Origin of the sequence: Corynebacterium sp. HMSC055G02 (assembly GCF_001809065.1) — a bacterium.
GTDB classification, from domain to species: Bacteria; Actinomycetota; Actinomycetes; order Mycobacteriales; family Mycobacteriaceae; genus Corynebacterium; species Corynebacterium jeikeium_D.
Window position 1 is genome coordinate 1 of the sequence record NZ_KV795654.1, and the last position, 55444, is coordinate 55444.

Annotated in this window: 57 protein-coding genes, 1 tRNA gene and 1 other RNA gene (1 of these 59 cut by a window edge); 32 read left to right on the plus strand and 27 right to left on the minus strand. The window is 58.6% G+C overall.

Annotated elements, in window-relative coordinates; translation table 11 throughout:
* Window positions 1-22: 22 nt before the first annotated feature.
* Window positions 23-95, minus strand: a tRNA-Arg gene (locus HMPREF2547_RS06040).
* A gap of 275 nt (window positions 96-370) precedes the next feature.
* Here HMPREF2547_RS06040 and HMPREF2547_RS06045 point away from each other — a divergent pair.
* Both HMPREF2547_RS06045 and cobF read left to right on the plus strand, forming a co-directional pair.
* Window positions 371-652 (plus strand): cg0963 family protein, encoded by a 282-nt coding sequence (locus HMPREF2547_RS06045; RefSeq protein ID WP_048759987.1) that lies wholly within the window; start codon window positions 371-373, stop codon window positions 650-652.
* On the plus strand, window positions 603-1451 hold the full coding sequence (gene cobF / locus HMPREF2547_RS06050) for a precorrin-6A synthase (deacetylating) (RefSeq protein ID WP_048759943.1): 849 nt from the start codon (window positions 603-605) through the stop codon (window positions 1449-1451). The genes HMPREF2547_RS06045 and cobF overlap by 50 nt, the downstream gene beginning before the upstream one ends.
* A 30-nt stretch (window positions 1452-1481) precedes the next feature.
* On the opposite strand, the gene HMPREF2547_RS06055 is transcribed toward cobF, so the two are convergent.
* From HMPREF2547_RS06055 to HMPREF2547_RS06065, 3 genes are all read right to left on the minus strand, one after another.
* Entirely contained in the window at window positions 1482-1883 is a 402-nt protein-coding gene (locus HMPREF2547_RS06055; protein WP_070605145.1) for a hypothetical protein, read from the minus strand.
* A 117-nt stretch (window positions 1884-2000) separates the two neighbouring features.
* Window positions 2001-3788, minus strand: a complete 1788-nt coding sequence (locus HMPREF2547_RS06060; RefSeq protein WP_070605148.1) for an acetyl/propionyl/methylcrotonyl-CoA carboxylase subunit alpha — start codon at window positions 3786-3788, stop codon at window positions 2001-2003.
* Window positions 3789-4206: 418 nt separating this feature from the next.
* On the minus strand, window positions 4207-5091 hold the full coding sequence (locus tag HMPREF2547_RS06065; RefSeq protein ID WP_070605151.1) for a sulfurtransferase: 885 nt from the start codon (window positions 5089-5091) through the stop codon (window positions 4207-4209).
* Between the two features lie 365 nt (window positions 5092-5456).
* Here HMPREF2547_RS06065 and HMPREF2547_RS06070 point away from each other — a divergent pair, with 365 nt between their 5' ends.
* On the plus strand, window positions 5457-6515 hold the full coding sequence (locus tag HMPREF2547_RS06070) for a Cj0069 family protein (protein ID WP_049171326.1): 1059 nt from the start codon (window positions 5457-5459) through the stop codon (window positions 6513-6515).
* A 65-nt stretch (window positions 6516-6580) separates the two neighbouring features.
* On the opposite strand, the gene HMPREF2547_RS06075 is transcribed toward HMPREF2547_RS06070, so the two are convergent.
* Window positions 6581-7183, minus strand: a complete 603-nt coding sequence (locus HMPREF2547_RS06075; protein ID WP_016423286.1) for a Maf family protein — start codon at window positions 7181-7183, stop codon at window positions 6581-6583.
* Window positions 7184-7341: 158 nt separating this feature from the next.
* Between HMPREF2547_RS06075 and HMPREF2547_RS06080 the strand changes: the two genes are divergently transcribed.
* Both HMPREF2547_RS06080 and HMPREF2547_RS06085 read left to right on the plus strand, forming a co-directional pair.
* The gene (locus tag HMPREF2547_RS06080; RefSeq protein ID WP_048733637.1) at window positions 7342-7554 is read left to right on the plus strand and encodes a helix-turn-helix transcriptional regulator; all 213 of its coding nucleotides are present in this window, start codon (window positions 7342-7344) and stop codon (window positions 7552-7554) included.
* 2 nt (window positions 7555-7556) lie between these two features.
* Window positions 7557-8099, plus strand: a complete 543-nt coding sequence (locus tag HMPREF2547_RS06085; protein WP_049193052.1) for a hypothetical protein — start codon at window positions 7557-7559, stop codon at window positions 8097-8099.
* Between the two features lie 136 nt (window positions 8100-8235).
* Here the strand turns inward: HMPREF2547_RS06085 and HMPREF2547_RS06090 are convergent, their stop codons facing one another.
* The 3 genes from HMPREF2547_RS06090 to HMPREF2547_RS06100 all read right to left on the minus strand — a co-directional run bounded on the left by HMPREF2547_RS06090 (window position 8236) and on the right by HMPREF2547_RS06100 (window position 11867).
* Complete coding sequence (locus tag HMPREF2547_RS06090) at window positions 8236-8496, minus strand: acyl-CoA carboxylase epsilon subunit (protein WP_070605152.1); 261 nt, start codon at window positions 8494-8496, stop codon at window positions 8236-8238.
* Window positions 8493-10121 carry an acyl-CoA carboxylase subunit beta gene (locus HMPREF2547_RS06095; RefSeq protein WP_016423283.1) on the minus strand — a complete coding sequence of 543 codons (1629 nt, stop codon included), beginning with the start codon at window positions 10119-10121 and terminating at the stop codon, window positions 8493-8495. The genes HMPREF2547_RS06090 and HMPREF2547_RS06095 overlap by 4 nt, the downstream gene beginning before the upstream one ends.
* Window positions 10122-10226: 105 nt before the next feature.
* Window positions 10227-11867 carry an acyl-CoA carboxylase subunit beta gene (locus HMPREF2547_RS06100; protein ID WP_049171320.1) on the minus strand — a complete coding sequence of 547 codons (1641 nt, stop codon included), beginning with the start codon at window positions 11865-11867 and terminating at the stop codon, window positions 10227-10229.
* A 126-nt stretch (window positions 11868-11993) separates the two neighbouring features.
* Here HMPREF2547_RS06100 and HMPREF2547_RS06105 point away from each other — a divergent pair, with 126 nt between their 5' ends.
* From HMPREF2547_RS06105 to purE, 4 genes are all read left to right on the plus strand, one after another.
* Window positions 11994-12851, plus strand: coding sequence for a biotin--[acetyl-CoA-carboxylase] ligase (locus HMPREF2547_RS06105; protein WP_016423281.1), 858 nt, complete (start codon window positions 11994-11996; stop codon window positions 12849-12851).
* Between the two features lie 6 nt (window positions 12852-12857).
* On the plus strand, window positions 12858-13319 hold the full coding sequence (locus HMPREF2547_RS06110; protein WP_049171313.1) for a YdbT family protein: 462 nt from the start codon (window positions 12858-12860) through the stop codon (window positions 13317-13319).
* A 30-nt stretch (window positions 13320-13349) separates the two neighbouring features.
* The gene (locus HMPREF2547_RS06115) at window positions 13350-14639 is read left to right on the plus strand and encodes a 5-(carboxyamino)imidazole ribonucleotide synthase (RefSeq protein ID WP_083296865.1); all 1290 of its coding nucleotides are present in this window, start codon (window positions 13350-13352) and stop codon (window positions 14637-14639) included.
* Between the two features lie 114 nt (window positions 14640-14753).
* Window positions 14754-15230: a 5-(carboxyamino)imidazole ribonucleotide mutase gene (purE, locus tag HMPREF2547_RS06120; protein WP_049171375.1), complete on the plus strand. Its 477-nt coding sequence runs from the start codon at window positions 14754-14756 to the stop codon at window positions 15228-15230.
* 20 nt (window positions 15231-15250) lie between these two features.
* Here the strand turns inward: purE and HMPREF2547_RS06125 are convergent, their stop codons facing one another.
* The 8 genes from HMPREF2547_RS06125 to rpmB form a co-directional block, all read right to left on the minus strand.
* A complete protein-coding gene (locus HMPREF2547_RS06125; protein ID WP_016423277.1) occupies window positions 15251-16861 on the minus strand; it encodes an FMN-binding glutamate synthase family protein in 1611 nt (536 codons plus the stop codon).
* Between the two features lie 53 nt (window positions 16862-16914).
* Window positions 16915-17640 (minus strand): TIGR03089 family protein, encoded by a 726-nt coding sequence (locus HMPREF2547_RS06130; protein ID WP_016423276.1) that lies wholly within the window; start codon window positions 17638-17640, stop codon window positions 16915-16917.
* A gap of 47 nt (window positions 17641-17687) precedes the next feature.
* Window positions 17688-17924: an AEC family transporter gene (locus HMPREF2547_RS10975; RefSeq protein WP_246819637.1), complete on the minus strand. Its 237-nt coding sequence runs from the start codon at window positions 17922-17924 to the stop codon at window positions 17688-17690.
* Window positions 17918-18622: an AEC family transporter gene (locus HMPREF2547_RS06135; RefSeq protein ID WP_246819639.1), complete on the minus strand. Its 705-nt coding sequence runs from the start codon at window positions 18620-18622 to the stop codon at window positions 17918-17920. Before HMPREF2547_RS06135 ends, HMPREF2547_RS10975 begins: the two co-directional genes overlap by 7 nt.
* A 165-nt stretch (window positions 18623-18787) precedes the next feature.
* Entirely contained in the window at window positions 18788-19039 is a 252-nt protein-coding gene (gene rpsR, locus HMPREF2547_RS06140; protein WP_005511410.1) for a 30S ribosomal protein S18, read from the minus strand.
* A gap of 14 nt (window positions 19040-19053) precedes the next feature.
* Window positions 19054-19359 carry a 30S ribosomal protein S14 gene (gene rpsN / locus HMPREF2547_RS06145; RefSeq protein WP_005511414.1) on the minus strand — a complete coding sequence of 102 codons (306 nt, stop codon included), beginning with the start codon at window positions 19357-19359 and terminating at the stop codon, window positions 19054-19056.
* A gap of 3 nt (window positions 19360-19362) precedes the next feature.
* The gene (gene rpmG, locus HMPREF2547_RS06150; protein WP_005511413.1) at window positions 19363-19527 is read right to left on the minus strand and encodes a 50S ribosomal protein L33; all 165 of its coding nucleotides are present in this window, start codon (window positions 19525-19527) and stop codon (window positions 19363-19365) included.
* A gap of 3 nt (window positions 19528-19530) precedes the next feature.
* Window positions 19531-19767, minus strand: a complete 237-nt coding sequence (gene rpmB, locus HMPREF2547_RS06155; RefSeq protein ID WP_016423274.1) for a 50S ribosomal protein L28 — start codon at window positions 19765-19767, stop codon at window positions 19531-19533.
* A gap of 456 nt (window positions 19768-20223) precedes the next feature.
* Here rpmB and HMPREF2547_RS06160 point away from each other — a divergent pair, with 456 nt between their 5' ends.
* From HMPREF2547_RS06160 to HMPREF2547_RS06185, 6 genes are all read left to right on the plus strand, one after another.
* Entirely contained in the window at window positions 20224-20490 is a 267-nt protein-coding gene (locus HMPREF2547_RS06160; protein WP_005511390.1) for a type B 50S ribosomal protein L31, read from the plus strand.
* A gap of 21 nt (window positions 20491-20511) precedes the next feature.
* Complete coding sequence (rpmF, locus tag HMPREF2547_RS06165) at window positions 20512-20685, plus strand: 50S ribosomal protein L32 (RefSeq protein ID WP_005511439.1); 174 nt, start codon at window positions 20512-20514, stop codon at window positions 20683-20685.
* A gap of 242 nt (window positions 20686-20927) precedes the next feature.
* Window positions 20928-21620 (plus strand): response regulator transcription factor, encoded by a 693-nt coding sequence (locus HMPREF2547_RS06170; RefSeq protein ID WP_005511429.1) that lies wholly within the window; start codon window positions 20928-20930, stop codon window positions 21618-21620.
* A complete protein-coding gene (locus HMPREF2547_RS06175) occupies window positions 21620-23176 on the plus strand; it encodes a sensor histidine kinase (RefSeq protein WP_070429951.1) in 1557 nt (518 codons plus the stop codon). Before HMPREF2547_RS06170 ends, HMPREF2547_RS06175 begins: the two co-directional genes overlap by 1 nt.
* Window positions 23177-23334: 158 nt before the next feature.
* Window positions 23335-24654, plus strand: a complete 1320-nt coding sequence (locus HMPREF2547_RS06180) for a S1C family serine protease (protein ID WP_070549887.1) — start codon at window positions 23335-23337, stop codon at window positions 24652-24654.
* Between the two features lie 72 nt (window positions 24655-24726).
* Window positions 24727-25296 carry a MogA/MoaB family molybdenum cofactor biosynthesis protein gene (locus tag HMPREF2547_RS06185; RefSeq protein WP_005511427.1) on the plus strand — a complete coding sequence of 190 codons (570 nt, stop codon included), beginning with the start codon at window positions 24727-24729 and terminating at the stop codon, window positions 25294-25296.
* 280 nt (window positions 25297-25576) lie between these two features.
* On the opposite strand, the gene mscL is transcribed toward HMPREF2547_RS06185, so the two are convergent.
* From mscL to HMPREF2547_RS06200, 3 genes are all read right to left on the minus strand, one after another.
* Window positions 25577-25993 carry a large-conductance mechanosensitive channel protein MscL gene (gene mscL, locus HMPREF2547_RS06190; RefSeq protein ID WP_048733605.1) on the minus strand — a complete coding sequence of 139 codons (417 nt, stop codon included), beginning with the start codon at window positions 25991-25993 and terminating at the stop codon, window positions 25577-25579.
* Between the two features lie 251 nt (window positions 25994-26244).
* Window positions 26245-26736 carry an SAF domain-containing protein gene (locus HMPREF2547_RS06195; RefSeq protein ID WP_239272201.1) on the minus strand — a complete coding sequence of 164 codons (492 nt, stop codon included), beginning with the start codon at window positions 26734-26736 and terminating at the stop codon, window positions 26245-26247.
* Between the two features lie 179 nt (window positions 26737-26915).
* Window positions 26916-27590, minus strand: coding sequence for a 5-formyltetrahydrofolate cyclo-ligase (locus HMPREF2547_RS06200; protein ID WP_070605158.1), 675 nt, complete (start codon window positions 27588-27590; stop codon window positions 26916-26918).
* A 132-nt stretch (window positions 27591-27722) separates the two neighbouring features.
* Here HMPREF2547_RS06200 and HMPREF2547_RS06205 point away from each other — a divergent pair, with 132 nt between their 5' ends.
* From HMPREF2547_RS06205 to HMPREF2547_RS06230, 6 genes are all read left to right on the plus strand, one after another.
* Entirely contained in the window at window positions 27723-28697 is a 975-nt protein-coding gene (locus tag HMPREF2547_RS06205; RefSeq protein ID WP_016423265.1) for a UTP--glucose-1-phosphate uridylyltransferase, read from the plus strand.
* 79 nt (window positions 28698-28776) lie between these two features.
* Complete coding sequence (glp, locus tag HMPREF2547_RS06210) at window positions 28777-30048, plus strand: molybdotransferase-like divisome protein Glp (RefSeq protein ID WP_005511382.1); 1272 nt, start codon at window positions 28777-28779, stop codon at window positions 30046-30048.
* 30 nt (window positions 30049-30078) lie between these two features.
* Window positions 30079-30711 (plus strand): GNAT family N-acetyltransferase, encoded by a 633-nt coding sequence (locus tag HMPREF2547_RS06215; RefSeq protein WP_070605161.1) that lies wholly within the window; start codon window positions 30079-30081, stop codon window positions 30709-30711.
* A gap of 173 nt (window positions 30712-30884) precedes the next feature.
* On the plus strand, window positions 30885-32177 hold the full coding sequence (gene glpR, locus HMPREF2547_RS06220) for a divisome protein SepX/GlpR (protein WP_070605164.1): 1293 nt from the start codon (window positions 30885-30887) through the stop codon (window positions 32175-32177).
* 236 nt (window positions 32178-32413) lie between these two features.
* Window positions 32414-32818 carry a DoxX family protein gene (locus tag HMPREF2547_RS06225; protein WP_049193070.1) on the plus strand — a complete coding sequence of 135 codons (405 nt, stop codon included), beginning with the start codon at window positions 32414-32416 and terminating at the stop codon, window positions 32816-32818.
* Window positions 32819-32869: 51 nt separating this feature from the next.
* A complete protein-coding gene (locus HMPREF2547_RS06230) occupies window positions 32870-33652 on the plus strand; it encodes a zf-HC2 domain-containing protein (RefSeq protein WP_049193057.1) in 783 nt (260 codons plus the stop codon).
* Here the strand turns inward: HMPREF2547_RS06230 and HMPREF2547_RS06235 are convergent.
* Window positions 33649-35205, minus strand: a complete 1557-nt coding sequence (locus HMPREF2547_RS06235; RefSeq protein ID WP_070605167.1) for a dolichyl-phosphate-mannose--protein mannosyltransferase — start codon at window positions 35203-35205, stop codon at window positions 33649-33651. The two genes, HMPREF2547_RS06230 and HMPREF2547_RS06235, sit on opposite strands and share 4 nt — an antisense overlap.
* Window positions 35206-35287: 82 nt before the next feature.
* Here HMPREF2547_RS06235 and rsmI point away from each other — a divergent pair, with 82 nt between their 5' ends.
* Window positions 35288-36142, plus strand: a complete 855-nt coding sequence (rsmI, locus tag HMPREF2547_RS06240; RefSeq protein WP_187269939.1) for a 16S rRNA (cytidine(1402)-2'-O)-methyltransferase — start codon at window positions 35288-35290, stop codon at window positions 36140-36142.
* Window positions 36143-36302: 160 nt separating this feature from the next.
* Entirely contained in the window at window positions 36303-37979 is a 1677-nt protein-coding gene (locus HMPREF2547_RS06245; RefSeq protein WP_049193060.1) for a BCCT family transporter, read from the plus strand.
* On the opposite strand, the gene HMPREF2547_RS06250 is transcribed toward HMPREF2547_RS06245, so the two are convergent.
* Entirely contained in the window at window positions 37976-39241 is a 1266-nt protein-coding gene (locus HMPREF2547_RS06250; protein ID WP_016423257.1) for an aminodeoxychorismate synthase component I, read from the minus strand. The genes HMPREF2547_RS06245 and HMPREF2547_RS06250 overlap by 4 nt on opposite strands.
* A 115-nt stretch (window positions 39242-39356) precedes the next feature.
* Here HMPREF2547_RS06250 and metG point away from each other — a divergent pair, with 115 nt between their 5' ends.
* The 6 genes from metG to HMPREF2547_RS06280 all read left to right on the plus strand — a co-directional run bounded on the left by metG (window position 39357) and on the right by HMPREF2547_RS06280 (window position 46673).
* Complete coding sequence (gene metG / locus HMPREF2547_RS06255; RefSeq protein ID WP_049171277.1) at window positions 39357-41183, plus strand: methionine--tRNA ligase; 1827 nt, start codon at window positions 39357-39359, stop codon at window positions 41181-41183.
* 15 nt (window positions 41184-41198) lie between these two features.
* Entirely contained in the window at window positions 41199-42023 is an 825-nt protein-coding gene (locus tag HMPREF2547_RS06260) for a TatD family hydrolase (protein ID WP_049171274.1), read from the plus strand.
* 165 nt (window positions 42024-42188) lie between these two features.
* Window positions 42189-43340: a resuscitation-promoting factor gene (locus HMPREF2547_RS11080; protein WP_287535645.1), complete on the plus strand. Its 1152-nt coding sequence runs from the start codon at window positions 42189-42191 to the stop codon at window positions 43338-43340.
* 65 nt (window positions 43341-43405) lie between these two features.
* Window positions 43406-44320 carry a 16S rRNA (adenine(1518)-N(6)/adenine(1519)-N(6))-dimethyltransferase RsmA gene (rsmA, locus tag HMPREF2547_RS06270; RefSeq protein ID WP_070605170.1) on the plus strand — a complete coding sequence of 305 codons (915 nt, stop codon included), beginning with the start codon at window positions 43406-43408 and terminating at the stop codon, window positions 44318-44320.
* Between the two features lie 24 nt (window positions 44321-44344).
* Window positions 44345-44860 (plus strand): NUDIX hydrolase, encoded by a 516-nt coding sequence (locus tag HMPREF2547_RS06275; protein WP_049189699.1) that lies wholly within the window; start codon window positions 44345-44347, stop codon window positions 44858-44860.
* Window positions 44844-46673: an ABC-F family ATP-binding cassette domain-containing protein gene (locus HMPREF2547_RS06280; RefSeq protein WP_049171263.1), complete on the plus strand. Its 1830-nt coding sequence runs from the start codon at window positions 44844-44846 to the stop codon at window positions 46671-46673. Before HMPREF2547_RS06275 ends, HMPREF2547_RS06280 begins: the two co-directional genes overlap by 17 nt.
* Window positions 46674-46702: 29 nt before the next feature.
* Here the strand turns inward: HMPREF2547_RS06280 and HMPREF2547_RS06285 are convergent, their stop codons facing one another.
* The 3 genes from HMPREF2547_RS06285 to HMPREF2547_RS06295 all read right to left on the minus strand — a co-directional run bounded on the left by HMPREF2547_RS06285 (window position 46703) and on the right by HMPREF2547_RS06295 (window position 50272).
* Complete coding sequence (locus tag HMPREF2547_RS06285; protein ID WP_016423250.1) at window positions 46703-47677, minus strand: cation diffusion facilitator family transporter; 975 nt, start codon at window positions 47675-47677, stop codon at window positions 46703-46705.
* A 20-nt stretch (window positions 47678-47697) separates the two neighbouring features.
* On the minus strand, window positions 47698-48465 hold the full coding sequence (locus HMPREF2547_RS06290; RefSeq protein WP_048733555.1) for an alpha/beta hydrolase family protein: 768 nt from the start codon (window positions 48463-48465) through the stop codon (window positions 47698-47700).
* 163 nt (window positions 48466-48628) lie between these two features.
* A complete protein-coding gene (locus tag HMPREF2547_RS06295) occupies window positions 48629-50272 on the minus strand; it encodes an AbgT family transporter (protein ID WP_049189696.1) in 1644 nt (547 codons plus the stop codon).
* 178 nt (window positions 50273-50450) lie between these two features.
* On the opposite strand from HMPREF2547_RS06295, the gene smpB reads away from it, so the two are divergent.
* The gene (gene smpB / locus HMPREF2547_RS06300) at window positions 50451-50954 is read left to right on the plus strand and encodes an SsrA-binding protein SmpB (protein WP_038626299.1); all 504 of its coding nucleotides are present in this window, start codon (window positions 50451-50453) and stop codon (window positions 50952-50954) included.
* Between the two features lie 28 nt (window positions 50955-50982).
* Here smpB and HMPREF2547_RS06305 read toward each other — a convergent pair whose 3' ends face one another.
* Window positions 50983-51378, minus strand: a complete 396-nt coding sequence (locus tag HMPREF2547_RS06305) for a DUF3887 domain-containing protein (protein WP_016423247.1) — start codon at window positions 51376-51378, stop codon at window positions 50983-50985.
* Between the two features lie 357 nt (window positions 51379-51735).
* Between HMPREF2547_RS06305 and ssrA the strand changes: the two genes are divergently transcribed.
* Window positions 51736-52120, plus strand: a transfer-messenger RNA (tmRNA) gene (ssrA, locus tag HMPREF2547_RS06315).
* A gap of 73 nt (window positions 52121-52193) precedes the next feature.
* Here the strand turns inward: ssrA and HMPREF2547_RS06320 are convergent.
* Both HMPREF2547_RS06320 and HMPREF2547_RS06325 read right to left on the minus strand, forming a co-directional pair.
* Window positions 52194-53033 (minus strand): GDSL-type esterase/lipase family protein, encoded by an 840-nt coding sequence (locus HMPREF2547_RS06320; protein ID WP_070605172.1) that lies wholly within the window; start codon window positions 53031-53033, stop codon window positions 52194-52196.
* A 262-nt stretch (window positions 53034-53295) separates the two neighbouring features.
* A complete protein-coding gene (locus HMPREF2547_RS06325; protein WP_016423245.1) occupies window positions 53296-53877 on the minus strand; it encodes a PPA1309 family protein in 582 nt (193 codons plus the stop codon).
* A gap of 151 nt (window positions 53878-54028) precedes the next feature.
* On the opposite strand from HMPREF2547_RS06325, the gene HMPREF2547_RS06330 reads away from it, so the two are divergent.
* On the plus strand, window positions 54029-55444 hold the beginning of the coding sequence (locus HMPREF2547_RS06330) for a UPF0182 family protein (RefSeq protein ID WP_070605175.1). 1572 nt of this gene lie beyond the right edge of the window; the window shows 1416 of its 2988 coding nt (coding positions 1-1416); it begins with the start codon at window positions 54029-54031; the stop codon falls past the right edge of the window.

The following is a 55444-nucleotide window of genomic DNA, read 5'->3' on the forward strand; positions in this document are numbered from 1 at the left end:
GATGTCTCGAGACTTCACATTGTGCCCCAGAGAGGAATCGAACCTCCGACACCGGCTTTAGGAGAGCCGTGCTCTATCCACTGAGCTACTAGGGCAATCATCTTCCGGGTAAAACAGCCGTGAAAACACATTCTCGGCGGACGGAAAATTACTTCATCACTTTAACGCATCTGCGAGCTCTAGTGGCAATTGGGTCCTCGGCCTGACACGCAAACATGCAGGAAGCTCGCTATTACCCCCATGTGCTTTTGTGCTCGGCGGTGCCGTTGAAAATCCGGCTAACATGGTTTATAACGAGCGACTTTCTTGCGCTTGCGGTCGCAACAGCGCTACTTATTTTTCGGTCGCTGTTTTGGAGGAGGATGACAAAATGATTAAGCCAACTTTCACGGATGTCAACGGTGTTAAGATTAAGTGCTCCATGACCACGGACTCGGACAAGCCACACCTTCTGGTTTCGCGCATGGAAGATGATGGTTCTTTGACTCCGATTCTGGAGATGAATGTGTACGACTCCAAGTACATGGCCAACGCCTGCGAGATTTACCTGAAGCAGGCCGCTTCGTCTAACCTTCAGGGCTCGATGGCTGGCCTGTCTCCGGATGAGATGGCTGAACAGTTCGGTTACGAGGGGGATCCGACCAATCACTAGTCACAACGACGCTGCCCGCACCCAGGTGGAGAGCCCTGTATACAGCGGGTATGTCGATGTAGACGTCATCGGAATCGGCGCCGGTAGCCCGAGCCATATTACGCTCGAGGCTATCGGCGCTCTTGCCGATGTCGACGTTGTTTTTGCTCTCGACAAGGGCGACGCCAAAGGGGATTTGCTGGCCGCGCGACAGGCAATCGTCGATAAGCATGCGCCGCATGTCGAACTCGTCGCAGTTCCCGACCCGCCGCGTGACCGCACGCCCGACAACTACGGCGCGGTCGTCCGTGATTGGCACCAGCGCCGTGCAGAACTGCTTGCCGACGCCTTCGTTGCCCACCTCGGACGAGAGGGAAAGCGCCGTGGTGCGTTCCTAGTCTGGGGTGACCCCTCCTTGTATGACTCAACGTTGCGAATCTTGCAGCGGATCCGTGATTTCGGCTTGGACGTGCGCTCGCGAGTTATCCCCAGCGTGACGGCGATTTCCGCTCTGACTGCAGCGCATGGAGAATGCCTGAACCAGATCGGCAAGCCGGTACTGATTACCACTGGTCGGCGCCTGGGGGAGCGCGCACCTGGTACGGATGCGGTGGTAATGCTCGATGGTGGTGCAGCGTGGCTAGAACATGCTGACCCAGAAGAAGAGATTCTCTGGGGTGCATTCCTGGGGACGGAGCTGGAGACGCTTCGCCGTGGTCGTGTTGGTGATGTCGGCGAAGAGATTGCGGAGCTGAAAAAGAAGCTACGCGCGGAGCACGGTTGGATTATGGATATCTATCTGTTGCGTTCCGGTGCGTAGTGTTGAGCGTTTACAGCCGTGGTTGCTCGGTTAGCTGACTTTCTTGCCTAAGAAGCCCTCTGCCCACCGGTGGAGGGCTTTTTCGGCGGCTTCGACGCCGTTGGCGACGGTTACCTTGGTGAGGACCTGATCGTCGTTAGGCAACACGCGTGCGGGGTCGCCGACGGGTCGGACACTGATGCTGACGTGGTCGGCATCGATGACCGCGACGGTTGCCAGTGCGAGCATCTCGACGTTCGTCTGCTCGGCAACCGCAAAGCGGTAGGCGGTGTCATTCTCCCACTCGGTGGTGGAGTTGCGAAGGAACTCGGCGACGGAGTCAGGGGCTAATTCTGTAAGTAATTGGGTTGCGACCGGGGCGTCATCGACGCGGGAATCGTGGCGCAGGGGGCGGCAGTAGAAGCGGCCGGCATTTACTTCCATGGGTTCCATACCGTCCACTCTAGACGTCCTAAACAGTGTTTAAGGGCGTCGGGGGAGGGGCTGAAAAGAATCGAGCGGGGCTGGCTGCGAATCCCATCGCAACCAGCCCCGCTTAGAGCTTTAGAACTACTTCAGTTCCATCAGGACATCGCCCTTGCCGACACCCGAGCCAGCCTCGGTAGCCAGACCAGTGACAACGCCGTCCTTGTGAGCCTTGACTGGGTTTTCCATCTTCATGGCCTCAAGGACAACCACGGTGTCACCCTCGGAGACTTCCTGGCCCTCTTCGACGTTGACCTTAATGACGGTGCCCTGCATCGGAGCAACCACAGCGTCACCGGAAGCAGCCTTCTTGGAGCCGCCAGCGCGCTTCTTCTTGCTCTTCTTCTTGGCACCTGTGTTGCCGCCGCCCAGAGCCAGGTCGCCCGGCAGGGCTACTTCGACGCGGCGGCCGTCAATCTCGACAACAACCTTCTGAGCCGGGACGGTGTCGGTGTCAGCGTCAGAGTCACCGTCGTACGGAGCGATTGGGTTGTCCCATTCCTCTTCAATCCACTTGGTGTAGACGTCGAACTTCTCGCCGTCGCCGACGAAGGCTGGGTTTTCAACAATGTGGCGGTGGAATGGAATTACCGTTGCCAGACCCTCAACCTGGTACTCGGACAGGGCGCGAGCGGAGCGACGCAGAGCCTCTTCACGGTTCTCGCCCCAGACGATCAGCTTGGCCAGCATGGAGTCGAACTGGCCGCCGATGACATCGCCCTCCTTGATGCCGGTGTCCATGCGGACACCCGGGCCGGACGGTTCGATGTACTTGGTGATGGTGCCCGGAGCCGGCATGAAGTTGCTGCCGGCGTCCTCGCCATTGATGCGGAACTCGAAAGCGTGACCGTGCATCTCCGGGTCTTCCTTGATGGACAGTTCCTTGCCTTCGGCAATGCGGAACTGCTCACGGACCAGATCGAGGCCGGTAATTTCCTCGGTGACCGGGTGCTCCACCTGCAGGCGGGTGTTGACCTCGAGGAAGTTGATCAGGCCATCAGCGCCGACCAGGTACTCAACGGTGCCAGCACCGTAGTAGCCAGCCTCGCGGCAGATGTCCTTAGCGGACTGGCGCAGGCGCTCATCCTGCTCCGGGGTCAGGAACGGAGCAGGTGCTTCCTCGACGAGCTTCTGGAAACGACGCTGTAGAGAGCAGTCACGGGTGGAGGCGACAACGACGTTGCCGTGCTTATCAGCGAGAACCTGGCACTCGACGTGGCGTGCCTTGTCCAGGTAGCGCTCTACGAAGCACTCACCGCGACCGAAGGCGGCAACGGCCTCGCGAGTAGCGGACTCGTAGAGGTCAGCGACCTCTTCCATCTCGTGTGCGACCTTCATGCCGCGGCCACCGCCACCGAAAGCAGCCTTAATGGCGATTGGCAGACCGTGCTCCTTAGCGAACGCGACGACCTCGTCTGCATCCTTAACCGGTTCCTTGGTGCCTGGAGCCATCGGAGCGTCAGCCTTCAGCGCAATGTGGCGAGCGGTGACCTTGTCGCCCAGGGCGCGGATGGACTCTGGCGACGGGCCGATCCAGATCAGGCCAGCGTTCTCAACAGCCTCAGCAAAGTCGCCGTTCTCCGACAGGAAGCCGTAGCCCGGGTGGATGGCATTAGCGCCGGACTTCTTTGCGGCATCCAGAATCTTATCGAAGACTAGGTAAGACTCAGCGGAAGTGGTGCCACCGAGAGCAAAAGCCTCATCCGCCATAGTCACGAATGGAGCGTCCGCATCCGGCTCAGCGTAAACGGCGACGGAAGGAATGCCTGCGTCCTTCGCAGCGCGAATAACGCGAACGGCAATCTCGCCACGGTTGGCGACGAGAACCTTCGTGATTTTTTCAGTGGTCTGCTCGGACACGAAATCCTCCATTTTTCGTGGGCACCCCGAGAATTGGCCCTCGGGGCAAGGTTGCGACAGTCATTTGTAGGAATCACAAGCAGCACTGCAGTTAACTGAGCGGTGAACCGCAATGCGGTTAACCACGCGGTAGCTAACAGCGTGTGACCCAATGCCTCCATTGTGTCACAGGTGCGGTAAGCAACCTCTTTTTGCTCGCTACATAAGGGGGTAGGGATTGTGGCCTTGAGTAGCGTTCAAGTGGGTGTGGGGGCAGCTGAAGTGGCTATTTTCCGCCCAAAAATCTAAGTTTGCGGCCAAAATTACCACCTAAGAGTGCAACTGCCGCCCCCTTGATTGGGGGCAAGGGGGAATTAATTCTCCGCTGTAGTGCCAGTCGCTGATGCCGGGAAAACGGTGGGGAGAAGTGCCCACCGGTTGCGTCAATCGTCTACAGGCTTCCCGGCTCCGAACCGTGGGCGATGGGCATGCCAATCATGTTTCCCCACTCAACCCACGAGCCGTCGTAGTTGCGAACATTCTCGTGGCCGAGCAGGTGGTGCAGTACAAACCAGGTGTGCGCGGAGCGCTCACCGATGCGGCAGTAGACAATCGCCTCATCTTCGAATTGGACGTGCGAGTAAATCTGCTCAAGCTCTTCGCGGTCGCGGAAACGCGAGTTCGGGTGAACGGACTGATTCCATGGAATGTTTACCGCGGTTGGAATGTGGCCACCTCGCAGGACGCCTTCCTGTGGGTAATCGACCATATGGGTTCGCGCACCGGCATATTCCTCCGGAGTGCGTACGTCGATAATCGGAGCCTTTTCAATGAGCTCACGTGTATCGCTGAAGTAGGCGCGCAGTGTCCTGTCGTCGCGCTCGACGACAGGGTAGTCAGTGCGTGGGTAGTTAGGGACCTCGAAGCTGGTGTCTCGTTCTTCAGTCATCCAGGCGTCGCGGCCACCGTTGAGAAGGCGCACGTCGGGATGTCCAAAAAGCTCGAAGACCCAGAGTGCGTAGGCGGCCCACCAGTTGGACTTGTCGCCGTAGATTACGACGGTGTCGTCGCGCGAGATACCCTTCTCGCGCATGAGCTCGGCAAAGCCTTCAGCGTCGATATAGTCGCGGCGCACGGGGTCGTTGAGGTCGTGATGCCAGTCAATGCGAACCGCGCCCGGAATGTGTCCAATGTCGTAGAGCAGTGAGTCCTCGTCGGATTCAACAACGCGCAGACCGGGAGAGCCCAGTCGGGCAGCAAGCCAGGAGCTAGAGACGAGGCGCTCAGGGTGGGCGTACTGCTGGAACTGGGGGTGCGGGTCGTGCGGAACAGCCATCGGATACTCCCTTGGCGCAAGTTGGGTGGGTGGGACTTTCTGACGTTTATCGTCAATTGCATATCTAGTTTACGGGTCGCGTGGCGAACGGCGGAATAGTCCCCGGTGTGAGCGCTTTCCAACGGCAACAATTGCGTCCGCGGCCACCCCCTGGGATACGCCTCACAGTTGGGGGTAAAAGGAGTGTTTTCAGCGCGCTCGGAGTCAAGGTAGTGTCCTAAAATTTAGCTGAGAGTTAGCGCAAAAACTGTGTTGATTCGTATCACTGGAAAATGGGCTGAAATGGGCTATCTGCCTGGGTATTCGCTGCGTTACGGAGACAATTGAGTGCCGGAAGTCCATGTATTTTCTTAAAAGGAGTGCCTGTGCACAAGAACATTGTTGTATTCGAGATCGAGGGCGGCTCGGACAAGTACTTCGACGGACACCGCAAGGACACCATGCCAATCGTCAACGCTATCCGCGAAGCCGGTTGGTCCGCTGAGGTCGTCTACTACCGACCAGAGTGGAAGGACGACCTGTACGACTACGTCTCTCAGAACTTCGACGGCTACATCTCCCGCGTTAACCCGGGCAACATCCCGGGTGGTGAGAGGGGCTACTTCGAGCTTCTGACCAGCCTCTCGGTCGCTGGTTTGGTCGGTATGTCCACCCCGGGCGAGATGATGGCTTACGGCGCAAAGGACGCACTGGTCAAGCTCAAGGATACTGACCTGGTTCCGTCTGACACCGCTGCTTACTACGACGTCGAGGCATTCCACAGCACTTTCCCGACCTCCCTGTCCTACGGCGAGCGCGTCCTCAAGCAGAACCGTGGCTCCACCGGGTCCGGCATCTGGCGTGTGCGCATCGCTGACGAAGAGGTTGCTAAGAACGTTGAGCCGGGCACCCCGCTGCCGCTGGACACCAAGCTGAAGTGCACCGAGGCCGTGGACAACCACACCGAGACTCGCGAGCTTGGCGAGTTCATGGATTTCTGTGACCAGTACATCATCGGCGATAACGGCATGCTCGTGGACATGCGCTTCATGCCGCGCATCACCGAAGGCGAAATTCGCATTCTGCTGGTCGGTCCGCACCCGGTCTTCGTGGTTCACAAGAAGCCGGCCGAGGGCGGCGACGCTTTCTCCGCAACCTTGTTCTCTGGCGCGAAGTACACCTACAACAAGCCGGAAGAATGGCAGGACCTCATCGATATGTTTGCTGAGGCTCGCCCGGTCATTGCCGAGAACCTCGGTGGCGACAATATCCCGCTGATCTGGACAGCTGATTTCATGCTGGCAGACGGCGAGGACGGCGAGGACACTTACGTTCTCGGCGAGATCAACTGTTCCTGTGTTGGCTTCACCTCCGAGCTGGATATGGGTATCCAGGAGCTCGTTGCTCAGGAGGCCATCAAGCGCGTCGAGGCTGCTAACAAGTAGTCTCCACAGCTAAGAAAGCCGCACCAATTTGGTGCGGCTTTTGCTTTACGACGTCCTTGCGATGCCTACCGATTCCAGAACTGGGAGACCGAATAGCCGTAGCGATACAGAGCTCGGCGCACGACAGGTAGCGACAGTCCGATCACACTGGATGAGTCGCCATTGATGCCATCGACAAACCAGCCGCCTAGAGCCTCCAAAGTAAACGCGCCAGCGCACTTCAGTGGCTCGCCCGTCGCAGCGTAGGCACGGATGTCCTCTTCTGGGACTTCGGCGAAATCGAGGGAAGTAATCGCTACCTCAAGGTGCTCGCCCTTTGGTGTCACGACACAGTGACCAGTAATCAGCTCAGCCGTCCGGCCACTCTGTTGGTGCCAACGCTCAATGGTCTTTTCTTCCGTGTGGGGCTTGCCCTGCAACTGCCCGTCGAGAAGCAGCATTGAATCCCCTCCAATGACAATGTCATTGGGGTAGGCCGGAGAGGCAGCGTGTGCCTTGGCCTGCGCGAGTTCCTCGACGATGCGTACCGGCGATGCGTCCGGAAGGGCTGTGATTACGGCATCCTCGTCGACGTTGGGCGCTACTGTGATGGGCTCGATGCCTGCAGAGCGCAGAATGTGCAGTCGCGAAGGGGAAGTGGAAGCCAAGACGATTCGGGGGCTGCTCATAGTTAGTGATTTTAGTGAGGGCGGAATCGTAAAGCCTAATTTTTGTGGCAAACATGCGTGGGGTTGGCCCGATTGTAAGAACAGGCAGATTTTTTAGATGGCAGCTGCCTTCTAGTGATGTAAAGTAAAGTGGACATCAAGTTAAAGAAAGTACACAGATGAGTGGGGAAGAACGTTCGAACCAGGTCAGGAGATACCGACGCTGGTTGGAGCTGAGCCAAGCGGATTTAGCCGCGAAGGTGGAGGTCTCGCGGCAAACCATTGCAAATATCGAGCGGGGAAATTACTCGCCTTCGGTGTATTTGGCGTTGCGTATCTGCAAGGTACTGGGAAAAACAGTCGAAGAAATTTTTGGTGAGGAAGGATACTGACAATGTCCTATGCGGATGTCGTAATTGAACGCAACAGCGCCACGGTGGACGATGAGTATCAGCAGATGTTGCTGCATAAGTCCTACACGTACGGGTTCACAATGATGATGTGGGCTAATTACGTGCTTGCAACGGTACTGATTTGGCTCATTCCAGAGCCAAAGATGGTGGGCGTGACAGTGGCAATCATCTTGATGCCGCTGGTTGGACTCCTGTTTTCGCAGCGGTGGTTGCGACGTCAAGTGCCAATGCCGAAGATTAATGGTCTTACAAAAGGCGAGATTGCAGCACTCGTAGCCGTCATTGGGCTGTGGCTGATTGGTTTTATCAGAGTGCAAATGCTCTCTGAGGCAAGCGCTGGTGGGGCACTATCGGAATCGTGGGGATTCATTGCCGGCGCTGTGGTGGGTGCTGCCATCGGTCTGGCGTTTGTGTATTTCCTGTTCAAGGTGGTGTGGCCGGTAGCTCGCAACCGTGATCAGCGTCGGCTGGACCGGGAGCTCGATGACGAGTTTGATGGCGAGTCGCTGGGTGAACAGCGCTAGTAATAAGCAGTGGTCAAGGCTAAGGCAGTAACAAAAACCAAAGCGCCACCATCGGAAAACCCGATGGTGGCGCTTTGTGCTAGCGAATCGACGCAGCTAGCGTGCGGTAACGACTACGCGGTAAGCGGTAGCTGTACTAGTAGAAATGGACGTTGCGGAACGTGCCCGGTACGTGCTGGTGCGGCTGGTGGAAACCCTCTTCCAGCCGACCCCAGTTGTTGCGCGGGCCGCGGTCCTCTGGGGCACCGCCGGCTGCTGCCATACCTGCGAACAAAAGCGCGAGCGTGGCGGGTTCAGCGTCTGACGGGTTGCCCTTGAGGACGGACATGAACGGTGCAGCCGGGGCTGTAGCGGCGTCCTTGTCTTCGGTTGCTGGGGTGTTTTTGGAATCGGTCACAGCGGAATGTTCCCATGCTTCTTGGCGGGTACGTTAACAACCTTGCGATCCAGCAGACGCAGACCCTCGATGATCTGGCCGCGGGTCTCGCTCGGCGGGATAACGGCGTCGATGAAGCCGCGCTCAGCAGCCATGTACGGGTTGACCAGGGTGGCCTCGTACTCTGCCTCGTACTCCTTCTGCAGTGCGACGACATCCTTGCCCTCGGCCGCAGCAGCCTTGAGCTCCTTGCGGTAGATGAAGCCGACAGCGCCGGAAGCACCCATGACCGCAATCTGAGCGGTCGGCCATGCCAGGTTGATGTCAGCGCCCATGTCCTTGGAGCCCATCACACAGTAAGCTCCGCCGTAGGCCTTACGGGTGATGACGGTAATCTTCGGGACGGTGGCCTCAGCATATGCGTACAGCAGCTTGGCGCCACGGCGGATGATGCCGTCGAACTCTTGGTTGGTGCCCGGCAGGAAGCCTGGAACGTCAACCAGCATGATGATCGGAATGTTGAAGGCGTCACAGGTGCGGACGAAGCGAGCCGCCTTCTCGGATGCCTTGATGTCGAGGCAGCCAGCGAACTGAATCGGCTGGTTGGCGACGAAACCGACCGAGCGCCCCTCCACGCGACCGAAGCCGATGACCACGTTCTGTGCGTAGTCCTCCTGAATTTCCAGGAAGTCCTCGTCGTCGACCAGACGGGTGATGACGTCCTTGATGTCGTACGGCTGGTTTGGGGAGTCCGGAATCAGCGTGTCGAGCTCGAGGTCAGTCTCAGTGATGTTGTCAGCGATGGAGCCCTCGAACGGCTCAGCCTCCATGCGAGGAGCCTCAGCGCGGTTGTTGGACGGCAGGTAGCTGACTAATTCCTGAACGAAAGTCAGAGCGTCTTCGTCATCAGCGGCGGTGTAGTGCGAAGTACCGGAGGTGCTCATGTGAGTACCAGCGCCACCCAGCTCTTCCTGTGTGACCTCTTCGCCAGTGACGGTCTTAATAACGTCCGGGCCGGTGATGAACATCTTGGAAGTGCCATCGACCATGACAATGAAGTCGGTCAGAGCCGGGGAGTAGACGTGGCCACCAGCGCAGGCGCCCATGATCAGGGAGATCTGTGGGATAACACCAGAAGCCTGGGTGTTTCGGAAGAAAATCTGGGAGTAGAGGCCGAGGGAAACAACGCCCTCTTGGATGCGGGCACCAGCACCCTCGTTGATGCCGATAATTGGGACACCGGTCTTGATGGCCAAATCCATGATCTTGACAATCTTTTCACCGTAGACTTCACCGAGCGCGCCACCGAAGATGGCGCCGTCCTGCGAGAAGACACAGACCTGGCGGCCATCGATGGTGCCGTAGCCTGTCACAACACCGTCAGTGACAGGGCGCTTGGCGTCGAGGCCGAAGTTCTTGGAGCGGTGACGTGCGAGAGCGTCAACCTCCACGAACGAGCCCTCGTCCAAGAGGAACTCGATGCGCTCACGAGCGGTCATCTTGCCCTTGTCGTGGACGCGGTCAATGCTGGCCTGGCCCATTGGAGCCTGGGTCTCTGCGAGACGGGCTCGCAGATCGGCCAGCTTTCCAGCAGTAGTGGTCAAATCCGGGGTTTCACCGGTTGATGTATTTGCGGCAGTCGTCATACCAACTAGTTTACGTTTCGAAAACGGGGGGAGGTAGTTGGGGGCAATCGCTGTTAACAAAAGTAGGGGTAATGACTAGCTCGTTGTACAGCAAAAAGCCTGCTCTTACAGTGGAATATTGCCGTGCTTGCGCGCAGGCCACGGTACTTTCTTTGAAGTTAGAAGGCGCAGATTTTTTATCACTCGAGTTCGTGTCTCGGAGGGGAGGATGACTTCATCAATTAACCCCCGTTCGGCGGCACGATAAGGCGTGAGCATGTGTTGCTCGTATCCCATTTCCAGTTCAGCAATGAGTTCTTTCACACTCTCGGGAGTGCCAAATCTATCGGCCGCTGGGTCTGCTGCGAGAGCTGCTTCGGTGGCGGTTCGAATCTCGGCACGATGGAGGAAGCGTACTGCGCCTGAGGCGCCCATCACGGCGATCTGTGCCGTCGGCCAAGCCAGATTTACATCCGCGCCGAGCCCCTTTGATCCCATCACGCAATACGCGCCGCCATAGGCTTTGCGCATGGTGACGGTGATTTTAGGAACGGTTGCTTCTGCATACGCATAGAGCAATTTAGCGCCACGGCGCAGAATTCCCTGGTGTTCTTGATTTGAACCGGGGAGAAAGCCGGGTACGTCTACGAGAAAGACGAGTGGAATGTTGAAACAATCGCAGGTTCGGACGAATCGCGCGGCCTTCTCCGCTGCATCGATATCTAGGCAGCCCGCGAATTCCATGGGCTGATTAGCGACAAACCCAACAGATTGACCGTTGAGACGGCCAAGGCCAATCACGACATTGGCTGCTCGGTTTTCCTGGATTTCCAGGAACTCCGCATCGTCGCAAAGCGCGTAGATGACTTCGTGCACGTCGTACGGCGTGGATGGGCTGTCGGGAATGAGACTGTCGAGGGTGCGATCGGTGTCGGTGATTTCGTCACTGGCATCGGAATCCCAGCTGGGCGCGGGGGAGGTTGTGTTGTTGGGGAGGTAGTCGAGCAAATCGCAGACCCAGTCGAGTCCATCCTGCTCGCTAGCGGCGGTGTAGTGGGAGTTTCCGGCGATCTCCATATGGGTGTCGGCGCCGCCGAGCTCGTGCTGGCTGATTTTTTCGCCTGTGACTGTTTCGATTACGTCAGGGCCGGTGACGAACATACGGGAGTTTTCCTCCACCATGACAACGAAGTCCGTCAGTGCTGGGGAGTAGGCATTTCCGCCCGCGCAGGCGCCAAAAATGACTGAAATCTGCGGAATGACGCCGCTGGCGCGAACGTTGTGGTGGAACGTCTGGGCAATAAAGTCCAGTGAGACTGCGCCATCTTGGATGCGGGCGCCGGCACCTTCGTACATGCCAATAAGGGGGCGGCCGGTAGTGATGGCAAGTTCCTGAATCTTGACCATCTTTTCGCCGTAGACCTCTCCGAGTGCACCACCGAAGATTGTGCCGTCCTGAGAGAAGATGCAGACCTCACGGCCGTCTATGGTTCCCCAGCCGGTGATGATTCCGTCGGTCGCGGGGCGTTTGGCTTCCATCCCAAATGCGGTAGTGCGGTGGCGGGCTAGCGCATCAAATTCGACAAAAGATCCTTCGTCCAGCAGGTAGTCAATGCGCTCGCGGGCATTCATGCGCTCAGTCAGTTTGAGCTTGTCGTAGCCCCGCGACCCCATCGGAGTCAGTGCAGCAGTGCGTCGGCGTAGAAGGTCTTCATTGAGGAAAGCGGTGGTGTGTTGCTCCGCCGCCAAACGTGAGGAAATAGTCATGTTATGGAATGTAGTGTTTGGGAAGGAAAATAGTAAAGCAGGCGAGCTGTGATGATTCTCACGCTGTAGAGCTCTTGAGAAAGGTCACGACTCAGTGAATCCGGCCATGGCGCTAGACTGCTGTGCATGACCAACCCCAGGATTGTTGCTTCCCGCAAGCCTCTTGACGCCACGCGTGTGCGCGCAGCCGCGCCGGGCTGGAATTCCATTGAGGTTGTCGAAACCACTGGTTCGACCAACGCTGATCTTCGGAAACAGGCGGCACTGGGGCAGGTGGCAGATCTCAGTGCGCTTATCGCCTCGGAGCAGACCGCAGGTCGCGGTCGACTGAGTCGTAGTTGGACGGCCCCGAAGGGTGCGTCCATTGCACTCAGCGCGCTGCTGCGCCCGGAAGGGCTCGCACCCGAGCAACTGGGTCTGTTGCCGTTAGTCGCGGGCCTCGCAGTTGTCGATGCTGTTGTGGAAGTTGCGGGTCTTGCGCCTGAACGCGTTTCCCTGAAGTGGCCGAACGATGTCCTGGTTGACGGTCGTAAGCTCTGCGGAATTCTGGTGGAGGCCGCGTCGCTGACACCGCCAATTCTCATTCCGGGAATCGGCATCAACGTTTCCCTGCAGGAAGATGAGCTGCCGGTGCCACACGCCATTTCGCTATACCTGGCGGGAGCGGAAAACCTCGACCGCGACGACATCTCCGCTGGTGTGCTGCGTGCGCTGGGACGTCGTCAAGCGCAGTGGCGAAAGGGCGATGCGGAGCTGCTGCGGGACTACGAGGCGGTGTGCGCGACCATCGGTTCGAACGTGCGCGTGGAGTTGCCGGGGGATCGCGTGCTGGTGGGCAAGGCGGTTGGCGTGCGTGCCGACGGCGAATTGATCGTCACCGATGAAGCTGGCACAAGTCACTTTGTTGCGGCCGGTGACGTGTTCCATGTTCGTGCCACTGACGGCGGCTATGCGTCCCCGCAGGCTGATTCGGAGCGGGGGTAGTGCTGTATGACCTTTCCCGATGATGAGTTGGACACGCGCGAGGCAATTCTGCTGGACACCAATCCAACTTTTGGTCGGCTGGTGTGGCCGCTCTTGGAACTCATGGTTATCACGGGCGTCTGCTGGTTGCTGATTGGTTTTATCGACGGCCCTGCGATTGCTCCGGGAGATCTGCAAGGTGTGCGTCAGCTGCTGCTCTTCGCGTGGCTGGGGCTTATTCTCTGGCGCGTCGTTCGTCCGGTACTAAGTTGGTTGGGGGAGCGGTTCGTACTAACTGATAGGCGAATTATTCTGCGCCGTGGCATTCTGCGCCCGCAGGTGGTCTCGATTGATCTGCGTTCGGTACGTGCGGTCAATCGCAAGGGCGGCGTGCTGTATCTGCACACCCGCAGTTTCGGCCCGCCGCTGGCTGTGGAAGATATTCCCAGCTCTCGTAAGGTGGCTAAGTTGGTCTCCCGGTTGACTTAGAATTTTGGGTCATAACCTACAATCAGGGGTGTGATTGCTTCGGATACCCCTGAAAACTCCACTAATTCCACTTCTAATTCCGCTGCAGCGCTAACTGCTGCGCAGCATCCCGCGCATGCTGATGGCGTGCCGGTTGTGGCGGTGATTGGTGACGGTCAGCTGGCTCGTATGATGCAGACTGAGGCCATTGAGCTGGGACAGTCCATCCGTTTGCTCGCCGGTTCGCCGGATGCTTCCGCAGCGCAGGTGTGTGCGGACGTTATCATCGGCGACTACCACGTCTGGGAAGATGTTGAGCGCGCTGTCGCCGGTGCGCAGGCCGTGACTTTCGACCATGAGCACGTTCCCACCGAATTCCTCAACAAGCTGACCGAGATGGGCTACTCGGTTCAGCCTCAGCCGTCGGCGTTGCTGTACGCGCAGGATAAGCTGCTGATGCGCCAGCGCCTGGAGGAACTGGGCGCTCCAGTACCTGCCTACGCTGCAATTGAGTCCGCCGAGGATGCCGAAGCATTCTTCGACCGCGTTGACGGTGCCGTCTGCCTGAAGGCCCGACGTGGCGGTTACGACGGTCACGGCGTGTGGTTCCCGAAGGACCGCGAGGATCTGCGCGCGCTTGTCGACGAACTGTTGGGCAAGGACGTGCCGCTGATGGCCGAGCGGAAGGTCGCGCTGGTTCGTGAGTTGTCAGCCATGTGTGCGCGCACACCGTCGGGTGAGGTCAATGCCTGGCCGGTCCTCGAGTCTGTGCAGCGTGACGGCATTTGTGTGGAGGCAATCTGCCCGGCGCCAGGGCTTGCCGACGACCTTGCGAGAGCGGCCGAAAAGCTCAGTGTGACCATCGCTTCCGAGCTGGGAGTAACCGGCGCGCTGGCAGTTGAGCTGTTCGAAACCGTCGATGCTGACGGCAATCCGGAGATTTACGTCAACGAGTTGGCTATGCGCCCACACAACACTGGGCACTGGTCGCAGGACGGCTGCGAGACCAGCCAGTTTGAGCAGCACCTGCGTGCAGTCGCTGACATGCCGCTGGGCTCCACGCGACCGACTGCGCCGGTGACAGTGATGGTCAATACGCTCGGTGGCGATGAGGCCTCGGACGTGCCGATCTCGCAGCGCTTTGCTGAGGTATGGCGCCGCTTCCCATCGGTGAAGATTCACTGGTACGGCAAGGATTGGCGCCCAGGACGTAAGCTGGGTCACGTCAACCTGTGTGGTTATGACGCGAGCCCGGAAGGCATCGCGGAGACCCGTCGAATTGCCAACTTGGCTGCCGACTACATCGTTGATGGTGTGTGGGCAGACGGCTACACGGCATAAAACCAGCGCTGTTAAAAACTAGATTGCTATCTCAAGGAGACAACATTGGCTGAAGCAAACCAGGTGGCAAGCCCGAAGTTGGCCAACGTAACCGGTCCGCTGGTCGGTCTGATTATGGGGTCGGACTCGGATTGGCCGACCATGGAGCCCGCAGCGGAGGTCTTGGCTGAGTTCGGAATTCCCTTTGAGGTAGGTGTGGTCTCTGCACACCGCACTCCGGAACGCATGATTGACTACGCAAAGTCCGCCGCTGACAAGGGGCTGCGCTGCATTATCGCTGGCGCCGGTGGTGCAGCACACCTGCCGGGCATGGTTGCGTCGGCCACTCCGCTGCCGGTTATCGGCGTGCCACGCGCGTTGGAGAACCTGGAGGGTGTCGATTCCCTGCTGTCAATCGTTCAGATGCCGGGCGGCGTTCCGGTGGCAACCGTCGGTGTGGGCGGCGCTAAGAACGCTGGCCTGCTGGCTGTGCGTATTCTCTCGGCCGGTTACCCGGAGCTCATTGTGGCGATGGAGAACTACCAGGCCAACATGCGCGATCAGGTCCTGGAAAAGGACGAGCGTCTGCGCAAGAAGCTGATGGGTGAGTAGGGCGCGCAACCAGCCCCGAACTACCCGCGCATATGAACTGCGGGGTAGTGGAACGTGTCCGGGTCGGCAGTCTCCCAGGCTTCGGCCCAGTTGTGGAAGCGAGTTCCGCTCAGCAGCTCGCCTGGCTGCAGCCAGTTGTAGAGCTCCGCGTAGGTCTCACCGACCTGCTCATTGGTGCGCCGCAGCAGGTGGGACGGCCCCAGCTCAGAGAAGCTATTCAGGCCCATCGATGCCAACAGGCTAGCTGCTTCCGCGACCGTGGCATTGTGATAGTTGGCCACACGCTGACCCTTGTCGTCGACATCCAGGGCCTTCCACAGGCTCGGATCCTGGGTAGCCACACCCACCGGGCAGGTGTTTGTATGACATAGCTGAGATTGGATACAGCCGGTGGCCATCATCATGCCGCGAGCCGAGTTCACAAAGTCAGCACCGATGCACATGCGCTTCACAATATCGAAGCCAGTAATGACCTTGCCGGACGCACCGAGCTTAATGCGATCGCGCAGACCGGCACCTACGAGCGCGTTATGGACGAGAATCAGGCCGTCGGTAAGCGGCAGGCCAACGCGGTCGGAGTATTCCAGCGGTGCAGCACCGGTGCCGCCTTCAGCGCCGTCGACGATGATGAAGTCCGGGGTGATGTTCTCTTCCAGCATGGCCTTGCACACGGCGAGGAACTCAAGCTGGGAGCCAACACACAGCTTGAAACCGACCGGCTTGCCACCGTTGAGCTCACGCATGGTGCCCATAAACCGAACAAGTTCACGCGGGGTGGAGTAGACGCGGTGGTACGGAGGGCTCATCACGCCCTTGCCAACTGGTACGTGGCGAGTAGCCGCAATCTCTTCGTTGACCTTGTGACCTGGCAGCATGCCGCCGAGTCCAGGTTTTGCGCCCTGGCTAACCTTCAGATAGGTTGCCTTGACCTGCGGAATCTTAGCCTTTTCGCGGAAGAGCTCCGGGTCGAAGTCGCCATCCTCAGTACGTGCACCGAAGTATCCGGACCCCAGCTGCCAATAGAGGTCTGCGCCATACTTCAAGTGGTAAGGGCTGATAGCGCCCTCGCCGGTGTCCTGTACGAAGTTGCCCAGCTTCGCGCCCTTATTCATTGCCATGACAGCGTTAGGGGACAGAGAGCCGAAACTCATGGCTGAGATGTTGAAGACAGACGCTGAGTACGGCTGGGCGCAGTCCGGACCGCCAATATCTACGCGCGGATCCTCGATGACGTGCTGGCTCGGCGCCATCGAGTGGCGGACGTACTCGTAGCCGGGCGCATTAATCTTTCGCTCAGTACCGAATGACTTCTTCGAGGACAGCCCCTTCGCACGCTCGTAGACCACGGTACGAGTATCGCGGTCGAACGGAGCGCCGTCGAAGTTGCGCTCGATGAAATACTGCTGCATCTCAGGGCGAATGGTCTCACCCATGTAGCGCAGATGGCCGATGACCGGGAAGTTCCGCAAGATGGAGTGCTTCTTTTGAAGCATGTCATAGATAGCCACAACATCCAGGAAGAGGATGAAGGCCATCAGAATCCACCACCATGGGCTCAGATCCCATACAGCCAGTGCGCCCAAGACGTTGATGAGGGCGAGAATCGCAAGAATATATGGTCGGGTAATCACGGTTTCCAGGTTATCGCGACTACTTAGAGCGCTTCTCGACGGGACAGCTGCGACTAAATCACACGGGCTTTTTCGGCCGTAGAAATAGCAGTGACACGCTCGCTATCACCACCGCGCACGACGACGGCAGCACCTCCACGAACCCAAGCCGACAGCACATTACGTGCCCATTTATCTGCGGTGACCTGTGAAGAATCAGGCACCAGCCAGCCGTCGGAAACGACGCGGGAACCGGTCGTGAGCTGCATCTCGTCCGCGTAATCGCCAGCAGATGAAAGCAGTTCTGCAGCCGACTTCTCCCCAATAACGGGGGTTTGGTCGGAGTCCGGGCCTGCGCCTAGATATGCGTCTGGGTGGAAACGAACTTCCGGACCAAAGTCAATGACTCCCGGTGGAATATCATCACCGCATTCCACGACACCACGGCCAAAGGGATCGTCGGTAAGCACTGCGAGGTAGGCATCTGGGAACTTCTCTTCCCACGTGCTGACGTTGCTGACAGTGGTGAATACGACCAGCGGCTCCTCATCGCTAACGGTGACGCCAGCACGCTCGCAGCCCAGGATGATGCAGGCGGACTGCCAGATCAACGGCAAGTCAATCCATACTTGGTCTCCGGCGACGAGGTCGAACTCATCGTGCAGCATGTTGGCGATCTTGCTGGCCCAGTTGTCCAGGGTTTGGGCCGATAAATCGGTACGACCGCCGGTAGTTTCGTCATAACAGGTCAAACGAGGCACGGACGGGTCGGCCTCGAGAAGTGTCTTCAGAATCTCCACGCCTCCAAGGGTAACGAGATTCTCTCCAGGCCGTCGGGAAGAGTCGCCTAACTCAATAGCAGGGTGAACAACAGGACCGTCGGCAAGCAGGCGATCGTCGTAATCACGCCACAATCGCGCGCCTGCTCAAGGTTCCGGCCGAAGCGGGAGGCGAAGGTGTAGACGTTCTGGGCTGTCGGCAGGCCGGCGATAATCACAGCTGCCAGCAGCGCATGCCCGTTGAGACCGAAGACGAAATGACCGAACAGCAGAGCGAGCGCGGGGTGGAGGAAAAGCTTCAGCATAGACGCCCCACGACGGCGCGACGAGGGGAGCGGCCGGCTTCCATAAACGGCATGCCATGCAGGCTAATACCGAAGGCCAGAAGTGCCATTGGCACTGCGGCTTGCCCCAATAGCCCCACTGGATGCGCTACGAACTGAGGTACTTCGATAGCAAACGCATTAACCGCAAGCCCCACCATCGCCGCCAGAAAGATTGGGTTCTTCAGCGGTGCCATGATGACATTGCGCGGTCGGAAATGGCCGCGGTTGGTGAGGATTTCCAGCACCGTCATGGAAGCGGGCGCATAGAAGGCAATCTGAAAGATAAGGGCTGGGACGACGGCGGTAGCGTCGTGAAGCACTGCGACTGCGATGGGCACGCCGAGATTAGCGACGTTGTTGTAACTCGTCGACATCGCGCCGACCACAGCATCGGCGCCGCGCTGTTTGAACATGGGCGCCACAAAAATCCGGTAGAACGCCGCCGTGCCAAGCGCCGACAGTGCCGCGACACCAAACGCCGAACCGAAGATGCTCGCCGAATCCGCCGTTGCGAGAGTGTGCGCGAGCATGCACGGCATCGCGATCCAGAACACGACCATGTTCAGGGTAAAAGATGCCCGCTTATCGACGATCTCACTGCGCCCAAACAACCAGCCAACAATGATCAGTACTGCGACGGAACCAAAGCCGGTGAATATTTCGGTGAGAGCGGGCATAAGTGCATATTTTAGACAATAAAAAACGGACCCAATCCAATCCCCTCGGTGGGGAAGGACTGAGTCCGTTTTACGCTGTTATCGCATGTATCGTCATGCGGCCAGCGCGTAAATAAGGCCTTTCGGCGGGTGTTCGAATGATCGGCTCCCGCCGACCAGCCATCTTTAGCGGCTGGTGAACGGCAGGAGTGCCATCTCGCGGGCGTTCTTCACAGCGGTAGCGACCTGGCGCTGCTGCTGCGGAGTCAGACCGGTGACGCGGCGGGAACGAATCTTGCCACGGTCAGAGATGAACTGGCGGAGCAGGTTAATGTCCTTGTAATCAACCTTCTCAACGCCTGCGGCCTTGAGCGGGTTCTTCTTCGGGCGGCGGGACTGCTCCATCCGCGCCTTCTTGTTAGAGTGATTGCGCTTCATTGGTGCTCCTCGACTTACCAGCTGGACTTACGGACGCCCGGGAGTTCGCCACGGTGGGCCATCTCACGAACGCGGACACGGGACAGACCGAACTTGCGGAGGTAGCCGCGCGGGCGACCATCTGCAGCGTCACGGTTGCGGACGCGAATCGGGGACGCGTCACGCGGCTGACGGTTCAGCTCGTACTGTGCGTCCATGCGCTCTTCGTCAGTGGAGTGCGGGGACTTGATGATGCGCTTCAGTTCAGCGCGACGTTCTGCATAACGAGCGACGATTTCCTTGCGCTGCTCGTTCTTGGCAATCTTGGACTTCTTAGCCATGAATTAGCGCTCCTCGCGGAATTCGACGTGCTTGCGGACAACCGGATCGTACTTCTTAATGGTGATACGGTCCGGGGTATTGCGCTTGTTCTTACGGGTCACGTAGGTGTAACCGGTGCCCGCAGTGGACTTCAGCTTGATGATTGGACGAATGTCATTACGTGCCATTTTTTAGATCTTCTCCCCACGTGCACGAATCTGAGCAACAACAGCCTCGATACCGTACTTGTCGATGGTCTTCAGACCCTTCGGGGACACATTCAGAGTGATGTGACGCCCCTCAGAGGCGAGGTAGAACTTCTTACGCTGCACGTTGGGGTTCCAACGGCGCGACGTGCGCCGGTGGGAGTGGGACACGGTCTTGCCGAAAGACGGCTTGCGTCCCGTAACCTGGCAAATCGCCGACATAGGGATTCCTTTGCTTCCTTGCCGCCCAATGCCGACATCACTGGTGCGCCACGCCGGACTATTGAATAACCGAGGAATCCACCTGGCCTTTTCCGGGGCGCTGCCCACTGACACTCGACGCTGAGCGCGTAAACGAATAACTAGACAACAGCGAGAGAACAGTTTACACACGAGTTGCGGGATAACCTAATCGCTGTTCCACTGTGGTTTTCTCGGCGCGACTCTCGCGGGTCGTCATAGAGTTCGTGCTTGTCGACGGGCGTTAGTGCAGGGCCCTTTTTTAATTTTCGGGCTCGAGCCTGTAATATTCCATCGAGTGTCACATGCCGGTTTATAGAAATATTGACCCGGTACGTGTCATTGTAAGTCGTGTTCGTACCCAACTCAGGCACGATTCTCTCACTCTTAGCTGGGGGAAAGCGACCTGAAGTTCAATCCTGAGGGAAACGAGAATTAATGAAGAAGGACATCCATCCTGATTACCACCCGGTGGTTTTCAAGGACGCAGGCACGGGTCACTCTTTCCTTACCCGTTCCACCGCCACCTCCGACCGCACTGTCGAGTGGGAAGACGGTAACGAGTACCCGCTGATCGTCGTTGACGTCACCAGCGAGTCGCACCCGTTCTGGACCGGTGCTCAGCGTGTCATGGACACCGCTGGTCGCGTCGAGAAGTTCCAGCGCCGTTACGGTAACCGCATTCGCCGCGCGAAGAAGAACTAAGAATAGGAGGGGAATAAGAAAATGGCAGTACCAAAGCGTCGCATGTCGCGTGCTAACACCCGCGCTCGCCGTTCCCAGTGGAAGAGCAACAACGTCGCTCTCCAGGAAGTCAAGGTAAACGGCCGCGTCTACAACGTTCCTCGTCGCATCGCCAAGGCTGTTCAGCTCGGCCTGGTTGACGTCGAGAAGTTCTAACGCGCATCTTTTAGGATGCTGACAACGTTCCTCGCTGAACCGCGAAGCGCTTCGCGCGCCCAGAGTGCGTTCAGTGCGTAAGGAACAGTTGATAAAGAGCTTTTTAAACCTCACCCCATCGCTTGTACTCGGCGATGGGGTGAGGTTTTTCAGTTCTATGGCCAGGTTTTATGGGAGCACTCTCACGAAGAATCTGTGTCACATTTACACTCACCTTATATTTTCAAGGCACAATGGGCAGTATGAAGATTTTGGTAGTTGATGACGATCAAGCGGTACGCGAAGCGTTGCGGCGATCGTTGACTTTTAATGGCTACACGGTCGAGCTCGCCGAGGATGGCGCAGAGGCCTTGGAAAAGATTGCCAAGGATCGTCCGGATTTGGCTATTTTGGATGTCATGATGCCGAAGCTGGACGGCCTGGATGTTTGCCGTCGGCTGCGCAGCGAAGGCGATGATCTGCCGGTCATGATGTTGACTGCACGTGATTCGGTCTCCGAACGCGTAGCTGGTCTTGATGCCGGCGCAGATGACTACCTGCCCAAGCCTTTCGCACTGGAAGAGCTGCTCGCTCGTGTCCGTTCGCTACTTCGTCGTTCTGCTCTGGAAGTGCCTGCGATGGAGGATGCCGCAACTCTGCAGTTTGAGGATCTCTCCTTGGACCCGGAAACTCGTGAGGTCTTCCGCGGTGAACGCCGCATTAGTCTCACGCGTACAGAATTTGCGCTGCTGGAATTGCTGATGAGCAACCCGCGGCGTGTACTCTCCCGTACCGCCATCTTGGAGGATGTCTGGGGCTATGACTTCCCGACGTCCGGCAATGCGCTGGAGGTCTACATTGGCTACCTGCGGCGCAAGACGGAGGCAGAGGGAGAGCCGCGTCTGATTCACACCGTTCGTGGTGTCGGTTATGTGATGCGGGAGACCGCACCGTGATGTTGCGCCGTCGTCGTTCGACCGGCGGTGGCGTGCAATCAAATCAGCGTTCTGCCACGGAGGCCAATCCGGGGCAAGGTACCGTCGGTAAGCAAGAGAAGTCCGCGAATACTGAGACGATGGCAGGGGAATCGCTTCCCGGCCTGCCGCGGAGCTCGCGTATCCCTTCGCTGCGTTGGCGGCTGACTATTCTGACAGCGCTCATTGTGGCGATGTCGGTGGGGCTGATGACGCTGGCTGCATTTTTTACTGTGCAGGCAGCGCTATACCGCGAGGTGGACAGTAACCTCCGTAGCCAGGCGGAAAAGCTGCTGATGTCACCGTACGCTTCGGAGTTTGCCATTGGCCCCTCCTTTGAAGCGGACTCGAACAGGATTCTGAACCCCGATTTGGACGCGGTGTACTTTGCCCACGGCAGTGTGGCGGGCAAAGGCGGTGGCTCAATCTCTATTGGTGGCCCCGAACTTGCGGTGTTGCGGGGGAATCGACAGGAATCGATTCGCACCGATGAGTACAACGGCCGTCGCGTATACGCAGTCCGCTCCGAAGACGGTGCGACGCTAATCCTTTCGCAGGATCTGAGCTCGACGCAGTCGGTCTTGAAAGCGCTCAGTGCAGTGCTGCTGAGTATCTCTGCTATCGGAATCCTCTTCGCAATCGGATCAGGTATTACGGTGGCAACAACGGGTCTGCGCCCGGTCACTCGGCTGCGCATTGCTGCGGAGCGAGTGACGGAAACCGACGAGCTGCGCCCAATCCCTGTGGAGGGCGACGATGAGCTTGCGCGCTTTACCCGCAGCTTCAATGAGATGTTGGCTGCACTTCAAGCGTCGCGCATTAAGCAGGCGGAGCTGGTTGCAGATGCTGGTCATGAGTTGAAGACTCCGCTGACGTCGTTACGCACAAATATTGAACTGCTGATGATGGCCTCCCGTTCGGGAGCGGCAATCTCGGATGAGGATCGCGCGGATCTGGAAGCTGACGTCATCGCACAGCTGGAAGAGCTGTCGACGCTGGTCGGTGACCTGGTTGATCTGGCACGCGAAGATGGCCCGCAACAGGTTATTGAGCATGTCGATGTCGACGAAATCATTTCCACGTCGCTGGCGCGTGTTGAGCGTCGTCGTCCGGACATTACTTTCGATGTGCAGACAGCTCCGTGGTATGTCTACGGGGATTCGGCGGGTCTTGGTCGCGCAGTTTTGAACTTGATGGACAATGCTGCAAAGTGGTCGCCAGAAAATGGCACCGTGCGGGTTCGTCTGACGCCGCTCAGCGAGGTTGTTGCTGAATTCACGGTGGCGGACTCGGGGCCAGGTATCCCGAAGGAAGATCGAGACAAGGTCTTCGAGCGTTTCTACCGTTCCATTCAGTCGCGGTCGATGCCTGGATCCGGCCTGGGCTTGGCCATTGTGAAGTCGGTCATCGTCCGCCACGGGGGTACGATTACTGCCGATGAGTCCGATGATGGCGGTGCCTTGATGAGAGTAACGCTGCCGGGCAGTCCGCACAGCGGAAAAGGTGACGACTCCGATTCCGCTCAAGAGCCTAGCTAGAAACGCATAACCCCACGTCAAAGCTGATGTAATCCTCGCTGCGCGCAGCCTTTTAAGGAAGTGCGTGGCGGGGATTCGGTGTTTCATTCGGGGAATTTTCGGCGAGACTGCAGACTGCTCTCAGCCAATTGTTAGACAGACAGTGCAAGGTATTACGTATGAGCAACTCTTTCAACGATTCCTCGCGAGGAGATGAGCGGGGACACTACTCCTCGCAGTCTCACAACTTCAGCGAGAACCGTGCCATGGGGAATGCTGGTGAGACAAACCAGTTTTCTGCCGACGAGCGCGGCTGGGAGAATTCCCACTACAACACCATCCCGTCTCAGCCGAACGGCGCTTACGGAGGCGGTTCAGAGTGGGATGTTGCGGCCAATCAGCAGAAGACCAAGGGTGCCCAGGGGGCTAAGGGCATGGGGGCGCTGGCAGTCGCTGCCCTGATGCTGTGCTCGGCCGGTATTGGTGGCGGTGTCGGCGCATGGGTAGTTCACAACTCGCAGTCGTCGGCTCCCGCGGACAACGCGCTGGATAAGCCTGCGGAAACCCGTCAGGTAGCAGCAGCTGAGGGGTCCGTGGAGAAGGTCGCGCAGAAGGTCCTTCCCAGTGTCGTCTCCATCACCACTGTCTCGGAGCGGGGCACGGCGTCGGGCTCAGGTTCCATTCTGTCGTCCGACGGCCTGGTGCTGACGAATAATCACGTCGTCGCAGGCGCAGGTCCGGACGCACATATGGAAGTCCTGCTTTCCGACGGCACCACGCACCCGGCAACTCTGGTTGCAGGGGATGCAGCGACTGATATTGCCGTTATTCGAATTGAAGGTGTTAACGGGCTGCGCCCAATCTCTCTGGGTAACTCCTCGCAGGTCCAGGTTGGCCAGGAAGTGGTGGCCGTTGGTTCGCCACTGGGACTGACCTCCACTGTTACGCAGGGCATTGTCTCCGCTAAAAACCGTCCAGTGACCGCCGCTGGTGAAGACGGTCAGTCCTCGGTCATTGATGCAATCCAGACCGACGCGGCGATTAATCCAGGTAACTCCGGCGGAGCGCTAGTGGATATGGAAGGCAACCTCATCGGTGTGCCCAGCGTGATTGCCTCTAACAGTGAGGCATCGGAACAGGCGGGCAGCATTGGCCTTGGTTTCGCAATTCCGGTTAATCAGGCTCGTCGCATAGCGGAAGACCTGATTGATTCCGGTAAGGCGCGGATGCCTGTCATTGGTGCCCAGATTGATTCGCGTCCGATTGCACGTGGTGCACTGGTGCGAGAGGTAACGCCAGACGGCCCAGCTGATAAGGCGGGACTGAAAGATGGTGACCTGATTACCAAGGTTGATGACCGCACACTTGACAACGGCGTTGCACTAATTGCGGCTATTCGGTCGCATCGGATTGGGGATTCTGTCACACTTACAGTTACAGATGAGCGAGGCGGCAACGAGCGAACGGTCGATGTCACCTTGGTAGAAGCCCAGGATTGATAGGCAGCGTGGTGGAGTTAGTACCTCACCATCTGTAGAAGAGTTTTCGAGTGAAACTTCGAGTGAAAAGCTGTGGGAGAAAGCGAGATAGAGCAGATGAGTGAAACCGTGAGTACTGAGCCAAGTGACGTCAACCTCGCTGAGATGGAGCGTCTTATCAACGACGACGGCCAGGTTCGAAATGCATTTGTTGTCCTCGTGGGCGACCATTTTGAGAACCCGGATGGTGCGGCTTCGCTCATGGTTGAGCTGTTGGAAGAAGACGGCTACTCGGTCGATGCGGTGGTCAGTACGGGTGCAGTGAAGCGTGAGATCCGGAAGGCCCTAGATACCGCTGTTGTCGGTGGCGCAGATTTGGTCGTTACGGTGGGCGGTGTTGGTGTTGGGCCTCGTGCGAAGACCCCGGATGCCACTCGCAAGGTTCTCGATGTGCGACTGCAGGGCATCGAGCAGGCTATTCGTAACTCCGGTATGGGAGCTGGCGCCTTGGATGCCGGTCTGTCCCGCGGTTTGGCCGGTGTGTCCGGTCAGACAGTGATTATCAATCTCGCGGAGTCTCGCGCTGCAGTGCGCGATGGCATGGCGACAATTCTCCCGCTGGTCTCTCATGTGCTTGATGATCTCTGCCGCTGGAGCGTTTAGGAATGGGCGACGCTAAGCAGCCCAATCAGCCCGAGCAAGCTGTGCCGCGCAGTGGAAGCCGTAGGCAGCGCCGCCGCGCAGGTGCACCGGCGAAAAACTTTGCCCAGTCACGCAGTGCGAAAACCGCGCGCACAGTGCGCTATCACGATGAATCCCCGGAGGATGCTCGTGATTTTGATGTGGACTATTGGATAAAACAGCGCCCACCCCATTGGGGATGAGCGCTGTGTAAAAGCATTAGTTCGCTTCTTATCGGAAGCCTGCAACTAGCAGCTAGAGGCTAGTTCAGCTCCGTCTTCGGCTTGCCGTTCTGCTCAGCCAGCAGGTCACGAATCTCAGTCAGCAGGTCAGCCTCGGTGACCTCCGGCTCGGCGGAGGTCTCCAGACGAGCCTCACGCATTTCGTTGAACTTGTTCATCGGAGCAACGATGACGAAGTAGACAACCGCTGCGACCAGCAGGAAGTTGATTACTGCGGTGATGACAGCCGCGAAGTCAAGGTAGGTCGACGGGTTGCCGCTGATGATTTCGAAGCCGAGGCCAGTGACCTCAGCGCCACCGATGGTGTTCAACAGCGGCTCGAGCAGGCTGTCGGTGAAAGCGGTGACGATTGCGGTGAACGCAGCACCGATGACAACACCGACCGCCAGGTCGATGACGTTGCCGCGCATGATGAACTCTTTAAAGCCCTTAAGCATAGGAAATTTCCTTCTGTAGAAACGGAACAAACCAAACGAGACCTGTGAGTCATCGCGTTGCTCAGTGCAGGCCCCTACGATTTCAGAGACGGGGCAGTGCGATGTCTGGCAGTGCCACTCTTCTTAGCTCTCATCGTAGTTTTGAATTGCCTGTCCATTGTATCCCTTCGCTAAGTTGTGGGACAAGTCAACGTTCTACAAAAAGCACTGTTCAGGGCCATAAAATCTGGTAATCAATGAGATTTTGGTCACTATCCCGCGAGTAACAGTGTGAGCGGGGACGTTAGCGATGTCGCTGCCACCACCTCCGCGGCGCCGGTGGGCAGTGCAACCAAAACCACCTCATCGTCGACGATGTTGACCACTCTCGCGCCGTGTGCAAGCGGTGCCGCCATCCCGCGCTCATCCGCGGTCGACACAATATCCACGCTGTCACCAGTGCGAAGAGCGGACACGATGCCCACATCAGTCAACGTGATGGCAATAATTTTGCTTTCCGACGTCCCAGTCAACGACTTGGCTAGTGATGGGCCGACCATTCGCTGCTCTGTAAGTATTTCTCCTGGTGACATGCCGGTGGCCAGGGTGCGTCCCCGCACAGCAGCGATGTCCGTTACGGCCCCGCCAGGAACGAGATCCCGGGGAATGTCCTTGAAAGCCACATCTTCTTCTGCCACCGATGCGCCAGCGGCAATGGATTTGGCGCTAATCATGACCCGGATATGGCCGCTGCGAGGTGTCAATGACTCCACCGCCGCCAGTCCGACGGCACATAGGAAAACTGTGACTGCAACTATTCGCCGAAGAGTTGCGGGGCGGGGCTTTCGGAACGGACGCGGAAACCGGGACGAGTGTTTTGAGCTCATATTAAGTTAGGCGCGAAAAACCCGGAATCGGTTCCATTAAACCGGAATCGGTTCCATTAAACCTGTGAAATCCCCGCTGGCGTGATCACATAATCGGCGGGAACGTCGTGCTCATCGTAGACAAGCTCCGTGCGCAACTCGGTGTCGAAAACCGCAACCGCGATGACAGCAGTTCTCGCCCCATCCGTATCACCGTCGCGTCGAGCGAAAACCAAGCTGCGATCGTAATAACCAGCGCCACGCCCTAACCGCATCCCAGTTGCGGGGTCGGCCGCAACTGCCGGCAGAATAATGGCGTCGGCAACACCTAGCTCCTCCGGGCCGGCGGCGCTTTCCATCGAAACGGGTTCCAAGAGCCCAAATCGCCCTTTGCTGAAGCAGTCGGTGTAGTAACCCCAGTGCAGCGGTTGTGGTGGACCGGGCGGGCAGACGGGAAGCAGAATTCGTGCTCCGGGAACCGCGTTGGCCAGAGCTTCCACAAAGCCCTGGCCGGGCTCACCACCAGTCGAACTAGAAACGCTTGCGCCGGGTTCGTCGCCAGCGGGGACATAGGCGGCAATGATGGGTTTTGCGAGGTCGCCGACGGTATGGGATAACCATTCTTGCAACCGCTGTACCAGTGCTTCGTCGTCAAGCATGCGCTCACGCTGCCCCTTGGCGGCGCGTGCGGCGAGTACCTCGTGCCGTGTGCGGGCTTTGAAATCAGACGTGGTTTCGGGAAGCGGAGCCATACCTGCAAACCTACTCTGTCAGGTAGGGGAGCGACCTCTGTCGTCAGCGCAGGAGAAAATTTCTGATTAATGCGTTGAAAAAGCGGGGTCAGCCTCCGAGCAAATGGAAGTTATATAGGTATCGTTGCCATTATGGTCTCATCGTCTAAAGAGTCTGGTTCGGACATGACTACTCCGGTTCGAACTGTCATCGTTCCTGCCGCGGGCATGGGTACGCGATTCTTGCCTGCCACCAAGACAGTGCCGAAAGAATTGCTGCCCGTAGTTGATACGCCGGGCATCGAGATGATTGCTGAAGAGGCCGCCGCCACTGGTGCGCAACGCCTGGCTATTGTCACAGCGCCGAGTAAGGATGGCGTGCTTGGGCACTTCGACCCGCGCCCGGACCTTGAGCAGACTCTCGCCGAGCGTGGCAAGGACAAAATTGCAGCGAAGGTACGCCGCGCCACCGAGGTTATCCGCGTCGAATCCGTTGTCCAGGATCGACCGCTGGGCCTGGGGCATGCGGTGTTGGTCGCAGAGCCGCTGCTCGAAGACGATGAGGACAGCGTTGCTGTCATGCTTCCCGACGATCTCGTGCTCCCAGTGGGCGTGATGGATCGGATGACGGAAGTGCGCGAGCGCTTTGGTGGTTCGGTGCTGTGTGCGCTGGAAATTCCTCATGAAGAGGTCTACAACTACGGTGTCTTCGATATTGAGGACGCCACCCCGGCGGAGTCTGGTGAGCTCGGTGCTGACGCGGCCGACGCTGATGCCTGGGACGATGTGAAGCGAGTCAAGGGCATGGTGGAAAAGCCGGACCCTGCGGATGCTCCATCCAACTTCGTTGCAGTCGGACGTTACTTGCTCGATCGCGCCATCTTCGATGCGCTGCGTCGCATCCCGCGCGGTAAGGGCGGCGAATACCAGCTCACCGATGCAATTGAGCTGCTGATTCAAGAGGGGCATCCGGTTCATGTGGTCGTTCACAAGGGGTTCCGCCATGACCTGGGAAATCCTGGTGGCTTCATTCGTGCTTGCGTAGACTTTGGACTCAGGCATCCGGACTACGGAGAGGGGCTGCGCGACTACATGCAGCAGCGTCTGGCGCAGGATGAACAGGCTTAAAGCCTTTTTATAGAGGCTTGTACTGAGAAGCTGAATAGCCATAAAGCGCACCGCGGGTTGGTGCCGAGGAAGGTAAAACATGCGTTCTGTGGAAGAACAGTTGGCGGCAATCACCGCACACGCTGTGATGCCTGATCCTGTGCGCGTTGCTATTTCGGAATCCCTCGGCATGCTGTGCGCTGAGGATGTCATCGCTGAGCAGCCGTTACCGGGATTCGTGCAGTCAGCAATCGATGGTTATGCGGTGCGCGCTGTCGATATCGTCGGCGAATCTGGTTCTTTACCTCCGGATGCGCGTCAGAGTGATGTTGATTTTCGCGAGGTTGAGCTACCTGTTGTCGGTGAGGTGACAGCCGGATCTCACCATCCGATGCGGCTACAGCCGAAGCAGGCCGTGCGCGTACAAACTGGTGCGCCGCTGCCATCGCTTGCCGACGCCGTCGTGCCCCTAAACTGGACCGACCGCGGTGGCCGTCGAGTTAATGTTCTCCATCCGGTCTACTCCGGTGACTTTGTGCGCAAGGTCGGTGACGACGTGCAGCCGGGTGACGTGGCGGTGTCCTTGGACTCGGTGATTTCGCCGTCACAGGTTGGATTGCTGGCAGCGGTGGGGCGTTCGAAGGTTTTGGTGCACCCCAAGCCACGTATGTCCGTGATTTCCATTGGTAATGAGTTGGTCGATGTTGACCGCACACCGGGGCTCGGTCAGGTCTACGACGTCAACTCCTACGCGCTGGCTGCAGCCGGCCGCGATGCTGGGGCTGAGGTACACCGAGTGGGTATTGCCACCGGTGAGCCCCGCCGCATCCGGGAAATCATCGAAGGCCAGCTCATTCGCAGTGAGCTCTTGGTCATCACGGGGGCTGTCGGCGGTGCCGCGGGTGAGCAGATTCGCCGTGTGCTGGCTGAATTGGGCGAGGTTGATGTTTCCCGCATCGCTATGCATCCTGGTTCAGTCCAGGGCTTTGGTCTGCTGGGAGATGACAAGATTCCAACGTTCCTCCTGCCGTCGAATCCGGTCGGCGCATTGGTCGTTTTTGAGGTCATGGTTCGTCCCCTCATCCGACTGGCGTTGGGGAAGCGCAATCCCCGCCGCCGCGCTGTCACCGCTCGTGCTGTCGGCCCGATCGAGTCGGCGGAGAAGCGCCGTGGCTACATCCGTGGCCAGCTCATGCGTGACCGCGAGACCGGCGAATACATGGTGCAGCCGCTGGGAGGTTCCGGCGGTGCGCAAGCCCATCTTTTGGCCGGTATGTCGGAAGCCAACAGCCTCATCGTGATTCCGGAAGACGTGCTGCACGTGCGTCCGGGAGATGTAGTTGACGTGCTGTTCATGGCGCGCCAGGCCTAACCTCACTCCACTACCGCGAGTATTGTTGCTGTGCGTACTTCTCGTCTAGTAACCAGTGGCGGCCGAGTCCGCCTGCGTGTGCCAGAGCGCTCTGATGCCTCTGCATGGCGGACACTGCGGCTGCGCGACGAGCTCATTTTGCGCCCCGTGGAGCCAACCCTCGCCGACGACTGGGATAATGCCCACAGGGCTTCTGTTTTTCGCCGTAACCTGCGCAGTTGGCGTCGTTCAGCGGCTGCGGGAGACATGATTGTCTCCACCATTGAGGTAGATGGCCAGTTCGCCGGCATGCTCACACTCGGCGGTATTACGCCTTTCCCCGTCGCTCACGCCTGGATCGGTTATTGGGTAGGCAGCGGCTTTACATGTGGAGGAGTCGCCACTGCTGCAGTGGCGTTGGCATCGGATTATGCCAAGAGAGTTGGCGTCCACCGAATTGAAGCGACTGTGTTGGATAGCAATGTCCCGTCGATACGCGTACTGGAAAACTGTGGGTTCGAGTACGAAGGCGTGGCGCGGGAAGCCTTCCATATGGATGGTGCGTGGCGCGATCATCTGACCTATGCGCGGGTGGGGGAGGACAGTGCAGTGGATCTCATCGTGGCGAGTGGTCGTGCGCAATATGAAGAGGCGGAGAAATACCCACCGCAACGGCGCGCCTGAGTAGTCTGAGTAACGCACGCCGATAGGGTGATGACAACTCTACTATTGGGCGAATTCGCTCTAGATACGCTGACTGCCTTCGCAAATGCCTCTGTGGAAGGGCATGTGGGCGGCGTATGTGGGCCGGGGAGAGACGGCGAAACCCCGGGCGAAATCGCGAGGAGACACAAAATATGTCAACTTCACTGTTGCTGATACTCATCGTTGTACTGTGGCTGTTTGTGCTGGCCCCGCTGGTGGTCAATACGCGCAAGCCGATTCGTCGTACCTCTGATGCGCTTGGTAAGACCCGCGTGCTGCATCGTGGTGGCGAGGAGTTGGCCACGACGCGCCGTCGTCCGTCTTTTAAGGAGTCGGACGTGCGCGTGACCGAGGAAGTTGACGATTCTCTCGAAACCGTTGATGCGCAGGTTGACGATGACTTTGATGTTAGCGACGTGCTTATCGACGACACCGTGGACGAGGCGGCCGACCCGGCCGTCGTCGACGGCGATATCGTCTACGAGCTGGAAGCGGCAGATGCAGAGGAGGAGACCCCGCAGGCGGATGATTCCGCTACCGAGGAAGCCACTGCTGAGTTCTCTGACCGCTCTGACATGGACGTGTCCGATAGTGAGTCTGCAGACCAGTCGCTGCAGGCTGTCGTTGATGACGAGGAGACTGAATCTGACTCCGCCGTCGCCTCCGCCGAAGGTGATGTGGTTCGTGCAGATGAGTCCTCTTCCGATGTGAGCGTTGACGTTCGCCGTCAATTCGTCGACGCCGATGATTTGATGTTCGAAGATGCCGCTGAATCTGAGGCCGAGCCTGATTCCGGTGCGGCGGCCGAGACTGTGTCTGCTGACGTAGAAGCTGTGTCTGCTGACGCTTTGTCTGAGACTGAAGAGGCAGCAGACACCGTAGACGAGCAGGCAGAACTCGATGCGACCGTCGAGAACGACAGTGACCACGCTGTCGAGTCCACCGATGACGCAGTCGCTGTCGATGACACCTTGACCGAAGATGATTACGCGTTCGCTGAGAAGCGCCGTGGTCGCGGTGGGTTCGATCCGATTTCGGATGCCCAGTACGCTGAGACTCGCTTTGCCCGCCGCCGCCGTTCGGTTGCTGGGCTGGCAGCGTTCATCGCGGTCACGGTCATCATCGCTGCTTTCGCCGGTGGTTGGACCTGGTGGATTCCACTGGTCGGTGTCGGCTTGATGACCCTGTATCTGGTCAACCTGCGCCGCACCGTGCGTGCAGAGCAGGAACTGCGGGCTCGCCGAATTCGCCGTATGAAGATGGCCCGCCTCGGCGTGCGTAACCGCGAGGATGATGAGCTGGGAATTCCACAGCGTCTGCGCCGTCCGGGCGCGGTAGTGGTCGAGCTTGATGATGAGGACCCGGATTTCGCAGATCTGGCCTACACTGACTACCGCTTTGATGACGACGATTATGACGAAATGCCACAGGCTCGTGTGAGCTAGTCCTGTGAGCTGAGCCGTAGAACAACCTTAAAGTTGTCTGAGCACGTCAGCGCGATTTTTTGTTAGAAACTCGGCCTGTTACGATGTCACTACCTAAGACATGACACACCGGGTGTGTTTGGCGGAAGGCTTCTCCCGAGGGGTTGGGAGAAGCCTTTTTGCATGTTAAAGTCGCTGGCCTTTCGCTGCCGCAGTGCTACCGTGCTTTGACCGTGCCGTCGGGTAGCATGTCCCTCATGGATCGACCGGTAATGCGCGATATCGCGCTCGTGATTCTCCGCCTAATACTCGGAATTATCTTCATCTGCCATGGCTGGGACAAGATTTTTGTCACCGGTATTGACAAGACGACCGGTTACTTTGTCGCTGCGAATATCCCGCAGGCGCACTTGACGGTCTGGGTTGTCGCTCTAGTCGAACTGGTCGGAGGCGCGTTGCTGATTCTGGGGCTCTTGGCCCCGACGGTGGCGATGGTCTTCATCATTGAGATGATTGGTGCCTGGTGGTCGATGCACCTGGGCAATGGCCTGTTTATCCGTGACAACGGTGCGGAGCTCGTGATGTCACTCATCGGCGGTCTGGTGATGATTTTCGTTTTCGGAGCCGGCCGTTTCAGTTTGGACAGGCAATTCATCAGGTAAGACCTCATTAGGTACAACCCCCTTAAGAGTTAAAAGCGGAGGAGATTCCCCGTGGAGTGCGAGGAAATTCGCGCAGCATTGTCCGCTCGCCTCGATGGCGAGCAGGCAAGTATTGCCGATGAAGTCATCGATGCCCATCTTGGGGCCTGCGAGGAGTGCCGAGCTTGGTACGAGCGAGCGGTGCGGCTGAACCGCGCCCTTACGGTTGGGCCTGCCGATGGCATGCCGGAGATTTCCACGGATGATCTCTCGGAGCGCATTTTGGTCTCTATCGAACCGGAGCGCCGCCGGCGTGAGCGCGCTTGGCTGCTCATAGCCGGCACAGCCCGCGGGGTGCTCATCGCATTGGGACTTTGCTGGGCGGTCTGGGGGATTGCGACGCTGGTCGACGCCTCCGACATGATGACGCTTGGACTTTCCTCGACACAGCCGCAGGACGGTGCGGGAATCGCAACAAGCACGGGATCGCCTATCGACGGTTCCACTGCCACCGTTGACCCAATGGAGCTCGGAGCACGCCTTGCCATTCAACTCGCGGCAATTCGGCTTGCATTGGCAGTGGGATTGTTCTGGGCTGCTTGGCGGCCGCGTGCTGCCATGGGCATGGCGCCGGTCTACGGTGCCGTCGCCACGTTCAGCATCGGTTTTGGTATTCGTGACATTCTCATCGGTGCCCAGGGAGCATCAGAGATCGCTGGTCTGGCCTTGATGTTTGTCTCCGCTTTGACGCTGGCCGTTGTGTGGCTGGGTGGCTATACGCCGACGGCAATCGCACAGGCATGGCGGGCCGCCTCGGGGTTGCCGGTCACAGGCGTGCCACCACAGCGGGACTAGCTCCAAGACGGCAACCAGAACCGCCATTCAAAGTGGTTGAGAGGCAGCGGGTAGCCGGTCAAAATCGGCAGCCAGAACACAAACGCGGTCACCACTAGTGCGGCGTGCGTGCCAACGATTACCAACCCCACCGGCTTACCGCGGGGCCGCCAGTGTGAGAGATCGTCGGCAAGCAGAGCAAAGGCGATGAGTACAAATGGAATCAGCGCGGTGGCGTAGAAGAAGTACATCTGACGGTCGTAGCCGATGACCCACGGCAGCCACGAGGCGAGGAAACCGATGACCGGCAGCGCGTAGCGGCCGTCCCGGCGGCCGAGCCAGCGCCATGTGGCCCACAGGACCACGGGGACCAGCAACCACCAGATGGGCGGGGTGCCAAAGAGCATCATCCAGCCCTTGCACTCCTGGCCACCACTGCAGTTGGTTTCGGTGGAGTAGTAGAGCATTGGGCGCCAGCTGACCAGCCACTCCCAGGGCTTGGACTCCCAAGGGTGTTTGTGGCCATTAGAGGTGGTCAGCTCGGCGTGGAACTTCAGCACGCTGTTTTGGTAGTGCAGGTAGTTCTGCACGGCCTCGGGAAGCCAGTCGGTGCCGGGGAGTCCCGTATCGCGCTCTTCGGGCGAGACATGGCGATAAACCGACGTTTCTTCGGCGAACCAGGAACGCCAACTTAAGAAGTAAACGCCCAGCGGAACCACCACCAGATCACGCAACGCCGGGGCGGTATCGCGGGCGAGCGCGCCGAGCACGGGCTTGTCCGCACCGGCATTCTTGCGTGACACCAGATCCGTGAAGACGGACCACAGGCCGAATGCGGCCATGTAGTACAGACCGGACCACTTCACCCCGGTGGCAAGCCCCAGCATGATGCCGGCGAGCAGTCGCCACCAGCGATAACTGAGATAGGGGCCGAAACTACCTAGCTCCGTGGCGGATTCCAGGCGCTTGCGGGCATCGGCCTGGTCAATGAGAAGTGCCCACGCGGCCGCGATGATGAAGAAGGTCTGAATCATGTCCAGCATGCCGACCCGAGAGGAGACAAACAGCACTCCGTCGGCAAGCGCGTAGAGACCAGCAATACCCACCGCCAACCGCGAGCCACGAGAGATGCGTCGGACGATGTCCATGAGCAGCAGGATAACCAGCGTGCCACACACTGCCGACATAAATCGCCAGCCCATTGGTGAATAACCGAAGATCCACTCGCCCAAGGCGATGACCTGCTTGGCCACTGGCGGATGCACAATCAGACCGTAGCCGGGATTGTCCTCAATGCCAGACGAGATGGGGTCGCGCGTGGACTCCAGAATCTGCCATGCCTGCGGCACATAGTGCTTTTCGTCGAAGAGCGGGGTGCCATTGTCGGTCTTGGCAGCAAGCCCGATGAAACGCGTTAGCGCTGCGACGATTCCGAGAACCACAAAAGTGGCGGTATCCCATTTGTCCCACCGCCGCAGTGGCGGCAGCGAGGGCACCGGGGGAATCGGGCGCAGGAAACGCTTTTTCGCGCGGCGCTCGGTTTCCGGTGGTGGGGTTAAAGCGGCATCGGTCACGAATGTCAGTTTAAGCTATGGAATCATGACGCATTCGGCATCGAACTTCCAACCGCACGAGAACGCGCCTCTTAGCGAGGCAATGACGCTGGCCCCTGGCATCACTCTGGTGGCAACGCCGCTGGGCAATATCGCCGATGCCTCCGACCGCTTGCGCGGTGCGCTTATCGACGCCGATATCATCGCCGCGGAAGACACCAGGCGAGCACGCAACCTGGCCACAGCGCTGGGCATTTCCCCCAAGGGGAAGTTTGTTTCAAACTTCGATCACAACGAAGAGAGCCGCACTGAGTCGCTGATTCAGGCGGCGAAGGCGGGACAGAAAGTCATTGTGGTGACCGATGCGGGGATGCCGGTGGTGTCGGATCCTGGCCTGGCTGTGGTGGCGGCTGCTCACGACGCGGGCGTGCCCGTGTCCTGCGTACCGGGGCCGAGCGCGGTGACTACCGCATTGGCTCTCAGCGGGTTGGGCGTCGGCCACTTTTGCTTCGATGGTTTTGCACCTCGTAAACAGGGGGCGCGCCGGATCTGGCTGGAATCACTGAAGACAGAGAAGCGGGCCTGTTGTTTCTTTGAGTCGCCGCATCGGTTGGCTGTTACGTTGGCCGATGCCGCGGAGATTTTGGGTGAGGAGCGGCGCGCGTCGGTAAGCCGTGAGCTGACCAAGCGTTTTGAAGAGACTCGCCGTGCGACGCTGGGAGAGCTGGCTGCGTGGGCGGAGGAAGGTGTCCGCGGCGAAATTACGGTGGTGATTGAGGGCGCGGGGCAGCAGGCGACGGAGGTATCCACGGAGGACTTGGTTGACCGCGTGGAGGAGCTTGTGGCTGATGGCATGCGGCTGAAGGATGCCGCGAAGCAGGTTGCGGCAGAGGCTGGAATGACAAAGCACCGTGATCTCTATCAGGCGGTTTTGGCTGCTCGTGAGGGAAATCGTTAGCCGATTGTTACTTTGTGCCAGAAAATGTTCCAGCGCACGCCAGTGAACAGGGTAAACGCTGTTATTGGAAGTTTTGTAATTCAGACGGGAAATGAGGAAAACCTGAGAGAATCCACATCCTGAGTTGAAATCCCAGGTCAATGGTGGACATGGTGGAGGAATGACGAATCCACCAGAGCATGAAATACAACAAGAAGTAGGGGAGTCAGTCGTCGGCGAAGTCAGGGCCGACGATTCTCACGCTCCCGTGAACCTCGGGGTTACCATCCCCGCCGTTGTCGCAATTCTGGCAATCATCGTCTGGGGCCTGGCGTGGCCGGATAGTTTCTCGACGTTTGCATCTAGCTCTCTGAACTGGGTCGTGGAGAACATCGGCTGGCTGTTTATCTTGGCCAGTACCGTCTTTGTCTTCTTCATTGTGTCCATCGCGATTTCCAAGTTCGGTCACATCCGCTTGGGCAAGGACAACGAGAAACCAGAGTTTTCCACGCCTAGCTGGATTGCGATGATGTTCGCCGCCGGTATGGGCATCGGTCTGATGTTCTACGGTGTCGCTGAGCCGCTGACCTTCTATCGCGATGGCGTGCCGGGCCACCAGCCGAAGGAAGTCGGTACCGCCATGGCTTCGACGATGTTCCACTGGACTCTGCACCCGTGGTCGCTCTACGCCATCGTCGGTCTCGCAATTGCTTACTCGACCTACCGCCTCGGCCGAAAGCAGCTGATTTCGGCGGCGTTCATCCCGCTCATCGGCGCGCGTCGCGCTGAGGGGCGGTTGGGCAAGCTTATCGACGCGCTTGCGATTTTTGCCACCGTCTTCGGTACGGCAGCCTCTCTCGGTGTGGGCGTACTTCAGATTTCCGCCGGTTTGGAAATCAACGGGTTCAACGCCATCAAGGGCGCACCTTTGTGGATTGGTCTTATTCTCGTTCTGGGCTGTGCCTTCTTGGTCTCTGCACTGTCGGGCGTGGGCAAGGGAATTCAGTACATCTCGAACTTCAACATGGTTGCCGCAGGTCTGCTGGCTCTGCTGGTGTTGGTCCTCGGCCCTACCGTGGTGATTCTGAACCTGATTCCGACCTCTATTGGCAGCTACCTGGATTCCTTCTTTGAGATGGCCTCCCGCTCCAGTGCTTCCGCTGACGGCACCGCCGGTGAATGGCTCTCTTCCTGGACAATTTTCTACTGGGCCTGGTGGATCTCATGGTCGCCGTTTGTCGGTATGTTCATCGCACGTATTTCTCGCGGCCGTACTATCCGTGAGTTCGTCTTCACCGTCGTCGCAGTTCCGTCGATTGTCTCTGCCGTATGGTTCTCCATCTTTGGCGGCACCGCCATTACTCGTGAGCAGCAGGGTGCTTCCATCTATGGCGACGGCTCGGCTGAGAGCCAGCTGTTCAACCTGCTGGAATCCCTGCCGGGTGGCGCGATTACTTCCGTCATCGCAATGGTTCTGCTGGCTACCTTCTTCATTACCTCGGCGGACTCCGCCTCCACGGTGATGGGCACCATGAGCCAGTTCGGTCGACTCACAGCATCGCGCACGGTCACTGCTATGTGGGGTATTTTCACCGCTCTGATTGCGATTGTCCTATTGGTCACCGGCGGCAGCGATGCCCTGTCCAACCTGCAGAACATCACCATTTTGGCGGCAAGCCCGTTCGTCATTGTTATCTTGGCGCTGATGGTGGCGCTGGTTAAGGGGCTTTCCGACGATCCGATGTACCTCGATGACAAGGAACAGCGTCAGTTTGCCCTGCGCATGGCTCGCGAGCGCCGCTTGGCGGAAGCGGCCGAACAGCGCGAACGCCGCCGTGCTCGTAAATTGCGCAACTAGCTTTCCAACAGCAGCGGTGCGGCCTTGGCCTCAATCTCGGCCCATTCGCCCTCGGGCGTAGACCCGATGGTGATGCCACCGCCGATGCCAGCTTCGACCCGAACTCTCCCCGAGTTCGGGTCTTTTGCATACTCAGCGGTACGAATGGCGACATTGAGCTCAAGTGCATCCCCGTGGGCCGCACCAATCGCGCCACAGTGAGCGCCACGGGGCTCGGGTTCCCACTCGCGCAGAAGCTCAATTGCTCGCAGCTTCGGTGTACCGGTGACTGAGGCCGGTGGGAAGCAGGCATCGATCAGCTCAGCGTGGCTGAGCTGATCGGGAAGTTCCGCGGAAACTGTGGAAAACAGGTGCCACACGCCCGGTGCCGGACGCACACTGAGCAGATCCGTGACCTTCACAGTGCCAGTTTTGGCCACCTGGCCGAGGTCGTGGCGCACCAGGTCGACAATCATGATGTTCTCGGCGACATCCTTATCGCTGCGCAACAGCTCATGCGGGGGCCGGTCAGCGGGAATCGTGCCTTTGATAGGAGTTTCAGTCACGCTTGTGCCAGCGCGGATGAGGAACTCCTCAGGACTCAGCGAGGCCAGAATTGGAATTCCAGCATCGAGGTTGCCGGGCAAGAATGCTGCTCGAGCCGGCTGATACCGCGCCACGCGGGAGGAAAACCACGCGCCGGCGTGGGCTAGTGCAGCATTGTCCACATCGACGTTCGTGCCCGATCCCGCATTCAGCTCCGCGTGAAAGCGTGTAGAGATGCAGGTTTGGTACACCTCGCCCGCGGCAATTGCTTCCTTACAGTTCTCCACTGCAAGCTGGTGGCGTTCTCGGTCGCCCTGATCCCACTCCAGTGGTGTGGCCGCGGGGAGCGCGTCGTCACGCGTGTTTTCGTGCGAGTATTTGATGGTCTCCTGAAGGGCTTGGAAATCCGGATTTGAGGGGTCACCGGTGCCGGGGCCGTCGAAATGCCACGTGCCGTCGTCGGCAAGCAATGCGACGCAGGCAGCGATCCCATGCGCGCTGGTGCCGGAGTAGGGGCGGAACCCAAATAGCCACGCATTGGGGTCGGGGCTGGTGAAAAGCGCTGTCGAATCGCAGGCGGTGAGCTCGACGTTAGCGGCGAGAACCGCGCGATAACCGAACCAGGAGCCGACGAGTGCGGCGGGGCGATGACCGGCGGCGATAAGACGAGCTAGCGCAGTGGTCGCGCGCGAAGTGAAGTCAGCGGCCGAGTCGGAGGAGGTGGACCGAGTGGACATAGGACATAAGCGTAGTGACTGCGCGAGCGCGCGATGACGCTAGGGGACAGTTCTTGGAAGACTTCATGAGGGCACAGTTCATCGTGATGGTAGGTCATCTATTACCCTGTTAAATATGTCTCGCATTTTCACAGCAGTTGCGTGGCCGTACGCTAACGGTCCGCGACATATCGGCCATGTTGCAGGTTTCGGTGTCCCCTCGGACGTTTTCGCTCGCTACCAGCGAATGATTGGCAATGACGTGCTGATGGTCTCCGGTACTGATGAGCATGGCACGCCACTGCTTGTGCAGGCGGAGAAGGAAGGCGTTTCTGTCCAGGAATTGGCCGACCGTTACAACCGCCAGATTGTGCAGGACCTCGCGGGTCTGGGGCTTTCCTACGACCTGTTTACGCGCACAACCACGCGCAACCACTACGCCGTTGTCCAGGAGCTCTTCCGTGGGCTCTACGAAAACGGCTATATGGTCAAGCAGACCACGATGGGTGCGATTTCCCCGTCGACCGGTCGCACCCTGCCGGACCGTTACATCGAAGGTACCTGCCCAATTTGTGGCGCTTCCGGTGCCCGCGGCGACCAGTGCGACAACTGCGGTAACCAGCTTGACCCGGCCGATCTGATTGATCCGGTGTCGAAAATCAACGGCGAGACCCCGAAGTTCGTTGAAACTGAGCACTTCCTGCTAGACCTGCCGGCTCTGGCAGAGGCCTTGACCGAGTGGCTGCAGGAGCGCAAGGACTGGCGCCCGAACGTGCTGAAGTTCTCCCTGAACATCCTGAAGGACATCCGTCCGCGTGCAATGAGCCGTGATATTGACTGGGGTGTGCCGATTCCGCTGGAGGGCTGGTCGGAAAACGGGACGAAGAAACTCTACGTTTGGTTCGACGCCGTCGTCGGTTACCTATCCGCTTCCATCGAGTGGGCCTGGCGCATTGGTGACCCGGAAGCGTGGCGCAAGTGGTGGAATGACCCGGAGGCGCTGTCCTACTATTTCATGGGCAAGGACAACATCACCTTCCACTCCCAGATTTGGCCGGCTGAGCTGCTGGGCTACCGTGGCGAGGGCTCCCGCGGGGGCGAGGTCGGGGAGCTCGGTGAGTTGAACCTGCCGACGGAGGTCGTCTCCTCGGAGTACCTGACCATGTCGGGCTCGAAGTTCTCCTCTTCCAAGGGCGTTGTCATCTATGTGAAGGACTTCCTGGCGGAGTTTGGTCCGGATCCGCTGCGCTACTTCATCGCGATGGCAGGCCCGGAGAACCAGGACACCGACTTCACCTGGGATGAGTTCGTCCGCCGCGTGAATAACGAGCTGGCCAACTCCTGGGGCAACCTGGTCAACCGCACCGTGTCCATGGCTTTCAAGAACTTCGGTGAGGTGCCAACTCCGGGCGAACTCACTGACGCTGACCGTGAACTGCTCGACCTGGCTGAGCGTTCCTTCGCCGAGGTCGGCGACGCGCTTGCGCTGTCCCGCTTCCGCGCCGGTATCACCGCCGCCATGCACTTGGTCGGAGAGGCCAACGCCTACATTGCTGCGCAGGAGCCGTGGAAGCTGGCGAAGGACGAGTCCCAGCGCGAGCGTCTCGCCACCGTGCTGTGGACAGCACTGCAGGTAGTCAGCGACGCCAATGTGCTGCTGACCCCGTACCTGCCGGAAAGCTCGCAGAAGGTCTTCGAGACCCTGGGCGGCGAGGGGATCTGGGCCGCAATGCCAGAAGTCCAGGAAGTCCAGGACGACATGCCGGTCGAACCGGTCGGCGCTGACCTGCCGGCAGAGGGTAGGAGCTACCCAATCATCACCGGTGACTACGTCAATCAGAAGGCCGCCTGGCGTCGCTTCGACATTGAGCCGGGTACGGCGCTGGCCAAGCCGAAGCCGATTTTCACCAAGCTCGACTCTGAGTTGGCTGAGCACGGCCCCGAGTGGGCACAGGTGAAGTAGGGGCTCAGTAGAGGTATGGGAAAGCGCAAACGCAAGATTGCAGAACCCGCGGAGTATCTCACTCCGCTGTTTGACGCCCACACGCATCTCGCGTCCTGTGGGGCGCAAACTCCGGAAGAGATTGCGGCGCTCATGGACCGGGCCGCCGCAGCGGGCGTCGTCGGAGTCTGCACGGTCGGCGATGGCATGCCGGAAACCGAACTGGCCTTTGCCGCTGCGCACGCGCACCCCAACGTCTGGGCCGCCGCCGCCATCCATCCGACGCGCGCGCACGAGCTTGACGACGACGCCAAGGCCCGCTTAACCGAAATGGCTGCCGACCCCAGGGTTGTGGCCGTGGGGGAGACGGGATTGGATTGGTACTGGCTGGATTCCCTCGACGGCTGCGCGTCGAAGAGCGAACAGCTGGCTGCGTTGCAGTGGCATATGGAGCTCGCAGCAACCGTCGGCAAGCCGTTGATGATTCATAACCGCGACGCCGATGAAGACCTGATGGCGGCGTTGGACGGCTACGACAATACGGTCATTTTGCACTGTTTCTCTTCGCCCATCGAGGTTGCCCGCGAAGCCATTGCACGCGGTTACCTGCTGAGTTTTACCGGCAACGTGACCTTCAAACGCAATGATTACCTGCGGCAGGCTGTGGCTGAGGCGCCGGCGGAGCAGCTGCTGGTGGAAACCGATGCCCCGTACATGACCGCGGAGCCTTTCCGAGGTGCGCGCAACGAGTCCACTTTTATCGGTCATCAGGCGCGTGCGATGGCTGCGGCCCGAGAAATCGGGGCGGAGGAGATGGCGCAGATTTTGACGGATAACGCACGTCGGGTGTACGGCATTTAAGCACGTGCCGACGTATTGCCGCCCTGAGCTGTGGAAATGCAGCCGGGGCGGTTTGTTGTATTTCCCGTCACTTTTATCGATATATTTTAGACAACACTGAATCTTTACCGTACTGTTACAAACTGTATTTCTTTCATCTGATAGCTGCCCATCCTCCGAAAGGCTGTGACGAACCCCGTGAGTGCTGCGAAGAAGCGTCATCTCAATCGTGCTAACGACGGAGTCTCCACTTCGTCCAAGATTGCTGCTGGCGGTCTGGTCGCTGCTGTTGCTCTGGGTGGCACTGTCGCAGCATCCAACTACGACACCATCACCGTCGAAATTGACGGCAAGGTCGAGCAAATTGCAACCTGGTCCAAGGATGACAAGGCCATTCTAGAGAAGGCTGGTGTCGAAACCACCGGCGGAGACCTGGTTCAGCGTCAGGGCGACCTCACGGACGGCGGCAAGCTGGTCTACCGCTCTGCCAAGCCGGTCACGATGATTGTCGATGGCAAGCCGCAGGAGCACAAGACCAATGCCATCACTACCGATGAGCTGATTGAAGGTCTGAAGAAGCAGGGGCTCATCTCCGATAAGGACAAGGTCGAGGTCGAAAAGGGCGAGATTTCCGCTAAGGGGGTCGAACTCGACGTCGTTCGTGCCAAGAATATTGTGCTTCACGACGATGCCAAGGACATCGACCTGACCGTCCCGGCTTTGACCGTCGGTGATGTATTGGCACAGCGTGGCATTGAGCTGCGTGAAGACGACACCGTTGAGCCGGGTCTGGATGCGCCGGTCACTGAAGGCATGCGCATCGCGCTGTCTCGTCTGATTGATAAGACCATCACCGAGACTGAGGAAATTCCAGCTCACGAGAACATCATTGAAGATGATTCGATGTTCGAAGACGAGCGCATCGTTGAGCAGGAGGGTGAGCCGGGCCAGGTAGAGCGTCAGGTCAAGGTCACCTCTCGCGACGGCGAAGAGCTTGGACGCGAGGTCCTGGAAGAAAAGGAGCTAAAGGCTCCGGGTATCTCCACTATCCGCCAGGGCACTAAGTCTCGCATTGCAGCTCCGGCCGCTGGCTACGGTGTGTGGGATCAGCTGGCTCAGTGTGAGTCCGGCGGCGACTGGGCTATCGATACCGGTAACGGTTTCTCCGGTGGTCTACAGTTCACCGATTCCACCTGGGCAGCTTACGGCGGTACTGAGTATGCACCGCGTGCATCGCAGGCTTCCCGCGAGCAGCAGATCGCTGTCGCCGAGCGCGTCCAGGCTGGTCAGGGTTGGGGTGCATGGCCCGCTTGCACCGCTTCCATGGGGCTTCGTTAAAGCTAGTTCAGACTAGCCAAAACGAGCTAAACCTATTTTGTCTTTTGACCCCGTAGTATCTAACTGTGACTAAAGCAGAAGTTTCTTTCCTGGGGCCGGTCGAAGTGCGCGACTTGGCGGCGCAGTTGGATATTGTCCCGACGAAGAAATTGGGGCAGAACTTCGTCCACGACGCCAACACCGTGCGTCGAATTGTCGCTGCGGCGGACTTGCCGGAGGATTCCTACCCTGTTGAGGTCGGCCCCGGCTTGGGCTCGCTGACCCTCGGGCTGCTCGAACACTGCGGCCGCGCCGCGGCTGTTGAAATCGATTCTCGGTTGGCGGAGCGTTTGCCCCAGACAGTCGCTGAGCGCGCTGACGGCTGCGCGCTAGAGCTCATTGAGAAAGATGCGTTGAAAGTCAGTCGCGAGGACTTTCGGACCGCCCCAGATGCGCTGGTGGCCAATCTGCCATACAACGTTTCGGTACCGGTGCTGCTGCACATGCTTGCCGAGCTCCCCACCATCCGCCGTGTGCTCGTGATGGTGCAGTCCGAGGTCGCTGACCGGCTGGCGGCTCAGCCGGGCTCCAAGATCTACGGCGTCCCCAGCGTCAAGGCCGCCTACTACGGCACAGTGCGTCGCGCCGGTGCCATTGGTCCGCACGTCTTTTGGCCGGTCCCGAAGGTTGATTCCGGGCTTGTGCGCATTGACTGCTACGCCCGCTCCGACGCTCCTGAGAACTCCAATGCCGCCGATGCCCCCGAGGCTCCGTGGGAGATTTCGCCGCAATTCCGCGCGCGCCTTTTCCCGCTTATCGACGCTGCTTTTGCGCAACGCCGCAAGACCCTCCGTGCGGCCCTATCGGGGATTTACGGATCTGGCGCCGCAGCCGAAGAGGCGCTTATAGCAGCGGGGATTGACCCCAAGCAGCGAGGAGAGAAGCTCGAAATTGCCGATTTCGTTCGCCTCGCTGAGGTCTCACGAGACCAGCGCTTTTAACAAAGGACAGGCGATCTTTCCCCCATGCACCGTGACGGCAACCCCAGCAGGGCCGAAATCGGCCGGCGCGAACCGCGCGACCTGGCTTGGACTAAGTTCTGGCCTGACGACGACGGCTGGGTGTGCAACTGCATAGTTTTCCGAGGTGACCGCTTGCTGCTTCTGCTGCGTGAATACGAGGGCTTCCTCGGGGGCCAGTGGGATTTGCCCGGTGGCAAGCTCGACGCGGGGGAGGAGCCCGCGGAGGCCGCTGTGCGCGAACTGCGTGAAGAGGCCGGCCTGCGCGCAGCGGAGGTCAGTGAATTTGCCCACTATTCCAATCCGGACTTGGGCGGGGAGAATTTCCGCTTCCACACGGTGACCTTTCTAGTACGCGAGGCCGACGACACGCAGAATGTCCAGCTCAGCGGCGAGCATCCGGAGTTTAAATGGGTAACCCGAGAGCAGTTCGATGAGCTGCCGGTGGCCTGGTATGTCCGGCGTGTGCTTGGCAACGTCGAATGGGGCACAATAAATACTCATCATGGCGAATCTGATTAATTGCGAGAATATTTCTAAGTCCTTCGGGCTCAAGACTCTGCTCGACGGCGTCAGCCTCGGTGTTCAAGAGGGCGACCGCATCGGTGTTGTCGGTTTGAACGGTGGCGGCAAGTCCACACTGCTGAAGATTCTGGCAGGCGTGGAGCCAGCGGACTCCGGACGTATTTCGCGAGCCAACGACATGGCCATGGCGCATGTCACCCAGGGCGCCGAGCTCGACCCGAATTCCACCGTGTTTGAGTGCGTCATTGCACCGCTGGGACTCGCTGAACACGAGTGGGCGGGTAACGCTTCCATCCGCGAGGTCCTCGATGGCATCGGTATCAATGACCTCGGTATGGATACCAAGGTCGCCAATCTCTCCGGTGGTGAGCGCCGTCGCGTTAACCTGGCGGCCGCGCTGGTCCGAGATCTGGATCTGCTCATTCTCGATGAGCCAACGAACCACCTCGATATTGAGGGTGTGCAGTGGTTGGCCGATCATGTTCTTTCGCGCCGGGCAGCCCTGGTCGTCGTCACGCACGATCGTTGGTTCCTGGATACCGTTGCCACGAAGACGTGGGAAGTCCACGATGGCACCGTCGATTTTTACGATGGCGGTTACAACGACTGGACGTTCGCGCGTGCCGAGCGTGCGCGCCAAGCCGATGCCGCCGAGCAGCGTCGCCAGAACCTTGCGCGTAAGGAACTCGCGTGGTTGCGCCGGGGTGCGCCGGCCCGCACCTCGAAGCCTCGCTACCGCATCGAAGCAGCTGAGGCTCTCATCGCCGATGTCCCGGCGCCGCGTGATTCCGTGGAGTTGATGGCGTTTTCGCAGCGTCGACAGGGCAAGGTGGTCGTAGAGCTAGAGCATGCGTCCCTGGAAACGCCCGATGGTAGGGAATTGCTTAACGACGTCACGTGGCGTCTGGCCCCCGGCGAGCGCATTGGCCTGGTCGGTGTCAACGGCTCGGGTAAGACGACTTTGTTGCGCGCATTGGCGGGAGACTACCCCTTAAGCGATGGCAAGCGGATTGAGGGCAAGACGGTGCGTCTGGGTTGGCTGCGACAGGAGCTCGATGATCTGCCGCTGGATATGCGTGTGCTCGACGCTGTGGAGGACGTGGCGACCTACATTGACCTGGGCAAGAAGCAGATTAGCGCCTCGCAACTGGCGGAGCGACTGGGTTTTTCCCCGAAGCGGCAGCGCACCCCAATCGCAGACCTCTCCGGCGGTGAGCGTCGCCGCTTGCAACTCACACGCGTGTTGATGAGTGAGCCGAACTTCCTGCTGCTCGACGAGCCGACGAATGACCTGGATATTGACACGCTGCAGGAATTGGAAGACCTGCTGGACAATTGGCCGGGCACGTTGGTGGTCATCTCGCACGACCGCTACCTGATTGAGCGTATTGCCGACTCGACCTGGGCCCTCTTCGGCGATGGCGAGCTGACGAACTTGCCAGGCGGGATTAGTCAGTACCTCCAGCGTCGCGCACAGCTGGCTGACTCGGCCGCTAGTGGTGGTGCCTCTCAAGCAAATGCCGGTAGTCCGCAGACCCGTGGCGCAGCTTCAGAGGAGGATACCTCGAAGCTCTCGGCTGCGGAAGCTCATGCTGTCCAGAAGAAGATGAGTGCTCTGGAGCGGAAGATGGCGAAGCTCAGCCAGCAAGAAAGTGAACTGCATGCGCAGATGGCGGAAGCGAGTGCTGATGTAGCCAACTTGGACACACAAAAGCTGGCGGACCTCGATCGCCGTGCTGCGGAGGTGGTTGAGCAGAAGGCAGAGCTGGAGATGGAGTGGCTGGAGCTAGGGGAGCAGCTCGAGGGCTAGCATCTTACTTCAGCTACTAGCCGAACATTTTAGGTATGAGCCGGGTACTCGTGGTCAGCGTGCCCGGTTCTTTCAATTTGCACCGTGGCGTGTTCAATCCCGTGGACGTCGTGAAGCAGTGCCTGCGCGCGGTCGAGCAATGCGTGCTCGTCGCCGTTGGGGAGCGTGTCGCAGCGCACGAGATGGACAGATGCCAGTAGGTCGCTGCCGTTGAGGGACCAGACGTGGAGATCGTGGACATCGACCACTCCGTCCAAGTCAGACAGGTCAGCAGTGATTCTCTCAGTGTCGACGCCCTTCGGGGTGTACTCCAGCAACACGTGGAGACAGTCGCGCACCAGAACGGCGGCTCGGGGGACGATGAAGAGCGCAATCACGATAGAGACCACCGAGTCGATGGCAGTCCAGCCGGTGTATGCGATAGCGATAGCGGAGATAATGACGGCGACCGAACCAGCGGCGTCGACAAGCACGTGCAGATACGCGCCGCGGACGTTGACGCTTTCCTTGGCAGCGCCGGCGAGCAGAAACGCCGCAATCACATTGGTGAGCAGGCCGATGACTGCGATGATGAGCATCGACGTGGTTTGAATCTCAGATTGCTCCACTGACCCGAATCGCCGGATTGCGCCCCAGAGAATCACAGCGGCAATGATGAAAACTGTCAGACCGTTGACGAGAGCAGTCAGAACCTCAACACGACGGTACCCGTACGTCGCGCGGTGATTGGCTCCGCGCTGGGCGATAGCCAAACCGGCAACTGCCATAAGCAGGCCTGCGGAGTCCGTCACCATATGGCCGGCATCTGCCAGCAGCGCCAGTGAACCCGAGACCAAGCCGCCGATGAGCTCGGCGAGAAATACGACAAGAGTTAGACCCGCAGCTGCGAGCAGGCGACGGGCAGGAGTATTCGCGGGGTCAATATGAGCGTGGTCATGGCCGTGTGAATGACCGTGTGAATGACCGTGGCCGTGTGAGTGGCCAGAGTGTTCAGTTGTGTCCATAACCCCTAATGATAACAGGGCTATTCAGCCTCCGGAAGATAGCTATCCGCCCACGCATAAATCAGGTCAGCAGCGCGCGCGGCGGACTTAGCGCGAGTGAGCAAGTGGTCTGCGCGATCCAAGCTCATCAGGGATTTTGGATAGCGAGAGACCTGGAAAATCTTCTGGGCGCTATCGATACCAACAGTCTGGTCGGTCGGGGAGTGCAGAATAAGCAGTGGCTTGCGCAGCTGGCTGAGATAAACCTCCGGGTTGTAGTCCGCCAACACTTCCAAGAACTCACGGGAGATGGGAATGCCACGACCTTCAATCTGCAGAACCTGCGTGCCGTGCTCATCGACCGTCGAAATGTCACCGGCGATGCGCACAATCGAGTGTGCCGGATCGAAGGGTGCACCGATTGTCGCTACCGCCTTGATTTTCGGCATATCGTGGCCGGCGTTCAGCGCCGCTGCGCCACCGAGCGAGTGCCCAATCAGTAGCGAGGGGGCCTCAAATTCTGCCTCCATGAACTCGTAGGCGGCCTTAAGGTCATCGATGTTGGTCTGGAACGTCGTCTCACCGAAATCACCAGTGGACTGCCCGAGGCCAGTGAAGTCGAACCGGAATGCCGCAATGCCCTTCTTCGCCAGCGCCTTGCAGGTGCGTGACGCGCCGGGCACCATCCGATTACACGTGAAGCAATGACCAAATAGCGCCCACGCGCGTGGCTGACCGTCCGGCAAATCAATTGATGCAGCCAGAGTCTCGCCGGTCGATCCCGTAAATTTTAGGTGCTTTGTTGGCATAGGTTATATCCGCGTCTCAGTGTGTGCTCAATGTGTGTACGTTTTCGCTTTACGACGCCCGTTGTGGTGGCGACCGTACGCAATATTAAGCCCGGGTGCCACAAATAAGTGAGGGATTGGGCGAAAAATTCGACCAATCCCTCAATCTCCTAGTGGCTGTGAGTTAACGCACCGGAACCCCCGGCCCCAGCGGAATGCCCGCGAGATACCAGAGGACGAAGAATAGGAACCAGCCCACCATCATGCACAGCGAGTACGGGATAGCCAGCGACATCAGCGTGCCGACACCCGCAGGCTTGTAGTACTTCTGCAGGAAAGTCAGCGCCAGCGCAAAGTACGGCGACATCGGCGTAATGATGTTGGTCGGGGAGTCACCAATACGGAATAGCTGCTGGGAGACCTCTGGAGAGACGTTGACGTACATCAGCATCGGCACAACGACCGGCGCCATCAGAGCCCACTGTGCGGAGCCCGAGGTAATCAGCAGGTTGAGAACAGCCACCATCAGGACGAAGGCAGCAAAGAGCAACAGCGGCGGCAGATCCGCCTTGGTCAGGAATTCGGAGCCCTTGATAGCGGTCCACTGGCCGATATTGGACCACTTGAAGTAGGCCGTGAACTGCGAGACGGCGAAGAAGAGCACCATCATTGTGGTCAGTGTGCCCAGGCCGCGTTCCATGAAGGCGGGCACGTCTGCTGAGGAGGTGATGGTTTTGGCACCGATGCCGTACGCAATGCCGACCACTGCGAAGAAGAGGGCGATGGACGCCACGACGTCGGTAAGCAGCACGGAATTCAAGATGCCGTCGCCTTCGCCGCGCAGAGGCGAACCCGGGATGAACAGGGCAGCGAACCAAAGCGCCAGGAAGATGACAGCGGCGATGTTGCCGTAGCGGAGGCCACGTCGTTCGGCATCGTTGAGGATTAGCTTGTCGCGGCCATTGCTGGAGCTGCTAGATGCGGTGTTCCGCTCCTCCTTCTTGGCGTTTTCCTCGGCAGCTTCCTCCGAAGCGCCCGGTTTGGTGAATTCCGCGGCATCGTGGTCAATGTGGTCGTCGTGGACGGTCTTCTCCACGTGCTTGGTAATAAACAGTTCAGTAACGGCGGTAATAATCAGAGCCAGCACAATCGACGAGGCCATAGTGAAGAAGTAGTTGGCCAGCGGTGAAACTACGTATTCCGGATCCACGAAGTGCGCTGCATGCGTGGAGATACCTGCCAGCAGCACATCGGTGATGTTGAGCACCAGTGACGAATTGAACCCGGCCGACGAGGCGGCAAAGGCGACCATCGCACCGACAATAGGGTTACGACCAACTGCGGCGAATGAGGCGGCACCCAGCGGAATGAGAATCACGTAGACGGCATCAGAAGCGATTGAACCAGTCACGCCGGCCAGTGCAACAATGAATGTCAGCAGGACAGGGGAGTGCACCTTGGAAATTGCCGCGCGGATTGCCGAGCCGATGTAACCGGAGTACTCCGCAATTGCGACACCGAGCATGCACACCAGAATCAGGCCAACTGGTGCGAAGTCCGTGAAGTTCGTTACCGCCTCAGAGACCATCTTTTGCAGGTACTCTGCGGTAGCAAGGCTTTCCACCTCGATGATGTCACCCGACGCGGGATCCTTGGCCTGCATACCCGCAGCCTCACCGAGCCACGAAGAAACGATGACTACACCGGCAAGAATCACGAATAGCCAAAATGGATTTGGCAGTGCGTTGCCGATACGTTCCAGTGTTGCTAGGAACCCCTTTGGCTTCGGTGGCGCTTTGTCCGGTTCCAACGTTTTTGACTGTCCCATATATATAAATCCCTCTGTGTTAGACGTTGGTAAAAGGTTAGGGGAAAGTAAGTTGCGTCACAACGTAAAAGGCCAGAGGCATATGTATGTCGGGTGCGAGCAGGCGCATAAGGGAAAGTTAAGGGAATAGCTAGGGAATAGCTGTAGTGCACCTTCTTCGACTAGAGTTAATCAGGTTATGGGCAAGAAGAAGTCGAAGAAAGAAAAGGTCAGCGCCAACAACGCGGTGGTGGCCACCAATCGTCGTGCCCGCCATGACTACAACATTCTGGACACCTACGAATGCGGTGTCGTTCTCGTGGGCACTGAGGTCAAGGCGCTGCGCGAGGGCAAAGCATCGCTTAATGACGCCTTCGCGACCATCGACGACGGCGAAGTGTGGCTCCGCGGGCTGCATATCCCGGAGTACTCCTACGGTTCGTGGACTAATCACTCACCGCGTCGCTCGCGCAAGCTGTTGTTGCACCGCAAGGAGATTGACACCCTGTGGGGCAAGGTCCGCGATGGCAACAACACGCTTGTACCCCTGAAGCTGTATTTCACCGACGGCCGCTTGAAGGTCGAGCTCGCACTCGCCCGCGGTAAGCAGGATTATGACAAGCGCCAGGACATCAAGCGCCGCACGGAGGAGCGCGAAGCTACTCGTGCGCTGGGCCGTCGTGTGAAGGGCATCAAGGGGTAAAAGAGGTCTTCATTAGAAGAAACCCTTTTTAGAAGGGGAACTCAGTCGCATCGACTGGGAGGATGAGTAGGCCAATGACGTTTTCGTGACGGTCAAAGGCAACTCGAGCCATCCATTCGCCAGCCTCATGTTTGAGGGTGGTGATGACGAGACTTGTGCCGAGAATCTTCGACAGGAGTTTCTGCGAGGTCGGTTCCTTAGTCCTGGTTCCCCCGAGGCTGGTGACTTGGGTGTCGTCGAAAGATTCGAACGCCCCAGTCTCGGTGAGAACATCTTCCCAGACAGAGTAGATAGTGGACCAGGGGAGATCCTTCCGGAGCTTTGGGGAAATCATGCTTACGGTTTCTGCTTCTTCGCCGTTGATGATGTGGCGAAGGAATTTTTCGCCGAGCTCGGCGATATGTGTAGTTTTTGTGGCAGTCATCAATTCTCCTGAAACGGGGTTTTGGACACTTCCGAACCGCTTGAATGCCGCTTGCCGGGAGATATTGAGTACATTTCCAATCTCTGCCCATGAATGGCCCGCTGCGCGAGCCTGCGCCACGGCATCTTCAAGTTCTTGTTCGGCAATGTTCGTTGCTTGCAGTCGGTGACGGATTGTCGTCAATGGATCCATGACTGCAGTCAACCATTGGTTGACGTCAGTGTCAACCCGGAGTTGACATTCGGGGGGGGGGCTGTGGGCCTTGCGGCGAAGCTTGTTGACTTTTCCCGTCGTAAAGCGTTATTCTTGAACATCCTTTGAGCGCAACGCACTTTCCCGTGCTCGAAGGCATTGTATGGGGCTGACATGGTTTCGACACCGTACAGTGAGCCAGGGGAAGCGTGCCGGTGCAGGCTAGAGACCACCGTTTAAGCGTCGTAGCAACTGATTAAGCGCCGAGAACACTCAGCGCGACTACGCTCTCGCTGCCTAATTAAGCGACTAGCGTGTCTGTCAGACCGGGCTTGCCCTTTGGTCCGGACCCTGGCATCGACTTAAAAGGGCTCGCCCGATGGGTGTGCCGTAAGGCTCATCGGGGATCTTCTTACTTGCGGCTGGGCCCGTCATTCGGACATGTTTGCCTGAGCCGAAGGGTCGAGTAGAGGCGATCGTGCGAACTGCGCACGGAGAAGCCCTGGCGAGTTGGCGGTGGACCCGAGTTCAATTCTCGGCAGCTCCACAAATGGAAATCCCCGGTCATTACGACCGGGGATTTTTCGTTGTACTTGAAGACGTCTGAGCGACGTCGAAAGACCTTAGAAGGTGCTCTTGTAGACGTTGGCGATAGTGGTGCCAGCAACTGCCGAACCGTGGAAGGTCGGGTGGTTGGTCATGTTGTAGGAAGCAACATCGGTATCCAGAATTGCGGAGACCTGACGCTCACCGTCCGGACCGCACATTGCGACGTCGATGTTGGTGACCTCCTTCATGTTGACGAAACCGATACCGGATTCAGCGGCAGCACGCATCTGGCGGTTCTGCAGAGCCATCTCAAAGTGGTGCATACCGGCAGCCGGAATATGCGGTGCAAAACCTGCGGCGTTAACCGGGCAAGCGTAATGGGTCGGGTCATTGGAAGTGAAAGCCGGGTAGCCAATCAGCATGACGCGAGCAGTTGGGTTAGCGGCCTTGATCTTCTCCACAGCGGCCACAACGTTGGTGGTGTACAGGTCATCCTGAACCGGCATTGGCAGCACAGCGCCCTGCATCGCGTCATTGGCGCCAACGTAGATGGTTACCAGCTGGGTAGCCGGGCCGAGGGAGCCCTGAGCGATGGCGTTGTCAACCTGGCCCATCAGGGACTTCTGCGGCTGAGTCGGCATGAAAGCGGTAGTGCCGTTGCAGGAGTAGTCGTGCAGTTCAAGGCCAGTCTCACGAGCAACGTGAGAGCCGATGTTCGAGACCGAAATCGGGCAGCCACCACGGCCCGGTACGGCCGGGTCGGACTGACCCGGGTTAGCAGCGAAGGAATCGCCGAAGGCAACGTAGTTACCAGTAGGAAGAGCGTTGGCAACACCACCGGCCAGGAGGGAGGCTGCCAGCGCAGAAGCTGCAGCTGCCGAGGCTGCTGCACGGCGAACAACGTTGTTCTTCATAATTAAAAACCTCTTAGTTGAAAACCTATAGAAGGAAAAACTCGCGCTACACTCGCGATTTCTTCGCCACAGACCGTCCCTGGAAGAACCAAGTCCGACAGAACCAAGTCCGACAGAACCCTGAGCGGATACTTAGAGACGCGCCTTTATCACTTTGTTATACAACTAGGTTCTAAGTCCGATGTCAACCGGAATCAGCTAGTTATATGTATATTCGGCGCTTTCAATACCTCTTTTTGTCTCTTATCGCTGGTAGGTGGGTTTATGAGGCGCTTCCGAACGTGGAATACAACGCAGCGATGACACCATCGGCTACCCCAGAACCATCTTTTAGCTCAATCTCATCTTCAGCAAAGGGCCCACGCTCATCCAGTTCCGCCTCTGTGGGGCGAGGTTGGATCAGTGTTAGGTGTGGACCTTCGCTGATAACACCACTGAAAAGACGTGCCTGGCGAGCCGCCTCACCATCCGCCTGTGCCCGCACCTCGTCCAGGGATGCACCCTCAAAGCTGTCCGCCTGCTCCGGAGCGATGACCATTATTTCCTGCGCTAACACGGCACCGACGACACCTGCCGGCCACGATGTCCGAGCGATAAAGTCCGCCAACTCAGGGCTACCGCCTTCAATTCCCTCGGGGAGGGGTTCCTGCGCAACGACAGTCAATGGGGCGCTGTCAATCAGCTCGTCGGCAAGCACGTCGGCAAGCGCGGCGGTGGGGACGAGGGCGAAGAGGCTCGGAGCGCGGTCCCAACCTTCGGTGTGGACGTATTCGACAGCTTCGCGCACGGCGCGATTGAGTGCCTGCTGGCTGAGATGAGTCTGAGTGCCGTTGTTTTCGCTCATGACGCTTGACGACGCCCCTTTCCTGGCAACGCTGTATTAACAGCATCCTTAGTCAAATGTTAGGAACTTTATTTAGAGTAGATGACAGATAAGCGTACGACCGACTTACCAGCTCGCTGGCAAGTCAAGCTCAACTCGAACAGGAGAGACGTTGTCTCTAAACCAGACTCGACCGAGACGATCGGCGGGTGGCCGACCGGGGTGGCTGGCAATTACCGTGTTGGTGATTGCCGCGCTGACCTTTGTTATTCCAATCGCCGTCAATTTTTATACGGACTTTCAGTGGTTCGGTGAAGTGGGGTATCGAGGGGTATTCGCCACCACGTGGCTCACTCGTATCGTCCTGTTTATCACTGTAGGCCTGATAGCGGGCGCACTGACATTTCTATCTATGTGGCTGGCGTGGCGCTCGCGGCCCGTCGACCTCGGACTGACGGATCCACGCAGCCCGCAGGCAGTGTACCGACGGATGGCTGAATCCGGTTCGAAGTCGATGTTCACCACGCTGCCCGTTGTATTCGGCGTACTCGGTGGCCTTGTGGGGCAGGGTAATTGGCAGACGGTGCAGCTGTTCTTAAACCGGCAGTCCTTCGGTGAGACTGACCCGCAGTATGGCAAGGACTTGGGCTTCTACGCATTCCAGTTGCCGCTGTGGTCGTACATCGTTTCGACGCTGGTTGTCCTGGTAGTTATTGCGTTCCTGCTGTCGCTGGTGACGCATTACTTCCTTGGTGGCATCCGCCCAGGTAACCCGACTACAGGGGAGAAGACCCGCGTTTCCAATGCGGCTCGTGCGCAGTTGGCGTGCTGGGCCGGTGTTTTCATGCTGCTCAAGGCTGTGTCTTACTGGCTGGACCGCTATGAGCTGCTGAATAACAAGCAGAAGACCTTCACCGGTGGTTCCTACACCGATATCAATGCGCTGCTGCCGGCGAAGATTACGCTGCTGGTCATCGCAATCGTCGTGGCCGCTGCATTCTTCGCGGCCATTTTCCTGCGCAATCTTTCGATCCCGGCGTTTGCCACCGTGCTGATGTTGGTTTCCGCAGGTCTGATTGGCGTGGCCTGGCCGATGGCAGTTGAGCAGTTCTCAGTTAACCCGAACCGCGCTTCCAAGGAACGCGAATACATTGCGCGCAATATTGAATCGACGCGCTACCACTACGGGCTTACCGACGACAAGGTGAAGGTCGAGCGCGACTGGGGCGTTCCGGCTGAAAAGGAAGGCGATAAGGAAGCCGCGAAGGAAGGTGCGGACTCGATTTCCCGCGATGCCGCTACTCTGGCCAATATCCGAATCCTGGATCCGGAAGTGCTGCCACGTACCTTCACGCAGCAGCGTCAGCTGAAGAACTTCTATGGTTTCTCCGATCCGCTTGCCATTGACCGCTACCAGATCGATGGCGCGTCCCGTGACTTCATCGTCGCTGCTCGTGAACTGAACCCGCAGACGCTGCAGGGTAACCAGACTGACTGGATCAACCGTCACACGGTCTATACCCACGGCAATGGTTTCGTTGCTGCGCCGGCTAATAAGGTCGACGAGGTTGCCTCCGAGTCCGGTTCC

Bases quoted from the DNA above. Each gene is read 5' to 3' on its own strand.
- HMPREF2547_RS06045 (WP_048759987.1), top strand. From the start codon at position 371: ATGATTAAGCCAACTTTCACGGATGTCAACGGTGTTAAGATTAAGTGC.
- cobF (WP_048759943.1), top strand. From the start codon at position 603: ATGAGATGGCTGAACAGTTCGGTTACGAGGGGGATCCGACCAATCACT.
- HMPREF2547_RS06055 (WP_070605145.1), bottom strand. From the start codon at position 1,883: ATGGAACCCATGGAAGTAAATGCCGGCCGCTTCTACTGCCGCCCCCTG.
- HMPREF2547_RS06060 (WP_070605148.1), bottom strand. From the start codon at position 3,788: ATGGAGGATTTCGTGTCCGAGCAGACCACTGAAAAAATCACGAAGGTT.
- HMPREF2547_RS06065 (WP_070605151.1), bottom strand. From the start codon at position 5,091: ATGGCTGTTCCGCACGACCCGCACCCCCAGTTCCAGCAGTACGCCCAC.
- HMPREF2547_RS06075 (WP_016423286.1), bottom strand. From the start codon at position 7,183: ATGAGCAGCCCCCGAATCGTCTTGGCTTCCACTTCCCCTTCGCGACTG.
- HMPREF2547_RS06080 (WP_048733637.1), top strand. From the start codon at position 7,342: ATGAGTGGGGAAGAACGTTCGAACCAGGTCAGGAGATACCGACGCTGG.
- HMPREF2547_RS06085 (WP_049193052.1), top strand. From the start codon at position 7,557: ATGTCCTATGCGGATGTCGTAATTGAACGCAACAGCGCCACGGTGGAC.
- HMPREF2547_RS06095 (WP_016423283.1), bottom strand. From the start codon at position 10,121: ATGACGACTGCCGCAAATACATCAACCGGTGAAACCCCGGATTTGACC.
- HMPREF2547_RS06100 (WP_049171320.1), bottom strand. From the start codon at position 11,867: ATGACTATTTCCTCACGTTTGGCGGCGGAGCAACACACCACCGCTTTC.
- HMPREF2547_RS06105 (WP_016423281.1), top strand. From the start codon at position 11,994: ATGACCAACCCCAGGATTGTTGCTTCCCGCAAGCCTCTTGACGCCACG.
- HMPREF2547_RS06110 (WP_049171313.1), top strand. From the start codon at position 12,858: ATGACCTTTCCCGATGATGAGTTGGACACGCGCGAGGCAATTCTGCTG.
- purE (WP_049171375.1), top strand. From the start codon at position 14,754: ATGGGGTCGGACTCGGATTGGCCGACCATGGAGCCCGCAGCGGAGGTC.
- HMPREF2547_RS10975 (WP_246819637.1), bottom strand. From the start codon at position 17,924: ATGCTGAAGCTTTTCCTCCACCCCGCGCTCGCTCTGCTGTTCGGTCAT.
- HMPREF2547_RS06135 (WP_246819639.1), bottom strand. From the start codon at position 18,622: ATGCCCGCTCTCACCGAAATATTCACCGGCTTTGGTTCCGTCGCAGTA.
- rpsR (WP_005511410.1), bottom strand. From the start codon at position 19,039: ATGAAGCGCAATCACTCTAACAAGAAGGCGCGGATGGAGCAGTCCCGC.
- rpsN (WP_005511414.1), bottom strand. From the start codon at position 19,359: ATGGCTAAGAAGTCCAAGATTGCCAAGAACGAGCAGCGCAAGGAAATC.
- rpmG (WP_005511413.1), bottom strand. From the start codon at position 19,527: ATGGCACGTAATGACATTCGTCCAATCATCAAGCTGAAGTCCACTGCG.
- rpmB (WP_016423274.1), bottom strand. From the start codon at position 19,767: ATGTCGGCGATTTGCCAGGTTACGGGACGCAAGCCGTCTTTCGGCAAG.
- HMPREF2547_RS06160 (WP_005511390.1), top strand. From the start codon at position 20,224: ATGAAGAAGGACATCCATCCTGATTACCACCCGGTGGTTTTCAAGGAC.
- rpmF (WP_005511439.1), top strand. From the start codon at position 20,512: ATGGCAGTACCAAAGCGTCGCATGTCGCGTGCTAACACCCGCGCTCGC.
- HMPREF2547_RS06170 (WP_005511429.1), top strand. From the start codon at position 20,928: ATGAAGATTTTGGTAGTTGATGACGATCAAGCGGTACGCGAAGCGTTG.
- HMPREF2547_RS06175 (WP_070429951.1), top strand. From the start codon at position 21,620: ATGTTGCGCCGTCGTCGTTCGACCGGCGGTGGCGTGCAATCAAATCAG.
- HMPREF2547_RS06180 (WP_070549887.1), top strand. From the start codon at position 23,335: ATGAGCAACTCTTTCAACGATTCCTCGCGAGGAGATGAGCGGGGACAC.
- mscL (WP_048733605.1), bottom strand. From the start codon at position 25,993: ATGCTTAAGGGCTTTAAAGAGTTCATCATGCGCGGCAACGTCATCGAC.
- HMPREF2547_RS06200 (WP_070605158.1), bottom strand. From the start codon at position 27,590: ATGGCTCCGCTTCCCGAAACCACGTCTGATTTCAAAGCCCGCACACGG.
- HMPREF2547_RS06205 (WP_016423265.1), top strand. From the start codon at position 27,723: ATGGTCTCATCGTCTAAAGAGTCTGGTTCGGACATGACTACTCCGGTT.
- glp (WP_005511382.1), top strand. From the start codon at position 28,777: ATGCGTTCTGTGGAAGAACAGTTGGCGGCAATCACCGCACACGCTGTG.
- glpR (WP_070605164.1), top strand. From the start codon at position 30,885: ATGTCAACTTCACTGTTGCTGATACTCATCGTTGTACTGTGGCTGTTT.
- HMPREF2547_RS06225 (WP_049193070.1), top strand. From the start codon at position 32,414: ATGGATCGACCGGTAATGCGCGATATCGCGCTCGTGATTCTCCGCCTA.
- rsmI (WP_187269939.1), top strand. From the start codon at position 35,288: ATGACGCTGGCCCCTGGCATCACTCTGGTGGCAACGCCGCTGGGCAAT.
- HMPREF2547_RS06245 (WP_049193060.1), top strand. From the start codon at position 36,303: ATGACGAATCCACCAGAGCATGAAATACAACAAGAAGTAGGGGAGTCA.
- HMPREF2547_RS06250 (WP_016423257.1), bottom strand. From the start codon at position 39,241: ATGTCCACTCGGTCCACCTCCTCCGACTCGGCCGCTGACTTCACTTCG.
- metG (WP_049171277.1), top strand. From the start codon at position 39,357: ATGTCTCGCATTTTCACAGCAGTTGCGTGGCCGTACGCTAACGGTCCG.
- HMPREF2547_RS06260 (WP_049171274.1), top strand. From the start codon at position 41,199: ATGGGAAAGCGCAAACGCAAGATTGCAGAACCCGCGGAGTATCTCACT.
- HMPREF2547_RS06275 (WP_049189699.1), top strand. From the start codon at position 44,345: ATGCACCGTGACGGCAACCCCAGCAGGGCCGAAATCGGCCGGCGCGAA.
- HMPREF2547_RS06280 (WP_049171263.1), top strand. From the start codon at position 44,844: ATGGCGAATCTGATTAATTGCGAGAATATTTCTAAGTCCTTCGGGCTC.
- HMPREF2547_RS06285 (WP_016423250.1), bottom strand. From the start codon at position 47,677: ATGGACACAACTGAACACTCTGGCCACTCACACGGCCACGGTCATTCA.
- HMPREF2547_RS06290 (WP_048733555.1), bottom strand. From the start codon at position 48,465: ATGCCAACAAAGCACCTAAAATTTACGGGATCGACCGGCGAGACTCTG.
- HMPREF2547_RS06295 (WP_049189696.1), bottom strand. From the start codon at position 50,272: ATGGGACAGTCAAAAACGTTGGAACCGGACAAAGCGCCACCGAAGCCA.
- smpB (WP_038626299.1), top strand. From the start codon at position 50,451: ATGGGCAAGAAGAAGTCGAAGAAAGAAAAGGTCAGCGCCAACAACGCG.
- HMPREF2547_RS06305 (WP_016423247.1), bottom strand. From the start codon at position 51,378: ATGACTGCCACAAAAACTACACATATCGCCGAGCTCGGCGAAAAATTC.
- HMPREF2547_RS06320 (WP_070605172.1), bottom strand. From the start codon at position 53,033: ATGAAGAACAACGTTGTTCGCCGTGCAGCAGCCTCGGCAGCTGCAGCT.
- HMPREF2547_RS06325 (WP_016423245.1), bottom strand. From the start codon at position 53,877: ATGAGCGAAAACAACGGCACTCAGACTCATCTCAGCCAGCAGGCACTC.